Here is a 41,105-nt window from a genome sequence, read left to right as displayed (position 1 = left end):
AAGGCCGGACACATGGGCGCCTCAACAAGCTAAGCTCAGTTCAAATTATCCCTTGCCAACGGAGAGCCGTCCACACAGGCGTCGTCAGCAAACAGTCCGCTACCCACATTGCCCCCGGTGCAGCAGCTTGTGATCAGCCAGCACCAGTGCCATCATCGCCTCGACTACCGGCGTGCCGCGGATGCCGACGCAGGGGTCGTGGCGGCCCTTGGTGCGGACTTCGGTCGCCTCGCCCTGCCGGTCGATACTGGCCACCGGGGTCAGGATCGAACTGGTCGGCTTGAAAGCCACGCGGCAGACCACCGGCTGGCCGGTCGAGATGCCGCCAGCGATACCTCCTGCGTGATTGGCGGCGAATTCCGGACCATTCTCACCGGGTGACATGGCATCGGCATTCTGCTCGCCGGTCAGGCGTGCGGCGTCGAAGCCATCGCCGATCTCGACGCCCTTGACCGCGTTGATGCTCATCATGCCAGCCGCCAGATCGCTATCGAGTTTCGCATAGATCGGCGCGCCCCAGCCTGCGGGAACGCCTTCCGCCACGCATTCGACCACCGCGCCGAGCGAGGATCCGGCCTTCCGCGCATCGTCGACCAGTGCTTCCCACCGTTTCGCCGCCGCTGCATCGGGACACCAGAAGGGATTGCGCGCAATTTCGTCGCGGTCGAAATTGGCTGGGTCGATCCGGTCGCCGCCAATTTCGGCGACATAGGCGAGGATGCTTACGCCAGGGATGACCTTCCGCGCCACCGCGCCCGCCGCCACCCGCATCGCCGTCTCGCGCGCGCTGCTGCGTCCGCCACCGCGATAGTCCCTAAGCCCATATTTCGCGTCATAGGCATAGTCGGCATGACCGGGGCGATAGGTATTGGCGATCTCGGAATAGTCCTTGGACCGCTGATCGGTGTTTTCGATCAGCAGGCTGATGGGAGTACCCGTGGTCTTCCCCTCGAACACGCCCGACAGGATGCGAACCTCGTCCGGCTCCTTGCGCTGGGTGGTGAACTTGTTCTGTCCCGGCTTGCGCGCATCGAGGAAGGGTTGAATGTCGGTTTCCGCCAGATCGATCCCCGGCGGGCACCCATCGACCACCGCGCCTATCGCGGCTCCGTGGCTTTCTCCCCAGGTTGTAAAGCGCAGCACGCGTCCGAATGTGTTCCAGCTCATGAACTTCTGTCTGTCGCAACTGTGGGCGCGTGTCCATTCGTGCTGGACCAAAACCTTCTTGAGGGGCAAGAACAAAGCATGCCCAAGGAAACCCCATGATAGCGAAGCTCAAGGGCCTGCTCGACGAAACCGGCGCCGACTGGGCGGTGATCGACGTCTCGGGTGTCGGCTATCTCGTCCATTGTTCGTCGAAGACGCTCGCCGCTCTGGGCGAGGGGGAAGCCTGCACCGTCTATACCGACCTGCAGGTTTCGGAAAACGACATGCGGCTGCTCGGCTTCGCCGAGGCGGCGGAGCGTGACTGGTTCCGCCTGCTCACGCAGGTGCAGGGCGTAGGCAGCAAGGTCGCGCTGGCGATCCTCTCGGCGCTTTCAACCGGCGAGCTGCAGCAGGCCTGCGCCCGGGGCGATGCCGCCACCGTGGCGCGCGCGCAGGGCGTGGGGCCGAAGCTGGCCGGGCGAATCGTCAACGAATTGAAAGACAAGGCCGGAGCACTGCCCGCATCGGGCACGGGAACGGCGGCTGCCGCGCTTCCGGTGGGCGGTGCAAGTGCCGATGCCGTGAGCGCGCTGGAGAACCTCGGCTTCAAGCCCGCCGTGGCCGCGCGCGCAGTGGCGGCGGCGCAGGGCGAGTTGGGCGAGGGCGCGAGCGAAGGCGAGCTGATCCGGGTCGCGCTGAAGAAGGCGGCGGGATGAGCCGGACCACCTATCCTTCCCGTCACCCTGAACTTGTTTCAGGATCCATTTTTCCGACCGCTCAAAACAAGCGGCCCGAAGCCAAACCCAAGCGCCAGGTCCTCCCAATGTGGATTGTCCCGCTCGACCAGATTGATCTTCCACTGGCGATGCCAGCGTTTCAACTGCTTTTCGCGCAGGATTGTCTGCTCCATGTCGCCGAACATCTCGAAGTGAACGAGCCGGTGGACGTGGTAGCGCGTGGTGAAACCACCCATGATACCGTTCCGGTGCTCGTAAAGCCGCTTCATCAGATCACTGGTAACGCCGATATAGAGCGTTCCGCGCGGCTGGCTGGCAAGGATATAGACGCAAGGGTTACGCTCGCTCCGCATGCTTCCGGGCGAGCCGAAAAATGGACCCTGAAACAAGTTCAGGGTGACGATAAAAGGCCCGTTCCGGACGCAACCGCCAATAGTCATGCTGAACTCGTTTCAGCATCCAACTCGCCGACCCATCATCCGTTTGAGGGCGTCGCAATGGACCTCTCCGAAATAACCGCCCACGCTAAGCTACAACAGCGCAGCTACACGAGTCCTTTCTGATGTCTCCGTATCGGATTGCTGTCTTCTGGATCGTGGTAGGGCTGCTAGCCTTTGTCTCGGGCATTCCCATCAAGTTCAGTGACATCGATCAGGGGTTGCTCCTCCTACCGATAGCTCTGATTTGGTTCGCTCTTTACAAGACGCTTTCGTTGGCATGCCCGTCGTGCAAAAAACCCCTCATGTTCGAAGACCGCGGCGAGAGAAAGAACAGACTTGCTAAGCGGCACTGGCCCGAGAAAACCTGTTCGCGTTGTGGAAGTGACCTGACTTCAGGGATCGTCACTTGACAGAACCCGTCCCCCTCCATTCGCCTGACCGGCAGCCGGAAGACCCGGATGCGGCGCTGCGGCCGAAGTCCCTTGCCGAATTCGTCGGGCAGAAGGCAGCGCGCGAGAACCTTCGCGTGTTTATCGAGGCGGCGCGCGGGCGCGGCGAGGCGATGGACCACGTGCTGTTCTTCGGACCTCCAGGCCTCGGCAAGACCACGCTGGCGCAGATCGTCTCCAGGGAACTGGGTGTCGGCTTCCGCGCCACTTCCGGGCCGGTGATCGCCAAGGCGGGCGACCTTGCCGCTCTGCTGACCAATCTCGAACCCAACGACGTATTATTCATCGACGAGATCCACCGGCTCAATCCGGTGGTCGAGGAGGTGCTCTATCCGGCGATGGAGGACCGCGCGCTCGACATCATCATCGGCGAGGGGCCGTCAGCGCGAAGCGTGCGGATCGACCTGCCGCCCTTCACGCTGGTCGGCGCGACCACGCGGCAGGGTCTGCTCACCACGCCCTTGCGCGACCGGTTCGGCATCCCGGTGCGCCTCAATTTCTATACCGAGGACGAATTGCTCAGGGTCGTCACCCGCGGCGCTGGCCTGCTGGGAATGGGAATCGACGAGGGCGGCGCGCGCGAAATCGCCCGCCGTTCGCGCGGAACGCCGCGTGTCGCGGGCCGCCTGATGCGGCGCGTGCGCGACTTTGCCAGCGTTCTGGGCGAACCGACCGTTACCACGCGGGTCGCCGACGAGGCGCTGACCCGGCTCGAGGTCGATCGGCTGGGCCTCGATGCGATGGACCGGCGCTATCTCACCATGATCGCCACCACCTACAAGGGCGGTCCGGTGGGCGTGGAAACGCTCGCCGCAGGCCTGTCGGAACCGCGCGATACGGTGGAAGAGGTGATTGAGCCTTACCTGATCCAGCTCGGCCTGATTGCCCGCACCGCTCGTGGCCGCATGCTCAACGATGGCGGGTGGGAGCACCTGGGGATCGCCCCACCGAGTAAGCCGCAGACGGACATGTTCGACAAGTAAGGCGCAAACGAAAAGGGCGGCCCCTCGCGGAGCCACCCTTTCTCGTTATCCTGACCCTGCCTCAGGCGGCAGCCAGCTTGCGCAGGACGTAGTGGAGGATGCCGCCATTGCGGTAATATTCCATCTCGTTCGCCGTATCGATGCGGCAGAGCGCGGTAAAGCTGGCCTTCGAGCCGTCTTCATGCGTGACTTCAACTTCCACATCTTGGCCCGGCGTCAGGTCCGCAAGGCCCTTAATCGTGAACGTGTCGTTCGCGCCGAGGCCGAGGCTCTTGCGCGTTTCGCCGTCCTTGAACTGCAGCGGCAGCACGCCCATTCCGATCAGGTTCGAGCGGTGGATACGCTCGTAGCTTTCGACGATCACGGCGCGCACGCCGAGCAGGATGGTGCCCTTCGCTGCCCAGTCGCGGCTTGAGCCGGTGCCGTATTCCTTGCCGGCGATCACGACCAGCGGCGTGCCGTCTTCCTTGTGCTTCATCGCCGCGTCGTAGATCGGCATCTGTTCGCCCTTGTAGAGCGTTTCGCCGCCTTCGACGCCGGGGACCATTTCGTTCTTGATGCGGATATTGGCGAAGGTGCCGCGCATCATCACTTCGTGGTTGCCGCGGCGCGAGCCGTAGGAGTTGAAGTCCGACTTCGAGACCTGGTGGCTCTTGAGGTATTCACCCGCCGGGCTGTCTTCCTTGATCGAACCCGCCGGGCTGATGTGATCGGTGGTCGTCGAATCGCCGAGAATGGCGAGCGGCTTTGCATCGGTGATATCGGTCACCGGTGCGGGTTCCATGTCCATGCCTTCGAAGAACGGCGGGCTGGCAACATAGGTGCTGGTCGGGTTCCAGCGATAGGTGTCGCTGGCTTCGACCTTGATCGCCTGCCAGTGCTCGTCGCCCTTGTAGACGTCGGCATAGCGGCTGGTGAACATTTCGCGGTCGATATTGGCAGCGCGGTGCTGCGCGATTTCGTCGTTCGTCGGCCAGACATCGGCCAGCATCACGTCCTTGCCGTCCTGGTCCTGCCCAAGCGGGGTCTCGGTAATGTCTTTCGTCACAGTGCCGAGGATCGAATAGGCGACCACAAGCGGCGGCGAGGCGAGGAAGTTGGCCCGCACGTCGGGCGATACGCGGCCTTCGAAATTGCGGTTGCCCGAAAGCACGCTGGCGGCGACGATATCGTTGCCGTTGATCGCCTTGCTGATGGGCGGGGCAAGCGGGCCCGAATTGCCGATGCAGGTGGTGCAGCCATAGCCGACGAGGTCAAAGCCCATGGCATCGAGATCGTCCTGCAGGCCCGATTTCACGAGATAGTCGGTGACGACCTGCGATCCGGGCGCAAGGCTGGTCTTCACCCAAGGCTTGGGCTTGAGGCCTTTCTCGTGCGCCTTCTTGGCGACGAGGCCCGCTGCGATCAGCACGTCCGGGTTGGAGGTGTTGGTGCAGCTCGTGATTGCGGCAATCACCACGTCGCCGTCACCGACGTCATGGTCCTTGCCTTCGACGGCGACGCGAACCGGCGCGTCCTTCTTGTAGACCGATTTGAGATCGGTGTTGAACAGCTCGTCCACCTGCGGCAGCGCGACGCGGTCCTGAGGGCGCTTGGGTCCGGCGAGGCTAGGGACGACCTTCGACAGGTCGAGTTCGAGCGTCTTGGTGAATACCGGTTCGTTCTCCGGCGTGAACCACATGCCCTGCTCTTTCGAATAGGCTTCGACCAGCGCGATGGTTTCCTCGTCGCGGCCCGTCAGGCGCATGTAATCCAGCGTCTTGTCGTCGATGCCGAAAAAGCCGCAGGTCGCGCCGTATTCGGGGGCCATGTTGGCGATCGTCGCACGGTCGGCAAGCGTGAGATTGGCAACGCCTTCGCCGTAGAATTCGACGAAACGGCCAACCACGCCCACTTCGCGCAGCATCTGCACGCAGGTCAGCACGAGGTCGGTCGCGGTCACGCCTTCGGCCATCGCGCCGGTCAGCTTGAAGCCGACCACTTCGGGGATCAGCATCGAGATCGGCTGGCCGAGCATGGCGGCTTCGGCTTCGATCCCGCCGACGCCCCAGCCCAGCACGCCGAGGCCGTTGATCATGGTGGTGTGGCTGTCGGTGCCGACGCAGGTGTCGGGATAGGCGATCAGCTGGCCTTTATCGTCTTCGCTGCTCCACACACCCTTGCCGATGTATTCGAGGTTCACCTGGTGGCAGATGCCGGTGCCCGGAGGCACGGCGGAGAAGTTGCGGAAACTCTTCGAACCCCATTTGAGGAAGTCGTAGCGCTCGGCATTGCGGGCATATTCAAGCTCGACGTTCTTTTCGAAGGCCTTGGGGTGGCCGAATTCGTCGACCATGACCGAGTGGTCGATCACCAGGTTCACCGGAACCTGCGGGTTGATCTTGGCGGTATCCCCGCCAAGCTTGCTGATCGCATCGCGCATGGCGGCAAGGTCGACCACGCAGGGCACGCCGGTGAAATCCTGCAGCAGTACGCGCGCGGGGCGGTACTGGATTTCCTTGCCGGTCTTGGGGTCTTTCTGCCAGTCGGCGATCGCTTGCGCATCGTCGGTGGAAACGGTGAACCCGCCATCCTCGAAACGCAGCATGTTTTCCAGCAGGACCTTCAGGCTGAAGGGAAGTCTCGAAACGTCGCCGATTTTCTCGGCCGCCTTGTCGAAGGAATAATAGGCATATTCCTTGCCGTTGACTGTGAGGGTGGAGCGTGTTCCGAGCGTGTCCTGGCCGACCTGGGTCATGCGGGAGAAATCCTTTCTTTCTGGAGCCGTCACACCACCAATGGGCAGGGCGGCCAAATGTGCCGCGCCTGTGCGCTGTGGCGGGCAAAAAATCAAGGGTCGCCGCCTTCCGGAAACGCTTCGGCGGGAACCCGGACGGCTCTTCAGCGCTTATTAAGGCAAAATTGGGGCAAATGGCGCGCACGGTCGATAATGGCGATAGCGCGCGGCCCGATGAGGAGAGGAACCATGAGTGGCCCGCTGGACGCGACGGACAAGTCGCACCGACCCCTTCGTCTCGCTGTTGTCGCTGCTGCCCTCGGTGTGGCCGGTATGTTTACCGCAGCCTTCACCTTTGCGGGCTGAGAAGCTCCAGCCGGCGAAGCCGCACCTGCACCCGCGGTAGCCAGCGCCCAGCGCTAGAGCGCGGTCTGCTCGGGTCGCCGCCTGCGGGTCGCAATCCAGCACCCTGCGACAATCAACAGCGCGCCGATGATGGTCGTGCCGCTGACGCCCTCCCCGAAATAGAGCCAGCCGAAGAGCGATGCCCAGAGGAAGCCGGTATATTCTATCGGAACGAGTTGCTGCGCCTGCGCGCGGGCATAGGCCCAGGCGAAGAACAGTGCGGCTCCTACCGCCAGCAGCGCGCCGGCGCCGATTTCCAGCCATGCGCGGGTTTCGGGCCATTCGAGGAGGAAGGGCGCACCGGCAAGCAGGACCAAGGTGACGATGCCGTTCTGGAACGTGCTGACCTCTGCCGGTCCGGCGACCAGCGCCTGCTGCCGCTGGAGAACGAGGTTCCAGGCGTAGAGAATCGCCGAAATGCCGATCAATGCCAGTCCTTTGGCCGCGTCGTCGGTCATCGTCTGGCGTCCAAGGCGGTCGCCGACGATCACGATAACGCCTGCAAGGCCCAGCAGGGCGGCCACCACTGCGCGCCGTTCGATCTGTTCGCCGAGCAGGATGGCGGAAAGATAGAGTGCGATCAGCGGCGCGACGAAGCTGATTGCGATCGCTTCTGCCAGAGGCAGATGGACGAGCGAGGCGAAGAAGGTCCAGCCCATGAAGGCGACCACCACTCCGCGGACAAGATGAACCCGCCAGACGGCCCGAACCGGCAGCTTGCCTCCCCGCCACCACCAGATGGGGGCGATGATGGCAAACCCGATCGCGCAGCGCAGGAGATAGGCGCTATAGGCTCCGATCGCGATGCTGGCGCTCTTCATCACCGCGTCCATGGCGGAATAGAGCGCGATGCCTGCCAGGGCAGCCAGGATCGGCTTGATCGAAGGGTCGCTGGCGCTCATTCTTCCTGCCATAGGGCGCTCCGGCGCATGCGTCACCCGGTTCAGCAGTGGGTAAGCCGGGATCGCCGATTGTGTTGGAAAGTTTATAGTGGATAGCGCCGATTAAGCGGGACCTTTTCCCGTTCCCGGCATTTCTGGTGGGCCAATATGAAAAGTTTGAAGATTATCACAGGCACCGCGATCACCGCGGCCATCCTTGCCACTTCGGCAGGCGCGCAGGACGCCGCACCCGAAAGCATCCTGCCGCAGCCCGAGGCGCAAGAGACGGCACCTTCCGCCCAACCGAGAACGGGCCGGACGGTTGATGAAGCGTTCGGCGATATCCGCATGCAGAGCGGCGAGGTGGTGCAGGAAATCCCCTCGCTCGAGGGCGTATGGACGATTGCCCAGGCGGAAGATCTATTGGCCTTCATTCCCGGCATGAAGGCGGAAGGACTCAACCCGTCGGACTATCGCGCGTCCGAGTTGAAGGCAGCCATTGCCGCAGGCGAGGGCGAGGAACTCAACCGGCTGGCCAGCGAGATTTTCGTCTGGATGGTCGAAGACCTGCGCGACGGGCGCACGCCAATGGATTCACGCCGCCAGTGGTTCGTCGTCGATCCGGATGCCGACCGCATGCCGACCTGGAAGCTGCTCGAAGATGCGCTGGCCAGCGGCGACATCACCGGGACGCTTGCTTCGCTTAATCCTGTCCATCCCGATTATGCGGCGCTGCGCGAAGAACTCGCCACCACGACCGATCCTGCGCGCATCAAGCTGATCCGCGCGAACATGGACCGCTGGCGCTGGCTGCCGCAGGATCTGGGCAAGCAGTATCTCGTCACCAACGTGCCGGAATACATGCTGCGCCTGACGGTCAACGGCAAGATCATCAAGAGCTACCGCACCGTCGTCGGCAAGCCGGGACGCACCGCGACTCCGCAGCTGGCCGAAATGGTCGAGGCTGTGATCTACAATCCGACATGGACCGTCCCGCAGTCGATCGTGAAGGGCGAAGGTCTGGGGGCAAAGGTCCTCAACAACCCGGCTTGGGCCCGCAGTGCCGGGTACAAGGCGACCAAGGGCGCCAATGGCTGGATCACCGTGGTCCAGCAGCCCGGCCCGCAGAACTCGCTCGGCCTGATGAAGCTCGACATGCCGAACGAGCACGCGATCTTCCTGCACGACACGCCCAGCCGCCATCTGTTCAACCAGGACAATCGCGCGCTGAGCCACGGCTGCATCCGTGTGCAGGGCGCACGCGAACTGGCGATGACCATGTCGATGCTGGGCAATGCCACCAGCCGCGAGGATATTCCGGCGATCCAGCAGGAAGTGTCGGAAATTACCACGAGCGGCAAATACACTCGCTATCCGATGAAGAAGCAGTGGCCGGTCTATATCACCTATTTTACCATGGCGACCGATGTGAACGGCGAGATGAAGACCTTCAAGGACATCTACGACCGCGACGCGCCGGTGCTGAAGGCGCTCGACGCGCCGCGCGTGTCCGACCGGGCCCGCGAAACCAGCGAGGAAGCCGTCGAGATAATCGACGACATGCAGATCAGTTAAACCGAACCGCGCCAATCCGGGTGATCAGAAAACGCCCGGATTGGTCCGTTCGAAGGTCCCGCCATACTCGTTGCGCAGAAGTTCGGTTTGCGTGATCGGCGGCGTCAGACGGCTGCCGTCTGCGGCCAGGCCGATGCTGTCGGCAAACAACAGGCGGCCGCCGCTCAGATTCAACAGGACATTGTCGAACTGCTCCGGGCCTAGGGCAAAACAGCCGTTGGACCGGCCAAGCCGGCCCCATTGCTGGACATGCTCCGGCCGTGCGTATTCCGCTTCATGCATCACGATGGCACGCGGCAGGGCATTGGAATTCGTCGGATCGAGACCATCGAGGCGGATCGACGTGCCGTAGCGGCCCGTATACCAGCTGCGCGTCATATAGGCGCCCCGGCTGGTCGCCTCGCTACCTTCGATATTGGAATAGCGCTTGAGCCAGCCGTCATGCTCGCTGTCGGAGCCCGTTCCGTGGCTGACGTGGTAGCTTTCGACCCGTTCGTTCACCAAATCGACGAAATGGAAGCGCTGCTGCGAAGAATGCAGCGCGAAATCGGCGATGCCGACGATATCTTTCTTCCAGATCCAGTCGCCCACACGTGCAAGTTGCTCGCGGGCGAGGGCGAAAAGCTGGCTGTCACGGCTGGCGGTGGGGTTGGGCTGGGCAAAAGCGCGGCCCGCCATGCTGGCGGCGGCTCCCGCGGCAAGCGTGCCCTTGAGAAGATCGCGGCGGTTCATGCTGCCACTATATAGCAAGGTGAATACTATCGGAAGCTGAACGAGCGAATTCCGTATTGGTTCGCGCACAGGTAAGCATGGAAAGCGCGTGCCGGTCCGCTACTTCGCGCGGATCTTCGCCATACCCGCCGCCCAGGGCGCTGGCCACGGGCAGCCCCCGCTGCCGGATTGCGCCGATGACGTAGGCATCCCGCCGCGCGATTCCCACATCGGTCAGGGCCAATCGGCCGAGCCTGTCTTTTCCATGCACGTCCACTCCGGCCTGGAAGAGCACGAGATCGGGACAAAACTCCTCGAGGACGCCGGGAAGGTGCCGGTCCAGCGTTTCGAGATAGCCATCGTCATCCACGCCGTCGGGCAGCGGCACGTCGAGGCTGGAACGGGCCTTGCGCACGGGAAAGTTCTTTTCGGCGTGGAGCGAGAGGGTGAAGATGTCGTCACGCCCCGCAGTCAGGCTCGCCGTGCCGTCGCCCTGATGCACGTCGCAGTCGACGATCAGCACGCGCTGCGCGTCGCCTTCCGCGATCAGGCGATTGGCGCAGACGGCAAGGTCGTTGAACACGCAGTATCCGGCCCCGGTGTCATAGAGCGCGTGGTGGCTCCCGGCGGCGGAATTGGCCGCATAGCCATGTTCTTTGGCTAGCTGGGCGGCGAGCCAGGTCCCGCCATTCGTGTGCGCCACGCGCTGCGCGATATGCTGCGTTACCGGAAATCCGATCCGCCGTTCCTTCTCGCGCGGGACGCTGGCGGTGAAGACCGCCTCGACATAGTCAGGACAATGCACTGCCTCCAGCCAGCGGCGCGGCATGGGCGGCGGGGCGTGCTCGGTGATCGGATAGCCGCTTTCGCGAAGGGCCACCATCACCGCCATGTACTTGTCGAACCGGAAGGTCCCGCGCGTCGGGGCGGGGGCCATGTAATCGGCGTGGTGGACGACGTGGAGCAGGGCTTATTCCGCGGCTTCCCGCGCATGCGGATCGAATGCGATTGCCTCTCCCGCCTCGATGGCGGCAGCCTTTTCCTCGACCAGCTTCACGATATGGTCGAGCATGTCCTCACTCTCGATATGGTGGTTCTTCACGCCGGAGAGATAGACCATGTGCTTGCCCGAACCGCCACCAGTCAGCCCGATATCGGTCTCGCGCGCTTCGCCGGGGCCGTTGACCACGCAGCCGAGGACCGAAAGGCTCATCGGTGTCTTGATGTGTTCGAGCCGTTTTTCGAGCGCTTCGACCGTTCGGATCACGTCGAAGCCCTGACGCGAGCAGCTGGGACAGGACACCACGCGGACCCCGCGCGTGCGCAGGCCCAGCGCCTTCAGCATTTCGAAGCCGACCTTCACTTCCTGTTCGGGCTCCGCCGAAAGGCTGACGCGGATCGTGTCGCCGATGCCGGCCCACAGCAGGCTGCCGATGCCGATCGAACTCTTGACCGTGCCGCCGATCAGTCCGCCTGCCTCGGTAATGCCGAGATGCAGCGGGCAATCCACTGCGTCCGCGAGTCCGTGATAGGCGGCGACGGCCAGAAACACGTCGCTGGCCTTCACCGCCACCTTGTATTCGTGGAAGTCGTGATCCTGCAGCAGCTTGATATGATCGAGCGCGCTTTCGATCAGCGCCTCGGGGCAAGGCTCGCCGTATTTTTCCAGCAGGTCCTTTTCGAGGCTGCCTGCGTTCACCCCGATACGGATCGCGCAGCCATTGGCTTTCGCCGCACGCACGACTTCGGCGACCCGCTCGGACGAGCCGATATTGCCCGGGTTGATCCGCAGGCAGGCCGCGCCCTTGTCCGCCGCTTCTAGAGCGCGCTTGTAGTGAAAATGGATGTCCGCAACGATCGGGACGTTGGCGGCGCGCGTAATCTCGTCGAAGCGCGCCGTCGATTCCTCGGTCGGGCAGGATACGCGAATGATGTCCGCACCCACATCCTCGCACCGTCGGATCTGGTCGATCGTCGCGCCCACGTCCTCGGTCGGGGTGTTGGTCATGGTCTGCACGCTGATCGGCGCATCGCCCCCCACAGGGACGCTGCCGACCATGATCTGGCGGGACTGACGGCGCTCTATGGTGCGCCAGGGACGTATCGAGGACATGTCCCGCGATATAGAGGCCCAATGATGAAGGGGCAATGACAGCAAAGTCCTAACGAAAAGCCATAGGCAGCCGCCATCACCTGCGGCATAGTCGGGTGATGACAGCCACACTCGTGACCGAGCCATCCGAGGAAGATGATTGCCCCCTGCTGATAGGCCGGGTGCTCGACGGAAAAGGAGGCGCGCGGCGGATTGAATGGAAGGAAGCGCAGCAATGGTCCCCCCAGCACCCCGACGAGGTGCTGTGGCTTCACTTGCTCCGCAGCTGTCCCGGCGTGGATGTTTGGCTCAAGGATTCCTACCACGTACCGGACCCGACCTGCGAACTATTGGTTTCCGACCAGACACGCCCACGTGCCTTTCGCGAAAGCGATGCATTGGTCGCCACTTTGCGAGATCTCAATTTTAATGCCGGTGCCGAACCGGAAGATATGATCTCGATGCAGTTGTGGAGCGACGGCACACGCATTCTCACTTTTCGGAGAGCACCGCAGCAGAGTCCGAACGAAGTGCGTGATATGCTCGACCGCGGAGCGGGACCGCGCGATGCGGGGGCCATGATCACCCAGATTGTGGAACTAATGATGGATCACCTGAGCCTGACCATCATGGACATCAACGATGCGATCGATCAGCTGGAAAAAGAAGACCTCGCTGGAAGCGGTCTACATGAACACTCTCGAATGATCGCCGAAATCCGTCGCGACTGTCTCGCGCTTCAGCGCCATCTTTCCCCCCAACACGAAGCGCTGGAGCAGATCAGTCGCGAAGCACCCGGCTGGTTCGCCAAGCACGATCGCCGCGAAATCGTCGAGTCGATAGCACGACTGCGTCGCCACCTCGACGATATAAATATCAGCAAGGAAAGCGCGGTTGTACTGCAGGACGAACTACGCGCACGCGCCCAGGCGATCAGTCAGCAGGCGACCTACAAGCTGGGCGTCATGGCAGGCGTCTTCTTACCGTTGACGTTTTTCACCGGCCTTCTTGGAAGCAATGTGGCCGGGATACCATGGGCAGATCAGTCTTGGGCTTTTTGGGGAGTGTTCGCTGCCTGCGGAGCGATTACGCTTGGTATCTTGGCGATCTTCTGGCGACTCCGCTGGCTCTAGCCGTCAGCCGCCGCTGCGCTGCGAAGGAATGAATTCCTCGCGCACGGCCTTGGCGATCAGTTCGAGCGGGATGATCCCCTGGCTGAGCAGGAAGTCGTTGAAGGCCTTCTCGTTGAAGTCCTCACCCAGCGCCAGTTCGGTTTCCACGCGCAGGTCGATCAGCTTGCGATAGCCATAATAATACGATCCCGCCTGTCCGGGCATGCGGAACTGGTAACGGTCCAGCTCCTGCTTGGTCATGCCGGGTGAGAACAGGGCGTCCTCGCGCAGCACGCGCTCGGCCTCTTCACGGGTCATCAGGCCGAGGTTGAGCGCCGGGTCGAGGAAGGCGCGCGCGGCACGCAGCAGGCGGAACTGCTGGGCGATGAACTGCCCTTCGATCGGTTCGTGCGGGAGCATTTCCGCCTCGGCGTACAGCGCCCAGCCTTCGACGTTCACGCTGTTGAAGGCGTAGAGCATCCGCGCGAGCGACACGCCCTGTTCGACCAGCGCTGCGAATTGCATTTCATGGCCCGGGCGCGCTTCATGCGCGCTCAGCGTCCAGCTGGCTGCGGGGTGGTTGAAATCGTCGTAGACGTCGTCCGCGCTGGCGGTGGGATTGCCCACGGTCAGGACGAAGGTGCCCTGTTCGCCCGTGTTCCCGATCAGGCGCGGCGGGCGCATGTGCGGGGCGGGCTGGGCGGCGCTTTCGGCCTGCGAGGCGACACGCATCTGCAGCTCGGTATCGGGAAGTGAGACGATGTCGTTTGCGCGGATCTTCGCTTCCAGTTCGCGGTTCACGCCCTGGTAGAATTCCTCGATCTCGTCGTTCGGGATGGTCTGCTGCTTGAGGCGCGCCATGACCGAAGCCATGTCGGTTTCCTCCCAGCCGTTCTTTTCAGCGATCTGCGGGGCGAGCGCTTCCATCTGCGCGCGGATTTCATAGAAGCCGCGGCGGGCCCGGCTCATGGCCTCGCGCGGGTCCATGTCGATGCCGACATTGCGCAGATTGAGTGCATAGAGTTCTTCGGGCAGCCGTGCCTCGCCGCGCGCGGCGGGCAGAACGACTTCCTGCGTCCATTCGCCATAATCGGCGAACTGCGCGTCCATCGCATCCAGCGCTTCGTCCGCGCCGTCGATGTCGTATTTCTCGAACAGTTCGCGGATACCGGCGGCAAAGGTCGGGATCTTGCCGATCGATTCCTGCACTTCGACGCGGTAGGGGCCGATCTTGCCGTCGCCCCGGCTTTCCTCGAACCGCGCCTTGGCCAGCTCGGTATAGGGTTCGAACCCGTCGGCAACCCCGGTGTAGCGGCGCAGCAGCTGGACGGCAGATGCGCGGCGGTGCTCCGCCGTCTGGTCCGACAGCATCGCACCGATCGAATAGAAGATGCTCTGCGGCAGTTCCGCCCATTCGAGCATCATGCGCTCGTTCAGCTCGGAGGAGAGGATCGACCGGTCGAGGCTGTCGATGAGGATCGCAAGGTCCTGCTTCACAAAGGGGTTCGTCTCGCTCGCCATCGCCGCGGCGAATTCGGCGCGCAGCTCGCGCGCGCCGGCGACATATCGTTCGGTGCTGTCGGCGGAGAGGTCGAAGGTCAGGCCGTCATATTGTTCGTATCCCGCCTGGCTCGCGCCTTCGGGATAGAAGCCCGCTTCGAAGTCGATCAGCTTCTGGGTGTAGACGTTGCTCGTTTCGGTCCAGTCCGGCGTGGCCGGAGCTTCGGCCTCCTGCGCGAACAAGGGGGCCGCGGGCCATGTGGCGGCAGTGGCGAGCGCGATGGCGGCTGCGAAAGTCTTCATGGGTATTCTCCCCTCCGTTCGAATATGAGATCGGGCCTGCGACAGGCCGCACAGGATATCAATACGCGAACCGACGAAGCGCCGTGGCAACTGGACGAGCGCTGCGCTCAATAGGCGAATTCCTGCCCCACCATTTCCTCGCTCAGTGCCCACAGACGTTCGGCGTTTGCGCGGTCCACAGCATAGCTTCGCACGCCGCCCGATGTATCCTCGTTATCCTCGCTCGCGACATGGCAATCCTCGCAATAGAGGCCGCCGGTGCCTTCCAGCTCGTCGGCAGTGGCGACCCAGCAGGTCGTGGCCGCGCCTTGCGGAATGGTCTTGAACGGCTGCGGCTTTTCGCCGCGTTCCTCCGCCGCCTTGCGGATACGCTCGATCAGGCTTTGCATGTCCTCTTCGCTCATATGCCGACCGAGATTGGTATGGATGCCGCCCGGATGCAGCGCATAGGCGTGAATGCCCCTGTCGGCGAGCCGCTGTTCAAGCCCCACGGCAAACAGCACATTGGCCGTCTTCGACTGCCCGTAGCTGATCCATTTGTCATAGGAGCGGTTTTCGAAGTTCGGATCGCCGAAATCTACCGGGGCGATATGGTGGCCGCGGCTCGAGAGGTTGACGATGCGCGGCCGGTCCCCCTTCGCGATCAATGGCATCAGCAGGTTCGTCAGCAGGAAATGGCCCAGATGGTTGGTGCCGAACTGCATTTCGAACCCGTCGGCGGTCTTCGCCTCGTCGCAGGCCATGACCCCGGCATTGTTGATCAGGAGGTCGATCTTTTCGAAGCGCGTCAATGCGCGCTCGGCCGCTTCGCGGATGCTTTTCAGCGAAGCGAGGTCGCATACCAGAGTATCGACCGATGCCCCGGTTTCCTCGGCAATGGAATCGGCGGCAGCGCCAAGCTTGGTCGTATCGCGGCCCGACAGGATAATGTGCACGCCCTTCGCAGCCATCGCGCGCGCGGTTTCACGCCCAAGGCCGGAATAGCCGCCGGTTACAAGAGCGGTGCGCCCGCCCAGATGCCTGTCCGCCAGAACTTCGTCCGCGGTGCTCGAAAAGCCGAACTCACTCATAAGTCAGATTCTCCCGGATACCGTCGGGGACGTAGCACAAACAAAATGGGGCGCGAGAACTTAATCCCGCGCCCCAGTCAACCCCTCTCTCCCTGCGGTTACGTCACCTTGCGATCACGCGCCGGGGGGCAGCGGATCGTCGCTTTTCGGAGCGGATGCCTTGCTCCGCTTGGGCTTCGATGCCGAAGAAGCAGAACCTCCCCCAAGGTCGCTGTCCATCTCCTCGAGCTTGCGCGCCGCCCAGTCGCGACCGCCGAGACCGAAGGCCAGAGCACCCGCCACGGCCACGCCAGCAATCAGGATCGTCAGTGCATTGGCCGGGATCATTCCACCGATGCCGGTGAACTGCAGGCCCATGAAGACGAACAGGATGATCGTTGCCCAGCGCACGATCGTCGCTGCGGTCGTGTTCTGTCCATCATCGTCGATCAGGCGGGCGAGCAGGTTGGCGATGAAGAAGCCGAAAGCGATCACCACCGCACCGAAGATGACCCTGCCGCCAAGCTCGAGCACCTGGTCCAGAATGCGGGTCAGTTCCGGAAAGCCCAGCAGGCGGGTGGCCGCAATGGCGAAGAACAGGATGATTGCCACCTGTACCACGCGTGCGATGATGCTGGAGGCGCGGGCGCCTTCGGCCATCATTCCGCTTTCCGCCAGTGCCCGGTCGACGCCGAGGCCCGGCAGCACTTCCTTGAGTATCTGAACCACAAAGCGGCTGATCAGATAGCCGATGCCGAGCAGGATTGCCGCCCCGATTATGTTCGGGATCGCAGCAAAGATCATCCGCAGCATATCCGATGCAGGGCCCGAGATGCTTTCGATATCCAGAACATCGAGCGCCATGATCGCGACGAAGATGACGATGATCGCATAGACGATGGTGGCGATGGTCCGGCTGATTGCCGTGTTGCCCGTCACGCTGTCGACACCGCCGCGATTCGCCCATTTGTCGAAATCGACGGTTTGCAGAACGGTCTGCACGATGTCGCGGACGATCCGCGCCACCATCATGCCGATGAAGAATATCAGCCCGGCAGCCACGATGCGCGGAATATATTCGACGACATTCTCCAGCAGGCTGTCCACCGGACCCGCGACAGAGCCGAGACCGAGTACGGTCAGGATCACCAGCAGGCCGAAAAGCCAGATCAGCAGGCTCACGATCTTGCCCAGCGATTCGCCCAGCGACGTGCCGGTACCGGTTCCGCGCTGGAAGAAGGAAATATTGTCGACGAGCTTGGCGAAGGCCCATTTCGCGGCTTTTGCCGCAGCCCATGTGATGAGTAGGACGATGAGTGCGAGACCGATTTTCTCGATCACCTGCATCGCAACGTGTTCGTCGAAGCGATAATTGCCGATACGCATGAAACCTCTCTCCCCTTTGGGTTTCCGTGGCGGCGAGAGCTATCACCAATAGCGCAAAATTCAAACCGGTCTCGCCTATTGAGTGGATAAGTAGGCGTGCTATCCCGGCGGAATGAGAGGATTTTTGACCCAGATCGCCGCCGGTTTCGCCCTTGCGCTTACCGGCATCGCCCCCACCGTTTCGGCGCAGGAAGCTGCAGGGGGATGGTCGCTCGCCATTCATGGCGGGGCCGGAACCATCGCGCGTGAGAACATGAGCGCAGAAGAAGACGCCGCCTATCGCGCCTCCTTGCAGGCGGCGCTCGATGCCGGGGCGAAAGTGCTGGCGGAGGGCGGCGAGGCTCTGGATGCAGTCGAGGCGGTGATCCTGCTGCTGGAGGACGATCCCCGGTTCAATGCCGGGCGCGGCGCGGTGTTCACCTGGGAAGGAGGACACGAACTCGACGCTTCGATCATGGACGGGCGCGATCGCGATGCAGGCGCGGTCGCCGGCGTGACCACGGTTCGCCATCCCATTTCGCTCGCCCGCAAGGTGATGACCGACAGCCCGCATGTGATGCTGGCGGGCAAGGGGGCGGAGACTTTTGCCGCCGAACACGATCTCGAACTGGTCCCGGCCGATTGGTTCGGCACCGATTTCCGCCGCGAAGCGCTCGAACGGATGAAGGCACGCGAGCTTTCTGCGCTCGATGTCGATGCCAAGTTCGGTACGGTTGGCGCTGTGGCGCTGGACCGGAACGGCAACCTCGCTGCGGGCACCTCGACCGGCGGGATGACCGGCAAGCGCTGGAACCGCATCGGGGATGCGCCGGTGATCGGCGCAGGCACCTATGCCGACAATCGTAGCTGCGCAGTCTCGGCAACCGGCTGGGGCGAATATTTCATTCGCGTGGGTGTGGCGCATGAGATTTGCACGCGATTGAGGATTGAAGGCGAGCTATTGAAAGACGCCGAAGCTCAAAGCGCTGCGGCGAGCGGGGCCACGCATTTTATTTCAAACACATTTCGTCTGCGCCAAGCCATCGTTGACGAAGTGCTGGCTGAAGTTGCCGAATTGGGTGGTGATGGAGGGGTGATCGTCGCGACACCCGACGGTGCGACCATCTTCAGTTTCAATACGCCAGGCATGTATCGCGCCAGGGCAAATAGCCTAGGATTGCAAGAAGTCGCCATTTACGGCGACGAGTAGCTCGGCGGTTCACCCACGAAAAAGGGGACCGGATCGCTCCGGCCCCCTCTCGGTGTTCCAGCCCGCAGGCTGAACCTTTTTACATGCCCGAACCCGGACCGTAGGTGACTTCCACCCGGCGGTTCTGGAGTTCGCGGACGCCGTCGGCGGTCGGAACGCGGAGCTGCGTTTCACCGAAGGCTTCGCTCGAGATACGACCACCGGGGACACCGCGTGAGGTGAGGTAGTCGCGGACCGACGAGTTACGACGTTCGGCGAGGCCCATGTTGTACTGCGCCGAACCCGAGGTGTCGGTGTGACCGGCGAGCATGACCGAAGCCGTGCCGCAGTTGGCGTAAGCCGAGACTGCGTTGTCGAGGATGGTCGCTGCTTCCGGCGTGATGTCCGATTCGTCCCAGTTGAAGAAGACGATGTACGGGCCCTGCTCGCAAACCGGAGCCGGCGGCGGCGGGGTCTTCGGGGGCGGAGGTGGAGGCGGCGGAGGGGGTGGCGGAGGCGGAGGTGGCGGCAGGACCTCTTCCTGTTCGCCGAAGTTCAGCGTCAGGGTCCCCAGGATGGAATGCGAAGCCCAGTCGCTTTCGATATAAGGCGTGCCGAAGGATCCACCGATCCGGTAACCGGGAACGTTGAAGAAGCGATAACGCAGGCCAACGTCGAGATTGTCGGTCAGCGGGGCGCGAACGCCCGCCAGTGCCTGCCACGCGAATTCCCATTCGTCGCCGTTGAAGAGGTTCTGCTCCAGGCCGCCTGGTGTCACCGCGACTGCCTGGTCGACGTAAACAGACCCCGCACCCGCGCCGACGAAGAATTGCAGGCCGTCGTCATTGCCAAGGTCGAGCAGGGCGTTGCCCATGACGCTGGCAGTCGTGGATTTTCCCAGCGGAGCTTCGAAGACGGGGCCGGATGCAAAGGAGAACCGGTCGTGATCGAATTCGCGATAGCTGCCTTCGATCTCGATGCGGAAGCTGCCATAATCGTATCCGATGGCCACGCCGCCATCGAAACCGTGATCCGCTTCGAGTTCGGCATCGGCGAGACTGGCAGAATCGACAGGCTCGATCTCGAAATCCTGGGTGAGCGAGGGGCCGAAACCCGCTTCAACGTAAACTGCGTTATCGCGCGCAAGTGCGGGCGATGCGAGCGCGGTCGAGCAGAGCGCCAGACCAATCGCTATCTTCCTCATGGTGATCCCCTATCTTGAAGCTCGGGAAAACCATTGATTGCAGAGACATATGACAATTATCCGCTGTTTCGGAGCCGATTGACACAAGACTGCAAGGAAGCGGTCGATTATTCCTTCATCCCCGCTTCCTCGCCTGCGCGTAGCTGCCCAATAGCCGCACGCCGTTCGTCTGGAACTCCAGCTCATCAAGCGCGGCATCGACCCGCGGATCGCCCGGGGCGCCTTCGATATCGGCATAGAAGCGCGTGGCGGCAAAGCTCGCACCCTTCTGGTAGCTTTCCAGCTTGGTCATGTTGACGCCATTGGTCGCGAAACAGCCGAGCGCCTTGTAGAGGGCGGCGGGGATATTCTTCACTTCGAAAATGAGAGTGGTCATCGCCTGAACACCGTCGAAAGCGGCGTGATCAAGCGCTTGATTGGCAAGCACGACGAAACGCGTCGTGTTGTCATGCGCGTCCTCTACCGCCTCCTCGATGATGTCGAGCCCGTAGAGCTGCGCGGCCATCGGGGGGGCAAGGGCGCAGAATTTCGGGTCCTGCATCTCCGCCACATAAGCCGCTGCACCTGCCGTATCGGCATGCGCCAGAGCCACGATTCCGTGCTTCTGCAGATATTCCCGCGACTGGCCGAGCGCCTGCGGATGGCTGTACGCCGCCTCGAAAGGACCCGGCCCGGTCGCCATCAGCGCATGGGTGATACGCATGAAATGCTCGGCCACGATGGACAGCCCGCTGTCGGGCAAAAGGAAGTGGATGTCCGAAACGCGCCCGTGCTGGCTGTTCTCGATCGGGATCATCGCGCAGCCGGCGCGGCCCTGCTTCACCGCATCGAGCGCATCCTCGAAACCGAGATAGGGCAGCGGCAGGCAGTCCGGATCGAACTGCATCGCTGCCTGGTGCGAGTTCGAACCGGGGGCGCCACCGAAGGCGATGGCGCGCTCGGGATCGCTTGCGGCGATCTGCCGCATGGTGTCGACCATCTCGATGGCGGGTCTGGCAAAGGTACGCATACAAACCGCTGCTATCGGCGCAAATCCCCAGCCGCAAGCGCTATTGCCGGTAGCTGGCCTGCCGAGGCACTTGCGCGATAGCGCACTCGGCACTAGAGCGGCGCGCAATCACCAGATCACCACGGATTCTCGCAGGCTTTCACGCAATGGACGATCGTTTCAACACCGCTTCCGGCTGGGTTCTCTTTTCCGGCATCGTCGCGCTCGGCGCGTCGATCGCTTCGGGCATGTATTTCCATGCCGACAGCCAGGAAGAATTCGAAGACGGCGAATGGGGCTATTTCGTCGAAGGTGCGGAAGAAGAGGGCGGCGAAGATGCAGGTCCCGATCTCGGCACGCTTCTCGCCTCGGCCGATGCGACTGCTGGTGAGCAGGTCTTCGCCAAGTGCACCGCCTGCCACACGATCGAACAGGGCGGTGCGAACGGTATCGGTCCGAATCTCTACGGCACGATGGGCAAGGCCATCGCAGGCCATGCAGGATTTGCCTATTCCTCTGCGCTGGCCGACAAGGGCGGCCAGTGGACCTGGGAAAACATGGACGCATGGCTCGAAAGCCCGCGCGGTTTCGCCAACGGCACCAAGATGAGCTTTGCCGGCCTGTCCAAGCCGGAAGATCGCGCCAACGTCATGGAATATCTCGCAACCTTCGGTGGCGCTCCGGCCAAGCCCGCTCCTGCCGCTCCCGAAGCCGAAGAAGGGGCAGAGGGTGATGCTCCCGGCGCGGGTCCGGGCCCTGTCGAAGGTGCCGAAGCCGGTGCAGCTGAATCTGCCGCGGGCATGGGCGCCGACCAGCCCGTTCCGACCGACAATGCCGCCACCGACAACGAAGGTGCGACCAAGGTCGACTGATCGCGAGTTCAAAAATTCAGCGAAGAACCCCGCCCCGTGCGGGGTTTTTTGTGTGCGTAGTCAGCCGCCCTTGAAGCCTTGCGCGATGACATACCATTCGCTCGAGCCTTTACGGCTTGCAGGCGGCTTGGCGTGCTTTACCGTCTTGAAGTGCCTCTTCAGCAGGTCGAGCAGGTCCTTGTCGGTCCCGCCTGCCAATACCTTGGCGAGGAAGGTTCCGCCCTTGTCCAGGTTCTCGATCGCGAACCATGCGGCTGCTTCGACCAGCCCCATCGTCCGCAGGTGGTCCGTCTGCTTGTGGCCGACTGTGTTTGCCGCCATGTCGCTCATCACCAGATCGGACTTCCCGCCCAGCGCATTTTCCAGGACCTGCGGCGCCTCGTCGTCCATGAAATCCATCTGGAAGATGGTGACGCCCTCGATCGGTTCGGTTTCGAGCAGGTCTATGCCAACCACATTCGCCTTGGGGCGCACCTTGCGCGCAACCTGGCTCCAGCCGCCCGGTGCGATGCCGAGGTCGACGATACGGTCGGCCCCCTTGAGCAGGCCGAATTTCTCGTCCAGTTCGATCAGCTTGTAGGCCGCGCGGCTGCGATAGCCTTCGGCCTTGGCTTGCTTGACGTAGGGATCGTTGAGCTGGCGCTGCAGCCAGCGGGTCGAAGATGCGGTGCGCTTCCTCGCGGTGCGCACGCGGGTGTCCTTGTCCTTGCCAGATCTAGACATCCTGTTCCCTCATGCGTTGCAATGCGGCGCGGCTGCGCTCGCCATCGGCATCGGCGGCCATCAGGCTGCGCAGTATGCCCTCCCGAATGCCGCGGTCGGCCACGCCCAGCGTCACCGATGGCCAGATGTCGAGAATGCTTTCGAGGATTGCGCAGCCGGCCACCACGAGGTTTGCCCGGTCGTCGCCGATGCAGGGCAGTTGTCGCCGGTCATCCCCGCTCATGTGCGAAAGCTTGAGCGAGATGTCGCGCATGGCCTGCGAAGGCAGGATCAACCCGTCGACCGCCTGCCGGTCGTATTGCGGTAGTTCGAGATGCAGGCTGGCGAGCGTTGTGACCGTGCCGCTGGTGCCGAGCAGGCGGATAGGGTGCGGGCCCCTCGTGAAATCGCGGATGCGTTCGGCGAAGGGCTTGAAGCTGTCGTACACGGTTTTGCGCATCCGCCGGTAGCGATCCAAGCGTAGGTCTTCACTCTCGTCCGATCCGGTCACCGTGTCGGTCAGCGAAACGACTCCCCAGGGCACGCTCATCCAGTCGATGATGCGCGGCACTGCGCCGCTCGGTTCGACCAGAACCAGTTCGGTCGAGCCGCCACCGATATCGAAGATGACGGCCGGGCCTTCGCCATCCTCCAGCAGGATATGACAGCCGAGCACCGCCAGCCGCGCCTCTTCCTGTGCGGAAATGATATCGAGCGCGATGCCGGTTTCCTCGCGCACGCGCTCGATGAATTCCGCACCATTGGATGCGCGGCGGCAGGCTTCGGTGGCGACCGAGCGGGCCAGATGGACATGGCGGCGGCGCAGCTTTTCGGCGCACACGTGAAGCGCGGCGAGCGTCCGCTCCATCGCATCTTCGGACAGGCGCCCACTCGCCGCCAGCCCTTCGCCCAATCGCACCACGCGGCTGAAGGCGTCTATCACAGTGAAGTTTTCGCCCGAAGGCCGTGCAATCAGGAGCCGGCAATTGTTCGTGCCCAGATCGAGCGCGGCATAGGCCTGCCGGCGACCACGGTGGAATTGCGCGGCGGTATCTGCCGGGCCTTGGGAGCCGATTGCATTGCGCGGCTTCGCATCGCGAGCCTTCGCTCCATTGTTCTTGGAGCGTTTTTCGGGCCGGGAGGGGCGCTTGTAGCGGAAATCGGCTACCTTGCCGGACGTGCCGCCCCTTTTCTTACCGTGCCCCCTATTCATGTCCGGCGGAGAGTGTTCCGCCATGGGGATATCTTTCATTATTCCTCCCGCGCGAAACTACCTCGCGCGGGGACCTGGCATTGATGCTAGCGGGAGGAACCCTCGGGGGCAAGCGGAAGGGTTGACCTTGGGCCCCTGCGAAACTAGATGCGCGGCCTCTCTCCGGCCCGGGAACGATTCTCGCCATGCCGGACGGCTGATGCCCCGTCGTCTAATGGTAAGACTACGGACTCTGACTCCGTCAATTGAGGTTCGAATCCTCACGGGGCATCCAATATTCTGCAACGACATTTCGAAGGTTCTTGCAAGACGCGGTTCGTGCCGTGTCTCCTGATCCAGCAATGCGCGCGTCAGTCGTTCGCGGTCGCCAGTAAAGGGCACCGCGATATCCTGGCGGAGAAGGCATAGGCGCCTCCTTCGGGTTCGACCTCAATCAGGCTCTCGCTATCTTCGATCAGGCAGATGCCCAGGCCCTTCGCCTGTTCGGGGTCGAGGACGATTGCATATCGTCCGGGCCGGACCTGTTCGAAATAGGCATAGCCATCGGTCTCGCTTCGCAGCCAGCGCGTCTCGCCCTCGGTATCGAGCGGCTTCAGGCCCAGCCTGACCCCGCCGACGGCCTGTTCGTCCGATCCGGATACGAAAACCACCGTGCCTTCGACTTCCCCTACGCTGACGATGGCGAATTCCGCCGAATGCGTGCGTCCGCGCCGCGGTATGATTTCAAGCCCGGGTTCTGCCGGGACCAGCGTGATGTCTGGCAGGGTGGCCATATCGAGCTGGATCTTGGTCGGCCGATGTTCGGGAAGGCCGGTGATCATCGCGTACCCCCGGTCGTCGGTGAGCACGGTCTCGCTCGGCGAGAAGAAGGCCAGATCCGGGAAGATTGCCTCGTCCTCGCTTCTCACGCCATCGGCATTGCGATCGTGGAAGGCGCGGACCTCGACCGCACCGAGCCGGGCGCGGGAAAGATGGTCGACATAAAATCCGCGGGAACTGCGGCCGAAGGACAGGCCCCAGCGCAGGGCGACCGCATGCGACTTGCGCTGGAAATCGTAATCCGCTTCCAGTGCCAGCGTCGTCTTTCCCAGCCGGGTGAGGACCGAGGCGCTGGTGGTGAGGCTGGAACCGTCGAAGCGGTATCCGGCGCCGGCCTGCAACAGAAAATGCTCGCCGAAATTGCGGTCGGCCACCAGCGATACCGCGTTCGGCTCCAGCGTCGGCAATATTTCGTATTCGAACGATGCCCGGACCCGCGTGTTCTCGCCCCGGGCGGCGGTGAGGTCGAATACGCCGATCGCCTGTTCGGCCTCGAAGCCCTCAGCCGTCTCGAACGACACATATTCGGCGGAATTCGAAAACAGGAAGTCGCCCTTCCTGATCGATCCGCGCAGGCCGACGCGATTCTCGAACGCGCCATCGTCGTATTCTATGCGGCGCGCACGGGCGACGACCGGCACGAACAGCTGCTCCGACAGGTCGAGCGAGGTGGAGAGGTTGACGTCGGTCGCACGCGATAGAGCGCGCCTTCCCGGGGCGAGCAGTTCGTCGACGAAGCCCCCGGAATATTCGCCGTGGTTCACGGTGAAATTCGTATTTCCGAACCGGCCGTTGAGCCCCCCGACAAAAGCCCGGCCTCCGCCGGATGCGAAGGCGGCGTCGAAACGCAGCCCGGTGCTGCCGAAGCCGGTCCGCAGGCCGATGGTTCCTGCCAGTTCCTGTCCGTTCACGGCTTCCTCGTCGAACGAGGCGCTCGCCACGGTGGTCAGGCTTTGGGAAAGGCCGTAGCTGGCTTTCGCAATCGCCCGCCAGCCACCTGCATAAGGGGGAACGATCGCACCTTCGCGGCGAACGTCGAGGACCGTGCGTTCGTTCTGGACGACGCCCAGATCATAGACCAGTTCGCCCTTGCGGACGCGCCCGTCGCCCACACGGATGGTGCGGACCTCCTCGCGCTGCTGGCCCTGTGGGCCGTAGAACACGAGCCGGAACGCATTGATGCCGAAGTCCACGGGAACCCCGAGGAATTCGTATTGGCCGTTCACTGCCCTGTCGGTCGATCCCAGCAGCACACCGTTGCGATAGAGTTCGACCTCGTAACCGTCCTGCAGGACCCCGCGCAGATCGATTTCGTCGAACACCGACTGCGTATCCAGCGCCGCATTCGAAATGCGGAAACCGCGGCCGAAGGAATTGCGCAGGCCGACCGGTTGCTGGACGGTCTGGATGTCGCCCAGTGCAAAGCTTGTCGCGTCGAGCGGGCCCAGCATGCCGCCGTCCGGATTGTCCCGGCCGATTTCCATCAGGGCGGCGGTCAGGCCGTCATTGCTCGCCGCGGCAAGGAATATCTCCGCACTGGCGGTAGCGAGATCGCCAGCGAAATAAAGCTCGCCCTCGAGGCGTTCGCCCCGGATCTGGTCGGACATTGCCCTTAGTTCGAGGTCCGCCTTGGGCATGCTCGCGAGAAGATAGGGCGTATGGGCGCGCGGGAATTCTGTCACGTCGTCGGCAGTGCCCTGGCTTTCCAGCAAGCCGCGGCGTCCGTCGCGGCGCTGGCGCGCCTGGAAGGGAAAAACCTCCAGCGTTGCGATCGCGACCGATTGCGCCCTGAGATCGACTTCGACTTCAACCGGAAGGATCAGTTCCAGCACCGTTGGGCGGACGTAGAGTTCGCCATCGAAACCGACCACGGCCTCTTCGTCTATCGCGATCTCGCGGCCTTCGAGAACCGCGAACCCTTGCCCGGCTGTCAGCGACAGGGTGCGTGTTTCGTTGAGGATCCAGCCGCTCGCATGGCGCCCGTCCGGGCTGGTCGAAATCGCGAGATCGAGAAGCCGGGAAATCAATCCGAAAGGCAGGTAGACTTCGGGCAACCGCCCATAGGCGATGATCGTGTCGCGGCGATTGGCACCCTCGATCTGCAATTCGAGAACGAGTTCGTCCTGGGCGGTGAATGGCGTCCCAGCCTGCTCTGCGGCGGGGGGTGACAGGGGGGCGGTGGAGGGATCTGCGGCGGTTTCCCCGGCTGCTACAGGCGCGGCAAGGACGGCGCAAAGAGCGCCGGAGGTTCGCAAAATCGCGCGAAGAATGGCTGATCTGCGATCCACGAGCGATCAGGGTGCTGTGAAGACAGCCTCCGCCAGAACGGCACCGGGATCGTAATCGTCGTCGATAAAGGCGACCCGCAGTTCCTCGCCGCTCGAGAGCGGGGCTACCTCTTCGTCGAGCGTGAATGGCAGCAGCACATCTCGGGCATCGATTTCGGGATAGATTCCCACTCCGCGTGCGACCACGATCGGCTCGTCTTCGCCCGCGCGAAACACGCGCACATCGCCATAGGCGGAGCGCGTTCCCTCGCGCGTCAGCCTGAGGCCGAGGGCGCGCCTGCCGTCGGGCAGGTCGACCAGTCTCGTATTCTCGATAGCGAGGCTCAGCGTCGTTTCGCCGACCCTGACGATGACGGGAATGGAAATGCCGAAGCGCGGCTTGATCGTCACGCCGATACCGTCCGCCTGGCGGCCCGAGATCACTTCGTCGATCGACACGCCGCCGCCGGAAGACTCAGGACGCGAAATGGCGAGGAAATGCGCCCGGTATTCGCCGGGCGGAGTATCCGGCGAGGGGCGGGCCATGAGCCTGATCGTCTGGCTCTCGCTCCCGCCCAGGGTAAGGCGCTTGGGAGACCAGCGGATCATGTCTTTGGCCGATTTCACCCGGTCTGCAAGCGCGGGATCGTCGACCTGATCGAGCGCGACCAGGCGCCCCTCGGGCGTCATCGCCATTTCGGTGATGTCGATCTCGTAATCGCCTTCATTGGGCGTGCGGTTGAACAGGCCGACCTGCGCGGTGCGTTGCCGGCCCTGGATGACGACCCGGCGGGGGTAGAGGTTGATATCGCCCATCCCGCCAACCGCACCTTCCGGCATGGCCGTGGTTTCGGCATCCCCGGATTGCGCCGTGCCTTCCTGCGCAATAGCAGCAAAGCCGAAGCCGCCCAGAAGAGCGGTGGCGAGTGCGGATTTCATTAATATCTTGGCAGGTTTCATTCGGTCGGTTCCGTAGTTTTACGTACCTTCCGCTTATGACCGGACTTGGTAAATTAATGATAAATTACCGTTACCTCGTAGGTGCCGGTATAGTCTCCCGCAGGTTGGTTCGCACCGATCTGCAGTCGACCGCCGATGCGGAGCTCATAGCTGCCGTTCGCGTCAAATCGTTCCTGGCCATTCACGTTGCTGCGTAATTTATCCACGGTCATTGATGCAGTTCCGTTGAATATCGTCAGCCTGTTCGGATGGGATACTCTGAACATCCTGTTTGCATCCCCCGTGATGGTGAAGCGGCCAGCGCCGCGTGTGCCGGGTTGTGGAGTTGTAATCCCGACGACGGCGCCGCCCGTCGCGCTGATCGAGTCATCCGTACCCACCGTCACCGTCCCGGCAGTGGCCGGCTGCATGATCGCGCCGAAACGCAGATCTTCGATGGCGGTTATCCCGGCCGGTTCGACGACGACCGCCTGCGCGCTGCCCTCGAGCCGGGCTTCGGCTGCCTGGGCGGCAGCGGGCTCAGCGGCGAATGCGCAGAAGCAGGCGACCGCGGCGGCCGTGAAAAGATGGATGGACGGCTGCATGGAGGAGTGACGGACCCGGCCGACCGAAAGATCGGCCGACCGGATCCGCCCACGTTCTTAGTTGTACGCTACAGTCGCGTCGTAGGTGCCGGTGTAGTCACCAGCGGCCTGGTCGGCTGCGACGGTCAGCGTGCCGCCGACCGTGAAGCTGCCGTCACCGTTGGTGTCGAGCGTATCGGAGGCCGAAGATACAGCAGTTGTAAAGGTCATGGTTTCGGTTCCGTTGGAAACCGAACCGCCCGTTGCCGAGATGGTAAAGGAACGGTTTGCGTCACCTGCAACGGTGAAGCTGTCGGCGGTGTTAACCGAACCGCTCACGAATTCCACGTCGCCGGTCACCGAACCCGCGCCGCCCGGTGTCACGACGACAGTGCCGCCCGCGCCCGCCAGGAAGCTGCCGAATGAAAGGGCGGCGCCCGCGTCATGCTCCAGTTCGATCGGAGCGACGACCGTGGCGGTTGCGGTGCCGGTTGCGGTGTCGGAATCGCCCGGAGCTGCAACAGCAGCGACGGGAAGGGTGAGTGCGATTGCACTTACAAAAATCTTTTTCATCGTAACGATCCTCGAATTGCTCACAGTAACGAAGGTGTCCCCTTGCGTGACCTCAATTCTAGGGTTGCGATTTTAAGAAAACGCTTATTCGTGGTTAGGGGCGAATTAACCATCGAAAGACGCGGAAAAACGGGATTCAATCTTGCCGAACAGGCTTAATGATACGCTAAATTAACCAAGACATGACCGATGTATTCATCGCCGTCTGCACCTTCGGGAACCCGGAGCCGACCCGAGAATCGGACTGTGCTGATACCGTCGGGCCCGTGCCACTCCGATCCTTCCAGCCAGTTCGAACCGCGCGCCTCGATGCTGCCCACCGCCAGGCCCGTGTCGGATGTCGGGGAGGTGGCCAGCACATCGGGCTGGATCGTCAGGGAAAATTCGTAAGCGCCTGGCGATCTGATTTCGAATCGTCCGGCCTTCCCGGCAATCCTGGTCTGGCCGGATGTCGCCACGATCGAGAACGTCATATCCGCCTTGGCCGTGACGGATAAGGGTTCGATCACAAGTGCCGAGGCGCGACCGACCGATGAAGAAGCGCTATCCTGCGCGCTGGCAGCCGAAGTACAAAATATAAAGGGAAGGGCAGCCAAAGTGACCAAGGCAAGAGGACAATAATTCCCGGACTGTTTTGTACAAGTCGGCATAGGAAGTTTGTGCCTTTCCCAACAAGATGTTCCGCTACCTGCATGTTCTCTTGGTACGAACAAGTCAAACTGTCCCAAAATGGGAGAGGGGGCATGCTTATGATATTCTACATATAGGTCAGTTATACTAAGTAGAACTCAGTAATGACTATAGTGTTTAGAAGGTTCTACGTAATAACCACAAATTAACCATATGGCAGTAATGGAAGAGTTATCGGAAAATTACATGGCCTTTTCTCATGATGCCGGACCTGCAAAGGAAACTATTGATGCGCAAGGGGATGGCCGCCGCGGCAGGTGGAGGACGGGTATTGTCCGTAGTCCGGAGAATTGCATGCGTATTCGGTAAAGGCGCGGGCGCATTCCTTGCTTCGGCCTGTCTGATGCTGGGTTCCTTGCCCGTCCCCGCCGCCGCGGCACCCCGGACGATCCAGATAATCGAACAGAGCAACCTCCGCTTCGGGAAGATCGCCGTGCCCTATTCCGGCGAGCGAGTGGTAGGCACCGATGGAAGTGTGCGGGATACCGGCATTCTTTCAGCAGGAGCGGCGGATACAGGCCCGGCCAAATTCGTTGTCACATATGATCGTGGGAACGAAGGCAAAAGGGTCATCACGGTCGAGGTCCAGCTCGGCATCAGCAGCGGCCTCTATTCGAACGGTGGGGTCGAGTCGAGGTTGAAGAACCTCACTTCGGACATTCCCGGGTATACGATGATTGCCGATGGACAGATCGTCACGCTCAGCCTGCCCAATTGCCAGACCCGCGTGTGCAGAACGGAATTTACCATCGGTGCCACGCTGCAGGTGACCAATACCGGAGGCGGTGCGGAAGTGGTCATCCCGACATATCTGGATGTGATGGTCGTCAGTATCGACTAACACGGACAGATGCCAGGTTGCCTATCCGGTCGTGGGTGACGAACTGGCGGTATGCGCCTGAAGAGACTGCGAGCGAAGTCGTCGGCGTGCTGGAAGACCATCGCCTATCCGAACAAGATTTGCCCCCGAGATCGCGCGCTATAGCAATCACGCTTTCTTGCCCGAGCCGCTGGACGCGCCGGCTCCAAACGCCTACACCGCCTGCCATCCCCGGGGAGCCATGAGGCTGAGAGGGCGGTTGAAGTCCGCCGACCCGTCGAACCTGAACCGATTAGCATCGGCGGAGGGAGTGGGCGGCCATTGCGCGTAGTCCGCTCTCCCGCATCGTGGAGAGATTACGCATGGCCGAAGGTGTCGACATTCCTGCATGGATTGCCCTGTTCATGGGGCTTTACGCCCTAGCGGCAGGTATCGGAGAATTGCGCCATCCGGGCGGGTGGGCCGCAATGCTCGAGGATTACGAACGCAATACAGCGCTGCGCTTCCTGACCGGCATCGTCTGTATCGGACTGGGCGGGGCGATCTATCTCGTGTCGCCATGGCGGCCGGACGACTGGCTCGCGATCCTCATCACCATACTCGGCGGCTGGATGGCGGCCGAGGGCGCGCTGATCCTTGCGTTCGGCGATGGCCTCATGCGTCTCGCCCGCCGCCTGATGGGCAAGGCCAACCAGCTCTGGGCGTGGTTCTCGCTGATCCTCGGCGCGTTCCTCATCGGCTCCGCCCTGTTCCGTCTCTAGTTTCACCTGCATCGAAGAAAGGTCCGTTTCATGGCCGACATCAACAGCACATTCGACATCGGCGTCACCACCGGCCCGATCCGCGGCAGCCGCAAGGTCCATGTCGGCGCGAAGAGCGGCAGCGGCGTGCGCGTCGCCATGCGTGAGATCGATCTCGAGGGCGGCGAGCCCAGCGTGCGGGTTTACGATACCTCCGGCCCCTATACCGATCCCGATGCGGTCATCGATATCCGCAAGGGCCTCGAGCAGAAGCGGCGCGAATGGATCCTCGCCCGCGGCGATGTCGAGGAATACGATGCCCGTGAGGTGAAGCCCGAAGACAATGGCCAGCTCGGTCCCGACCGTTCGGGCGGTGTGCCCGCTTTCCCCAACGTGGCGAAGAAAGTGCTGCGCGCAAAGCCGGGCGCCAATGTCAGCCAGATGCACTATGCCCGCCGCGGCATCATCACGCCCGAGATGGAGTATGTGGCCGAGCGCGAGAACCTCGGCCGCGAAATGCTGCGCGAGGAAGCTGCCCGGCTGGAGGCGCGCAACGATGGCCAGCCCTGGGGCGCATCGCTGCCCGATTACGTCACCCCCGAATTCGTCCGCGACGAGGTGGCACGCGGCCGCGCGATCATCCCCAGCAACATCAACCACCCCGAAACCGAACCGATGGCGATCGGGCGCAACTTCCTCGTCAAGATCAACGCCAACATCGGCAACTCCGCCGTGGCGAGCGACGTGGCGAACGAGGTCGACAAGATGGTCTGGTCGATCCGCTGGGGCGCGGACACGGTGATGGACCTCTCCACCGGCCGCAACATCCACGACACCCGCGAATGGATCATCCGCAACAGCCCCGTCCCCATCGGCACCGTGCCGATCTACCAGGCGCTCGAAAAGGTCGGCGGCATTGCCGAAGACCTGACCTGGGAGATATTCCGCGACACGCTGATCGAGCAGGCCGAGCAGGGCGTCGACTATTTCACCATCCACGCCGGCGTGCGCCTGCCTTACGTGCCGATGACCGCAAAGCGCGTCACCGGCATCGTCAGCCGCGGCGGCTCGATCATGGCGAAATGGTGCCTCGCGCATCACAAGGAGAGCTTCCTCTACGAACGCTTCGACGAGATCACCGAGATCATGAAGGCCTATGACATCGCCTATTCGCTCGGCGACGGCCTGCGCCCCGGCTCCATCGCCGACGCCAATGACGAAGCCCAGTTCGCCGAACTCTACACTTTGGGCGAACTCACCAAGCGCGCTTGGGCGCAGGACGTGCAGGTGATGATCGAAGGCCCCGGCCATGTGCCGATGCACAAGATCAAGGAGAACATGGACAAGCAGCTCGAGGCCTGCGGCGAAGCGCCCTTCTATACCCTCGGCCCCCTCGTCACCGACATCGCGCCGGGGTACGACCACATCACCAGCGGCATCGGCGCGGCGCAGATCGGCTGGTACGGCACCGCGATGCTCTGCTACGTCACGCCCAAGGAACATCTCGGCCTGCCCGACCGCGACGATGTGAAGGTGGGCGTGGTGACCTACAAGCTCGCCGCCCACGCCGCCGACCTCGCCAAGGGCCATCCCGCCGCCAAGGTCCGCGACGACGCGCTATCCAAGGCCCGCTTCGAATTCCGCTGGCGCGACCAGTTCAACCTCAGCCTCGATCCCGACACCGCAGAGCAATACCACGACCAGACCCTCCCCGCAGAAGGCGCCAAGACCGCGCATTTCTGCAGTATGTGCGGCCCGAAGTTCTGCAGCATGAAGATCACGCAGGAAGTGCGCGAATTCGCCGCGAAGCAGAATTCGGAGAGCTATCTTGCCAGCGAAAACATCAAGCGCGAGACTTCAGCCGAAGAGGCCGAGGAAGCGGAGAAAGGCATGGCGGAAATGAGCGAGGTTTACCGGGAGAAGGGAGACCGTCTATATCTGCCTGATCAGGAATAAGAAAATGATAGGTGAGGAATGAAAGTCAGGCTCATAGATGAAGGAGAAATCGACGGCATCCTCGAGCGTGACGAAAGCCATTTCTTTGACTTCAAGGCCCGCGAGACGCCTCCCGCAAAACTGCAGAAGGCCGTCGTGGCTTTTGCCAATGCGGACGGTGGCGAACTCATTGTAGGCATTGCAGATGAAAAGGAGGCTGAAGGAAGGAGTCGTCTGAATGGGTTTTCAGACTTGGAGTCAATGAATGGTATCCTGCAAAGCCTCTTCGAATTGAATCCGCCACCGGAATTGCAATACGAGTTTCTGAAATCTGACGGTCATTTTCCGGGGTATCTCTTGTTGTTGCGCGTTGAAAAGGGCGCCAGCGTATACAAGGCGGCCGACAACACAGTCTTCGTCAGGCAAGGGGCACAATCGATACCGATCAAAGATCCAGAGCGCATAGCCGCGCTGGGTTTTGCGAAAGGGGCGAAGAGCTTCGAAGATGCTCCGCTCGATGATTTGCCTGCGGAAAACATCGTTGAAGCTCCGGAGATGGTCGGGTTTCTTGAGCATGTATCGCCAAAAAGTGACCCTCTCGAGTTCGCCCTTAATCAAAATCTTTTGGAACCGAAAAGTTGGAGGCCGCGTGTTGCTGCGGCCCTTCTTTTTTCGCCTAGTCCCAGTGCATTCATTCCCCGCAAATGCGGGGTCAAAATCACAAGGTATACGACCTCTGAGGACGATCCAGAAAGGGATCACCTAGCCGAGCAATTCACTATTGAAGGTCCGATGTATCGCGCAATTTCCGATACCGTCGAAAAGGTGCAGGAGGTCATGAATGCGGTTGAGGTCTGGACTTCGGATGGCCTTAAGGGTTTGGAGTATCCGCCAGAAGCGATCTGGGAAACCATCGTAAACGCATTCATCCATCGAGATTATTCAATATCCGACGATATCCAGATACTGATTTTCGACAATAGGATGGAAATTCTAAGCCCAGGCACGTTGCCGGGCTACGTTACGGTAGACAACATTCTGGAGGCGCGGTTCTCACGCAACCCAAAACTCGTAAGAACCTTGGCTCGATACCCAAATGCGCCAAACAAGGACCTTGGAGAGGGCCTGAACACGACCTTCCAAAAAATGAAAGAGTGGGGCTTCAAAGAACCCGAAATCGGTATCGACGGCAACTACGTCAAAGTCACTCTGCCACACGCCAAGTTAGCAGCCCCTACCGCTGCAATTATGGAATTCCTGCAGACTGAGGACCGGATCACAAACCGGCAGGCGCGCGACATCACTGGAATTAAATCGGAAAACCTTGTGAAAATTGAGTTCTACAAACTTCGTGATGAGGGGTTGATCGAGCGGGTTCCGGGGTTGGCAGGCCCTAAATCGGCTTGGCAACTTACCCCAGAAGGCAAAATCAAGAACGAAGCTTGATCAATACGCCGCTAATTCGAGGCTCTGAAGGCTAACCCGCCGGAACCAGCTTCTCCACCAGCGCCCTGAGTTCGCTCGGCGTGGTGTGGCCGGCGACGATCTCGTGATAGCCGATGCCCGCCTTGCGCAGCGCTTCCTTCTTCACCGCATCGCGCGCGGCGGCGGTGCCCTGGTGGTGGCCCGAGCCCTGATATTCGAGCGCGTGGATCACGCAGCAATTCTCGTCCATCAGCGCGAAATCGACGCGCTTTGAGTTGACTGCAAAATAGGCGGGTTTGCTCTTGCTCGACAGGAACTCGCCCAGCGAAACCTGCGCCATTACCTGCCAGCCCGGATTGCGCGCGATCACGGCCTCGTCGAGCGTCTTGAACACCTTTGCCTCGGGCCGGTTGAGCAGCGAACGGGACTGGAAATCCGCTTCCATCACGATGCGCAATTGCTCGGTCGAATCCGCTGTCGATCCCTTGCTGCGGAAATCCGAAACGTCCTTGAGGTAGGGCTTGCGATAATTCGAACGGCGGCGCCTGCCCTTGCTTTTCGGCTCGAGAAACGCCTTGGCAACACCGACAATCAGCGCGAACACCGTAATGAACACGAGGATCGAAATCCAATTGCCCATATTGGCCGAAACCATGTCCATAATATCCATGACCGCTATCCGCCTCCCCACAGGATCGCTCGCAATTCAATGTGCTAAATGGCAGTAAATCGTCAAAGCTTTCTTTCACGCCTAAATTGTTAGAAGCTGGACCCCGGATCAGGTCCGGGGTGACGAGATCAACCTGTTGCACTCCCCCCGCACCCGTTCCACATAGCCCGCATGTCCGCAGACTGCTGTTCCTCCAAGTCCACCGAACTGGAAAAGCTCGCGCGCCAGGCCGATCAGCGGCGCGTGCTCGTGATCGTGCTGGCGATCAATGCCGTGATGTTCGTGCTCGAATTCGGGGCGGGGATCATTGCCGGGTCCGCCGCGCTGATGGCGGATGCGTCGGACATGCTGGGCGATGCGGTGGTCTATGCGGTTAGCCTCTACGCGCTGGCGCGCAGCGACCGGTGGAAGGCCGGGGCGGCGATGCTCAAGGGCGTGGTCATCCTTGGCCTCGGCATCGGGATCGCGGTCAATGTCGTGCTCAAGATCCAGAGCGGGGTGCCGCCGTCCTCCACGCTGATGCTGGTGTTCGGCGCGCTGGCGCTGGCCGCCAATCTCGTCTGCCTGCGCCTGCTCACCCGCTTCCGCCACCAGGATGTGAACATGGCGAGCACTTTCGAATGTTCGCGCAATGACGTGATCAACAATTGCGGCGTGCTGGTGGCCGCGGGGCTGGTGTGGGGGCTCGCCTCGCCATGGCCCGACATCGTGATCGGCGGGCTGATGGCGATGATCTTCCTGCGCAGCGCCCTGCGCGTGATTGCAGAAGCCGCCCCGCAGCTTCGCACCGCCTGAGGCCGGGCAGGCGAACCCTCTCCGGACAAAGCAAGGCCCGCCGCGGAGGAATCCGGGGCGGGCCTGCGTTTATTCTGGTGCGAAGGATCAGACTGGGGATTTCATCGCGCCCATCTCCGCATCGGGCAGGGCGGACAGGTCTTCTGCGCTCATGCCGGTCTGCACGTCCATATCGTCGCCATCGGGCCGGGTGGTGAGGCCGTCCATCGGCACTTCGACCCAGCGATCGGGATCGGTGTCTTCCAGTTCGATGACCAGCCCAGTCACCGCGCCAGCCGCATCGCGGCGTACCGCCTCGATATCGCCAAGGTCGGTGCCGTCGGCGGTGAGCAGATCGGCGTCGAGCAGCTCTTCCTCGGTCATGCCCAGCGCGGCCTCTTCATTGCTGGCGGCATAGGCGCTCTGGTCGGCTTCCATTTCCACCTGGTCTTCCATGCGATCGGCTTCCTGTTCGGCAGGGGTTTCGCCGCAGGCGGCAATCAGGGCGCAGGCGGCGGCAAGGCTGGTGAAGGCGGTCTTGGGATGGTGCATGGATGGTCCTTGTGATGATCGTTCACCCGTTCAATGCGTGCGGCAGGCCGCCGTTCCGAAATCGGCGGGGCAGGCGGGAACGCGATGGCATCCGGCGGAGTTTACCTGCAATGAAACTTCTCGCCCCGCTCGCCGCCACGCTGGCCCTGGCTCTCTCCGCCTGTGCCACCACCCCTGCCGCACAGGACATGGTCACCGTCACCGGAGAGGCGACCTATCGCGAACGTATCGCCCTGCCGCCCGATGCGGTGATGACCGTCCGGATAGAGGACGTGTCGCGCGCCGATGCCCCGGCTCCGGTGCTGGCGGAGGAAAGCTATCCCGCCGATGGGCGTCAGGTGCCGCTGCCCTTTGCCGTGGAGGTGCCGCGTGCGGCGCTGGAAGGCGCGATCACCACCTCCGCACGCGTGCGGATAGAAGACGGTGATGGCCGCCTGATGTGGATCACCGACACCCGAACCCCCGTGACGCCGGTGGCAGGGGAAGCCCGCATCGATCTGGGCACGCTGGTGATGGTCCGCACTCAGGGCTGAGGCGAAAACACTTTCCTACAGGCGTGCAGCCGTGGCTCATCCTGCCGGATGACCGACGAACCGACTCAGCCTTCCGCCCCATCTGCCTCCGCTGCCGCCAGCTCGCGCAGGCGCGCGCGGCAGTGCAATGCCGATTATCGCTGGACCGTGCCCAAGGTGCAGGCCTTCCTGCGCGCGCTCGAACAATGCGGGCGCGTGGCGGAAGCGGCGAGGGCGGTGGGGATGAGCCGGCAGGCGGCCTATGCCCTTCGCGCCCGGCTGGACGGGCCCGCCTTTCGCGAAGCGTTCGAGGGTGCACGCCGCACCGGCCTGCGCGCCCGTGCGGCGGCGAGCAGGGCGCGGCTGGAGGCGCAGCGTTCGCCGTGGGAAGGGCCGGGGCTGAAGGCGCTCGACTACCTGCGCGCCGGGGCGTCGCAAGCTGACACTCCGGCGCGCAGGCCGACAATTCGGGCGGGCAAGCCGTCACTCGCCCTGCGCAAGCCGACGCCGACATGGCTCATGCCGACGCCTCTCCGCACAAGCCGACTGTTTTTACCCCTGGACAGTGTAACAACCGGTCCATGTCTCGCCCCGCATCCTGGCGGGGAGGGGGCTGAGCGGACACTCCGGCGGAACATCTGCGCGCGCCGGAGCTTGGTTGGGAAGGCACACACCATCCAAGGAGACCATTATGTCCGTTGCCAAAGTCACCGAAGTCATTTCCTCCTCGACCGAAAGCATCGAGGATGCCGTCCGCCAGGGCGTAAAGCGCGCGGCCAAGACCATCCAGGGGATCGAGAGCGTCTGGGTCAAGGATACCAAGGCCCGGGTTTCGGGAGGCGACATCACCGAATGGCGCTGCACGCTCAAGATCACCTTCGTGGTCAACGACTGACCGAAACGGAAGGAACGCCGGCAGTGGCCGATCTCTACCTCAAGAACCTCGAATCCGAACGGCGTCAGCTATGGGCGACCTCGCGTCTGAAGGGCTTGCCCAAGGATACGCCCGAACGCCGCCGGATCGGCGAGATCGACCGTCTGCTGGCAGAGCACCGGGGCGCGAAGAAATCCCGCGCCGCCGGTGCTGGCGGCGACGCGGCCGAAGACTGACCGCTCAGGAGTTCTTCATGTTCTCCAGCCCGCGGATCGCGCCTGGCTTGAGGCTGGGATTGGAGGCGTTCTGCTTGGGCCCCTTGTCGGCCTTAGGCTTGCGTGCTTCGCGGCTCTTGCGTTGTTGACCCTTGGCCATGTTCGTTTCCAGTAAGGGCGGCATGCCCCGCCGCGGCCATACGCCCTTTCGGGCAAACACCCGCATCAATTCGTATGGGCCACATGGCCGATAGCGACGAATGATTAGGAGTCTCGCCAAGGCTGTGCTACTAAGCCCGTGCTGACGTCGAAATTTGCGACGGACTTCGGATTTTGACGACCGCCGCTTGCTGCTTGCAGCCCCGGCGTAAACCAGACGACGACTTCCTTTCTTCGGACGACCTTACGCACGACCGCACCGCATGTCGCGGCGCGGCAAATACCCGTTCTCGAAAGGAACATCACATGGCCAAGACTGGCACCGTAAAATTCTTCAACTCCGACAAGGGCTATGGCTTCATCCAGCCCGACGACGGTTCGGCAGACAGCTTCGTGCACATCAGCGCCGTGCAGGCCGCAGGCATGCAGACGCTCGATAAGGAGCAGCGCCTCAACTACGAAGTCGAGCAGGGACGCAATGGCAAGGAAAGCGCCATCAACCTGTCGGCTGCCGACTGACGCGAATACCCGACGTTGCGCGCCGTGGCCGGCGATCCCGGCCATGGTGCGCAGCATCTTTCAGTTTCCCATCGGAGCCCCGCGAACATGAGCCAGACCTACGAATTCTATTCCACCCGCGCGGAAGAAGCCGCCGCCGATGCGAAGGCCGCGGAATTGGCCAATGTGCGTGATCGGGCGCTGCGTTCCGAAAAGACCTGGCGGGGCCTCGCCGAACAGGCCCGCTCCGTTGCCGAACAGCGCCGCAAGCTCGAACGCGAGAAGGCTGCCGAGCGCATGGCGCTGGACGCGGCCACTTCCTGACCGGCTGACGAGTCCCGCCTCCGTGCGGACCTTTTCTACATTATCGATGCTTTGCTAGCGGGAGGGCCAACCCTCACCGCCGTTTCGTCGTGCCAAGAAAAGAGTGCGACACGCGCTATTTCCTAGCTGGAATCGGGAAACCGAATCTCGGGCGGTCCGTTGATCCTGCAAGGCATAAAAGGAGAAAAGCGCCATGCAGGTCCAGTTCAATTCCGACAGCAGTGTCATGGGTACGGAGAATGTTGCCGAGCGTATCGAGGCCAGCGTTCGCAGCAAGCTTGCCCGGTTCGAGGAACGGCTGACCCGGATCGAAATTCACGTGCGTGACGAGAATGGGGCCAAGGGCGGGGGCGACGACAAGGCCTGTACCATCGAGGCGCGCCCGCGCTCGGGCAAGCCGATCGGCGTGACCGAACATGCCGCCAAGGTGGACGATGCGGCTCGCAAGGCGGCCAATACGCTCGTCCAGCGGCTTGAACGGACCTTCGGCAAGGAACAGCGCCACGGCCATGATCCTCGCCCGGAGAAGGTTCTCTAAGAGGTGGCATTCGGCCGGGGCACGTGAGTCCGTCCCGGCCAATCTGTTCGGGGTCAGGGGGAGGTAATGTCTTTCAGGGCGAGGGCTTTTTCCTGGCCGCGTTCCCCGATCCCGTTGTTTCGGTCGATAAGCAAACCGACCACCATGACGATTATTCCAGGGATCGCCCAGGATGCCGCGGCAAGGAAAAGCACCGGCACCCGCGCATCGGGCAAGATCAATCCGGCAAAGCCGATCAGGACCGCCGTGGCATGGATGCCCGCGAACCAGATCGGCCAGTGCCGGTTGGATGTCATTGCGATACGGACCATGATTGCAAGCAGCAGGAGATCTACGATGCGCACGGCGATATGCTTATCCAAGCCATCGAAGACGTATCCCATTAAGGAGGTCGCGGCGCAGAAAATCGCAGCCATCGCCTTGCGATCCAATGCATCGCCGATTTGCCATCCGATCGATAAGGCTCCGAGGAGAAACAACCAGAAGGCAAATGCGACGATCATCTCTGGCTTCCCTATGCAGCGTCGGCTTCGACAGCAGGTTCGGATCTTTGCGCCTGTGCCTGCGGCAAGCCGTCGGGACAGCCGAACGACACGGCCTGAAGGCTCGATGTGCGCTGAATGGCGATAAGCTCGCGGACCGCGTGTGAGATGTCTTCCCGGCCGGCGATCAATTTGGACAGGCTCTCACCGGCATTGGCAAGGGCCGGTTGGGGTGTCGAGACCGGCAGGCGCGACGCCCGGCTCACCTCGACGATGCTGGCGCAAAGATGTGCCATCGACATGACCGCCTGGTCCAGCGCGTCGACGGATTTTTGCGTGTCGGCTGCAACAACCTGGCCGGATGACTTTTCGATTTCGAACATGATGTTCTCCTTCATGCCGCAACCCTGATTGCTTGCGGAGAAAGGAAAGAAATCATTCGGCGAGACCCTTTGCCAGAGCGGAAGCCGCTATAATGGATAGAATGAGGAAACAGGTCAGCATACTGCAGATCATCGCGATGCGGAAAATCCAGGTGATGCGGAGCTGGGCGTTGGCCGTATTCCTGATACCTCCGAGGCGGGGCAGGATCCGTTCGTTTGGCGAACTCGTGCCTCTCTGCCCGGCGTTGGGAAATATCATCCCGGCGTGAATCACAGGATCGCCCAGCGTTTCGGGATTCGAAAGTATAAGCGGCGTCTCCGAATTGCGGTGCAGACCTCTTTCGAACTCGTGCATCAGCGCAACCGCAGCCGTTCTGTTGGCGCAACCGAGATTTGCGAGTGCAGCACCGATATGCTGATCCACCGTTCGCGGAGAAATGCCCAGTTCACGTGCGATTTGTTTAGTTGTGAGCCCCTTTTTGACGAGCGTCATGCAGTCAAGTTGGCGGCCGCATAGGGGGAGTACGATACGATCCGTATCATCGGAAATTCTGAAACGTCCGTTTCGGACCAGAATTTGTTCCACGTAGCTTCCCCCCTCGGAAAGGTCGGAAATGCGGACCCTATCGACCGCGGCGCAAACCACAGCCTCAATTACTAAGTTATCATTTCGACTTAATATGGAGAAAGTGACGTAATT

General features: G+C 62.2%; 43 protein-coding genes, 1 tRNA gene and 1 riboswitch. Of the genes, 18 read left to right on the top strand and 26 right to left on the bottom strand.

All coding sequences use genetic code 11. The features are described 5' to 3' along the window. Positions 1-99 precede the first annotated feature (99 nt). Positions 100-1,167, bottom strand: a complete 1,068-nt coding sequence (aroC, locus tag K3180_RS02390; RefSeq protein WP_221538041.1) for a chorismate synthase — start codon at positions 1,165-1,167, stop codon at positions 100-102. Between the two features lie 95 nt (positions 1,168-1,262). Between aroC and ruvA the strand changes: the two genes are divergently transcribed. After that, positions 1,263-1,862, top strand: coding sequence for a Holliday junction branch migration protein RuvA (ruvA, locus tag K3180_RS02385; RefSeq protein WP_221538040.1), 600 nt, complete (start codon positions 1,263-1,265; stop codon positions 1,860-1,862). 38 nt (positions 1,863-1,900) lie between these two features. Here ruvA and K3180_RS02380 read toward each other — a convergent pair whose 3' ends face one another. Beyond that, on the bottom strand, positions 1,901-2,236 hold the full coding sequence (locus K3180_RS02380; RefSeq protein ID WP_221538039.1) for a GIY-YIG nuclease family protein: 336 nt from the start codon (positions 2,234-2,236) through the stop codon (positions 1,901-1,903). A 493-nt stretch (positions 2,237-2,729) separates the two neighbouring features. Here K3180_RS02380 and ruvB point away from each other — a divergent pair, with 493 nt between their 5' ends. Further along, on the top strand, positions 2,730-3,755 hold the full coding sequence (ruvB, locus tag K3180_RS02375) for a Holliday junction branch migration DNA helicase RuvB (protein WP_221538038.1): 1,026 nt from the start codon (positions 2,730-2,732) through the stop codon (positions 3,753-3,755). A gap of 61 nt (positions 3,756-3,816) precedes the next feature. Here ruvB and acnA read toward each other — a convergent pair whose 3' ends face one another. Beyond that, complete coding sequence (acnA, locus tag K3180_RS02370) at positions 3,817-6,492, bottom strand: aconitate hydratase AcnA (RefSeq protein WP_221538037.1); 2,676 nt, start codon at positions 6,490-6,492, stop codon at positions 3,817-3,819. Positions 6,493-6,890: 398 nt separating this feature from the next. Then, positions 6,891-7,778 carry a DMT family transporter gene (locus K3180_RS02365; RefSeq protein WP_221538036.1) on the bottom strand — a complete coding sequence of 296 codons (888 nt, stop codon included), beginning with the start codon at positions 7,776-7,778 and terminating at the stop codon, positions 6,891-6,893. 147 nt (positions 7,779-7,925) lie between these two features. Here K3180_RS02365 and K3180_RS02360 point away from each other — a divergent pair, with 147 nt between their 5' ends. Beyond that, entirely contained in the window at positions 7,926-9,332 is a 1,407-nt protein-coding gene (locus tag K3180_RS02360) for a L,D-transpeptidase family protein (RefSeq protein ID WP_221538035.1), read from the top strand. 24 nt (positions 9,333-9,356) lie between these two features. Here the strand turns inward: K3180_RS02360 and K3180_RS02355 are convergent, their stop codons facing one another. The 3 genes from K3180_RS02355 to ispG are packed head-to-tail and all read right to left on the bottom strand — an operon-like array spanning position 9,357 to position 12,156. Next, positions 9,357-10,064, bottom strand: a complete 708-nt coding sequence (locus K3180_RS02355; RefSeq protein ID WP_221538034.1) for a murein L,D-transpeptidase catalytic domain-containing protein — start codon at positions 10,062-10,064, stop codon at positions 9,357-9,359. A gap of 7 nt (positions 10,065-10,071) precedes the next feature. Further along, positions 10,072-10,980, bottom strand: a complete 909-nt coding sequence (locus tag K3180_RS02350; protein ID WP_221538033.1) for a histone deacetylase family protein — start codon at positions 10,978-10,980, stop codon at positions 10,072-10,074. Positions 10,981-11,013: 33 nt separating this feature from the next. After that, a complete protein-coding gene (gene ispG, locus K3180_RS02345; RefSeq protein WP_221538032.1) occupies positions 11,014-12,156 on the bottom strand; it encodes a flavodoxin-dependent (E)-4-hydroxy-3-methylbut-2-enyl-diphosphate synthase in 1,143 nt (380 codons plus the stop codon). A gap of 98 nt (positions 12,157-12,254) precedes the next feature. On the opposite strand from ispG, the gene K3180_RS02340 reads away from it, so the two are divergent. Continuing rightward, complete coding sequence (locus K3180_RS02340; protein ID WP_221538031.1) at positions 12,255-13,268, top strand: CorA family divalent cation transporter; 1,014 nt, start codon at positions 12,255-12,257, stop codon at positions 13,266-13,268. Between the two features lie 3 nt (positions 13,269-13,271). Here K3180_RS02340 and K3180_RS02335 read toward each other — a convergent pair whose 3' ends face one another. The 3 genes from K3180_RS02335 to K3180_RS02325 all read right to left on the bottom strand — a co-directional run bounded on the left by K3180_RS02335 (position 13,272) and on the right by K3180_RS02325 (position 17,485). After that, positions 13,272-15,050, bottom strand: a complete 1,779-nt coding sequence (locus tag K3180_RS02335; protein ID WP_221538030.1) for a DUF885 domain-containing protein — start codon at positions 15,048-15,050, stop codon at positions 13,272-13,274. Between the two features lie 107 nt (positions 15,051-15,157). Further along, positions 15,158-16,120: an SDR family NAD(P)-dependent oxidoreductase gene (locus tag K3180_RS02330; protein ID WP_221538029.1), complete on the bottom strand. Its 963-nt coding sequence runs from the start codon at positions 16,118-16,120 to the stop codon at positions 15,158-15,160. A gap of 114 nt (positions 16,121-16,234) precedes the next feature. After that, the gene (locus K3180_RS02325; RefSeq protein WP_221538028.1) at positions 16,235-17,485 is read right to left on the bottom strand and encodes a mechanosensitive ion channel; all 1,251 of its coding nucleotides are present in this window, start codon (positions 17,483-17,485) and stop codon (positions 16,235-16,237) included. A gap of 112 nt (positions 17,486-17,597) precedes the next feature. On the opposite strand from K3180_RS02325, the gene K3180_RS02320 reads away from it, so the two are divergent. Continuing rightward, positions 17,598-18,674: an isoaspartyl peptidase/L-asparaginase family protein gene (locus K3180_RS02320; RefSeq protein ID WP_221538027.1), complete on the top strand. Its 1,077-nt coding sequence runs from the start codon at positions 17,598-17,600 to the stop codon at positions 18,672-18,674. 79 nt (positions 18,675-18,753) lie between these two features. Here the strand turns inward: K3180_RS02320 and K3180_RS02315 are convergent, their stop codons facing one another. Both K3180_RS02315 and K3180_RS02310 read right to left on the bottom strand, forming a co-directional pair. Continuing rightward, entirely contained in the window at positions 18,754-19,857 is a 1,104-nt protein-coding gene (locus K3180_RS02315; protein WP_221538026.1) for an OmpA family protein, read from the bottom strand. Between the two features lie 115 nt (positions 19,858-19,972). After that, positions 19,973-20,866: a prephenate dehydratase gene (locus tag K3180_RS02310; RefSeq protein ID WP_221538025.1), complete on the bottom strand. Its 894-nt coding sequence runs from the start codon at positions 20,864-20,866 to the stop codon at positions 19,973-19,975. A gap of 146 nt (positions 20,867-21,012) precedes the next feature. Between K3180_RS02310 and K3180_RS02305 the strand changes: the two genes are divergently transcribed. Further along, positions 21,013-21,717, top strand: coding sequence for a c-type cytochrome (locus K3180_RS02305; protein WP_221538024.1), 705 nt, complete (start codon positions 21,013-21,015; stop codon positions 21,715-21,717). A gap of 60 nt (positions 21,718-21,777) precedes the next feature. Here the strand turns inward: K3180_RS02305 and K3180_RS02300 are convergent, their stop codons facing one another. Next, the gene (locus K3180_RS02300; RefSeq protein WP_221538023.1) at positions 21,778-22,440 is read right to left on the bottom strand and encodes an RlmE family RNA methyltransferase; all 663 of its coding nucleotides are present in this window, start codon (positions 22,438-22,440) and stop codon (positions 21,778-21,780) included. Further along, positions 22,433-23,656, bottom strand: a complete 1,224-nt coding sequence (locus tag K3180_RS02295; protein ID WP_221538074.1) for a Ppx/GppA phosphatase family protein — start codon at positions 23,654-23,656, stop codon at positions 22,433-22,435. Before K3180_RS02295 ends, K3180_RS02300 begins: the two co-directional genes overlap by 8 nt. A gap of 176 nt (positions 23,657-23,832) precedes the next feature. Between K3180_RS02295 and K3180_RS02290 the strand changes: the two genes are divergently transcribed. Continuing rightward, positions 23,833-23,906 (top strand) — tRNA-Gln (locus tag K3180_RS02290). A 76-nt stretch (positions 23,907-23,982) separates the two neighbouring features. On the opposite strand, the gene K3180_RS02285 is transcribed toward K3180_RS02290, so the two are convergent. The 5 genes from K3180_RS02285 to K3180_RS02265 form a co-directional block, all read right to left on the bottom strand. Then, entirely contained in the window at positions 23,983-26,739 is a 2,757-nt protein-coding gene (locus K3180_RS02285; protein ID WP_221538022.1) for a hypothetical protein, read from the bottom strand. A 6-nt stretch (positions 26,740-26,745) separates the two neighbouring features. Continuing rightward, on the bottom strand, positions 26,746-27,678 hold the full coding sequence (locus tag K3180_RS02280; RefSeq protein ID WP_221538021.1) for a fimbrial biogenesis chaperone: 933 nt from the start codon (positions 27,676-27,678) through the stop codon (positions 26,746-26,748). A gap of 53 nt (positions 27,679-27,731) precedes the next feature. Further along, positions 27,732-28,262 (bottom strand): DUF4402 domain-containing protein, encoded by a 531-nt coding sequence (locus K3180_RS02275; RefSeq protein WP_221538020.1) that lies wholly within the window; start codon positions 28,260-28,262, stop codon positions 27,732-27,734. 57 nt (positions 28,263-28,319) lie between these two features. After that, positions 28,320-28,814: a DUF4402 domain-containing protein gene (locus K3180_RS02270; protein WP_221538019.1), complete on the bottom strand. Its 495-nt coding sequence runs from the start codon at positions 28,812-28,814 to the stop codon at positions 28,320-28,322. Positions 28,815-28,969: 155 nt separating this feature from the next. Beyond that, positions 28,970-29,410 (bottom strand): hypothetical protein, encoded by a 441-nt coding sequence (locus K3180_RS02265; protein WP_221538018.1) that lies wholly within the window; start codon positions 29,408-29,410, stop codon positions 28,970-28,972. A 323-nt stretch (positions 29,411-29,733) separates the two neighbouring features. On the opposite strand from K3180_RS02265, the gene K3180_RS02260 reads away from it, so the two are divergent. The 4 genes from K3180_RS02260 (at position 29,734) to K3180_RS02245 (ending at position 34,445) form a co-directional block, all read left to right on the top strand. Then, positions 29,734-30,345, top strand: coding sequence for a DUF4402 domain-containing protein (locus K3180_RS02260; RefSeq protein ID WP_221538017.1), 612 nt, complete (start codon positions 29,734-29,736; stop codon positions 30,343-30,345). Between the two features lie 201 nt (positions 30,346-30,546). Beyond that, positions 30,547-30,651, top strand: a riboswitch (TPP riboswitch). Between the two features lie 35 nt (positions 30,652-30,686). Then, positions 30,687-31,085 (top strand): hypothetical protein, encoded by a 399-nt coding sequence (locus K3180_RS02255; protein ID WP_221538016.1) that lies wholly within the window; start codon positions 30,687-30,689, stop codon positions 31,083-31,085. 30 nt (positions 31,086-31,115) lie between these two features. After that, the gene (gene thiC, locus K3180_RS02250; RefSeq protein WP_221538015.1) at positions 31,116-33,020 is read left to right on the top strand and encodes a phosphomethylpyrimidine synthase ThiC; all 1,905 of its coding nucleotides are present in this window, start codon (positions 31,116-31,118) and stop codon (positions 33,018-33,020) included. Between the two features lie 18 nt (positions 33,021-33,038). After that, on the top strand, positions 33,039-34,445 hold the full coding sequence (locus tag K3180_RS02245; protein WP_221538014.1) for an RNA-binding domain-containing protein: 1,407 nt from the start codon (positions 33,039-33,041) through the stop codon (positions 34,443-34,445). Between the two features lie 31 nt (positions 34,446-34,476). Here the strand turns inward: K3180_RS02245 and K3180_RS02240 are convergent, their stop codons facing one another. Beyond that, entirely contained in the window at positions 34,477-35,094 is a 618-nt protein-coding gene (locus K3180_RS02240; RefSeq protein WP_221538013.1) for a DUF2726 domain-containing protein, read from the bottom strand. Between the two features lie 171 nt (positions 35,095-35,265). On the opposite strand from K3180_RS02240, the gene K3180_RS02235 reads away from it, so the two are divergent. Beyond that, a complete protein-coding gene (locus K3180_RS02235; RefSeq protein WP_221538012.1) occupies positions 35,266-35,889 on the top strand; it encodes a cation efflux transmembrane domain-containing protein in 624 nt (207 codons plus the stop codon). Between the two features lie 87 nt (positions 35,890-35,976). Here K3180_RS02235 and K3180_RS02230 read toward each other — a convergent pair whose 3' ends face one another. Continuing rightward, on the bottom strand, positions 35,977-36,420 hold the full coding sequence (locus K3180_RS02230; RefSeq protein ID WP_221538011.1) for a PRC-barrel domain containing protein: 444 nt from the start codon (positions 36,418-36,420) through the stop codon (positions 35,977-35,979). A gap of 110 nt (positions 36,421-36,530) precedes the next feature. Here K3180_RS02230 and K3180_RS02225 point away from each other — a divergent pair, with 110 nt between their 5' ends. Then, entirely contained in the window at positions 36,531-36,953 is a 423-nt protein-coding gene (locus K3180_RS02225; protein ID WP_221538010.1) for a YbaY family lipoprotein, read from the top strand. A gap of 36 nt (positions 36,954-36,989) precedes the next feature. On the opposite strand, the gene K3180_RS02220 is transcribed toward K3180_RS02225, so the two are convergent. Continuing rightward, the gene (locus tag K3180_RS02220; protein ID WP_221538009.1) at positions 36,990-37,370 is read right to left on the bottom strand and encodes a hypothetical protein; all 381 of its coding nucleotides are present in this window, start codon (positions 37,368-37,370) and stop codon (positions 36,990-36,992) included. A 253-nt stretch (positions 37,371-37,623) separates the two neighbouring features. Between K3180_RS02220 and K3180_RS02215 the strand changes: the two genes are divergently transcribed. Both K3180_RS02215 and K3180_RS02210 read left to right on the top strand, forming a co-directional pair. Further along, positions 37,624-37,827, top strand: coding sequence for a dodecin family protein (locus tag K3180_RS02215; RefSeq protein ID WP_221538008.1), 204 nt, complete (start codon positions 37,624-37,626; stop codon positions 37,825-37,827). Positions 37,828-37,850: 23 nt separating this feature from the next. Next, complete coding sequence (locus K3180_RS02210) at positions 37,851-38,042, top strand: hypothetical protein (RefSeq protein WP_221538007.1); 192 nt, start codon at positions 37,851-37,853, stop codon at positions 38,040-38,042. A 4-nt stretch (positions 38,043-38,046) separates the two neighbouring features. Here K3180_RS02210 and K3180_RS02205 read toward each other — a convergent pair whose 3' ends face one another. Further along, positions 38,047-38,205, bottom strand: coding sequence for a hypothetical protein (locus K3180_RS02205; RefSeq protein ID WP_221538076.1), 159 nt, complete (start codon positions 38,203-38,205; stop codon positions 38,047-38,049). A gap of 281 nt (positions 38,206-38,486) precedes the next feature. Between K3180_RS02205 and K3180_RS02200 the strand changes: the two genes are divergently transcribed. From K3180_RS02200 to K3180_RS02190, 3 genes are all read left to right on the top strand, one after another. After that, positions 38,487-38,699 carry a cold-shock protein gene (locus K3180_RS02200; RefSeq protein WP_221538006.1) on the top strand — a complete coding sequence of 71 codons (213 nt, stop codon included), beginning with the start codon at positions 38,487-38,489 and terminating at the stop codon, positions 38,697-38,699. A gap of 87 nt (positions 38,700-38,786) precedes the next feature. After that, a complete protein-coding gene (locus tag K3180_RS02195; protein WP_221538005.1) occupies positions 38,787-39,002 on the top strand; it encodes a hypothetical protein in 216 nt (71 codons plus the stop codon). A 193-nt stretch (positions 39,003-39,195) separates the two neighbouring features. Further along, on the top strand, positions 39,196-39,540 hold the full coding sequence (locus K3180_RS02190) for an HPF/RaiA family ribosome-associated protein (RefSeq protein ID WP_221538004.1): 345 nt from the start codon (positions 39,196-39,198) through the stop codon (positions 39,538-39,540). Positions 39,541-39,593: 53 nt separating this feature from the next. Here K3180_RS02190 and K3180_RS02185 read toward each other — a convergent pair whose 3' ends face one another. The 3 genes from K3180_RS02185 to K3180_RS02175 are packed head-to-tail and all read right to left on the bottom strand — an operon-like array spanning position 39,594 to position 40,991. Then, positions 39,594-40,043: a hypothetical protein gene (locus K3180_RS02185; protein WP_221538003.1), complete on the bottom strand. Its 450-nt coding sequence runs from the start codon at positions 40,041-40,043 to the stop codon at positions 39,594-39,596. Positions 40,044-40,054: 11 nt separating this feature from the next. Continuing rightward, entirely contained in the window at positions 40,055-40,405 is a 351-nt protein-coding gene (locus K3180_RS02180; RefSeq protein WP_221538002.1) for a hypothetical protein, read from the bottom strand. Between the two features lie 52 nt (positions 40,406-40,457). After that, positions 40,458-40,991, bottom strand: coding sequence for a LuxR C-terminal-related transcriptional regulator (locus K3180_RS02175; RefSeq protein WP_345719417.1), 534 nt, complete (start codon positions 40,989-40,991; stop codon positions 40,458-40,460). Positions 40,992-41,105 lie beyond the last annotated feature (114 nt).

Origin of the sequence: Qipengyuania huizhouensis (assembly GCF_019711635.1) — a bacterium.
GTDB lineage: Bacteria > Pseudomonadota > Alphaproteobacteria > Sphingomonadales > Sphingomonadaceae > Qipengyuania > Qipengyuania huizhouensis.
This window is presented reverse-complemented; position numbering and strand designations above follow the sequence as displayed.

Bases quoted from the DNA above. Each gene is read 5' to 3' on its own strand.
- K3180_RS02315 (WP_221538026.1), bottom strand. From the start codon at position 19,857: ATGAGGAAGATAGCGATTGGTCTGGCGCTCTGCTCGACCGCGCTCGCA.
- K3180_RS02380 (WP_221538039.1), bottom strand. From the start codon at position 2,236: ATGCGGAGCGAGCGTAACCCTTGCGTCTATATCCTTGCCAGCCAGCCG.
- K3180_RS02230 (WP_221538011.1), bottom strand. From the start codon at position 36,420: ATGCACCATCCCAAGACCGCCTTCACCAGCCTTGCCGCCGCCTGCGCC.
- K3180_RS02205 (WP_221538076.1), bottom strand. From the start codon at position 38,205: ATGCCGCCCTTACTGGAAACGAACATGGCCAAGGGTCAACAACGCAAG.
- K3180_RS02355 (WP_221538034.1), bottom strand. From the start codon at position 10,064: ATGAACCGCCGCGATCTTCTCAAGGGCACGCTTGCCGCGGGAGCCGCC.
- K3180_RS02335 (WP_221538030.1), bottom strand. From the start codon at position 15,050: ATGAAGACTTTCGCAGCCGCCATCGCGCTCGCCACTGCCGCCACATGG.
- acnA (WP_221538037.1), bottom strand. From the start codon at position 6,492: ATGACCCAGGTCGGCCAGGACACGCTCGGAACACGCTCCACCCTCACA.
- K3180_RS02185 (WP_221538003.1), bottom strand. From the start codon at position 40,043: ATGATCGTCGCATTTGCCTTCTGGTTGTTTCTCCTCGGAGCCTTATCG.
- K3180_RS02240 (WP_221538013.1), bottom strand. From the start codon at position 35,094: ATGGATATTATGGACATGGTTTCGGCCAATATGGGCAATTGGATTTCG.
- K3180_RS02255 (WP_221538016.1), top strand. From the start codon at position 30,687: ATGGCCGAAGGTGTCGACATTCCTGCATGGATTGCCCTGTTCATGGGG.
- K3180_RS02325 (WP_221538028.1), bottom strand. From the start codon at position 17,485: ATGCGTATCGGCAATTATCGCTTCGACGAACACGTTGCGATGCAGGTG.
- K3180_RS02300 (WP_221538023.1), bottom strand. From the start codon at position 22,440: ATGTCTAGATCTGGCAAGGACAAGGACACCCGCGTGCGCACCGCGAGG.
- K3180_RS02195 (WP_221538005.1), top strand. From the start codon at position 38,787: ATGAGCCAGACCTACGAATTCTATTCCACCCGCGCGGAAGAAGCCGCC.
- K3180_RS02215 (WP_221538008.1), top strand. From the start codon at position 37,624: ATGTCCGTTGCCAAAGTCACCGAAGTCATTTCCTCCTCGACCGAAAGC.
- thiC (WP_221538015.1), top strand. From the start codon at position 31,116: ATGGCCGACATCAACAGCACATTCGACATCGGCGTCACCACCGGCCCG.
- K3180_RS02190 (WP_221538004.1), top strand. From the start codon at position 39,196: ATGCAGGTCCAGTTCAATTCCGACAGCAGTGTCATGGGTACGGAGAAT.
- K3180_RS02260 (WP_221538017.1), top strand. From the start codon at position 29,734: ATGCGCAAGGGGATGGCCGCCGCGGCAGGTGGAGGACGGGTATTGTCC.
- K3180_RS02340 (WP_221538031.1), top strand. From the start codon at position 12,255: ATGACAGCCACACTCGTGACCGAGCCATCCGAGGAAGATGATTGCCCC.
- K3180_RS02330 (WP_221538029.1), bottom strand. From the start codon at position 16,120: ATGAGTGAGTTCGGCTTTTCGAGCACCGCGGACGAAGTTCTGGCGGAC.
- K3180_RS02360 (WP_221538035.1), top strand. From the start codon at position 7,926: ATGAAAAGTTTGAAGATTATCACAGGCACCGCGATCACCGCGGCCATC.
- K3180_RS02310 (WP_221538025.1), bottom strand. From the start codon at position 20,866: ATGCGTACCTTTGCCAGACCCGCCATCGAGATGGTCGACACCATGCGG.
- K3180_RS02245 (WP_221538014.1), top strand. From the start codon at position 33,039: ATGAAAGTCAGGCTCATAGATGAAGGAGAAATCGACGGCATCCTCGAG.
- K3180_RS02270 (WP_221538019.1), bottom strand. From the start codon at position 28,814: ATGAAAAAGATTTTTGTAAGTGCAATCGCACTCACCCTTCCCGTCGCT.
- K3180_RS02350 (WP_221538033.1), bottom strand. From the start codon at position 10,980: ATGGCCCCCGCCCCGACGCGCGGGACCTTCCGGTTCGACAAGTACATG.
- K3180_RS02365 (WP_221538036.1), bottom strand. From the start codon at position 7,778: ATGAGCGCCAGCGACCCTTCGATCAAGCCGATCCTGGCTGCCCTGGCA.
- K3180_RS02225 (WP_221538010.1), top strand. From the start codon at position 36,531: ATGAAACTTCTCGCCCCGCTCGCCGCCACGCTGGCCCTGGCTCTCTCC.
- aroC (WP_221538041.1), bottom strand. From the start codon at position 1,167: ATGAGCTGGAACACATTCGGACGCGTGCTGCGCTTTACAACCTGGGGA.
- K3180_RS02305 (WP_221538024.1), top strand. From the start codon at position 21,013: ATGGACGATCGTTTCAACACCGCTTCCGGCTGGGTTCTCTTTTCCGGC.
- K3180_RS02295 (WP_221538074.1), bottom strand. From the start codon at position 23,656: ATGGCGGAACACTCTCCGCCGGACATGAATAGGGGGCACGGTAAGAAA.
- ruvA (WP_221538040.1), top strand. From the start codon at position 1,263: ATGATAGCGAAGCTCAAGGGCCTGCTCGACGAAACCGGCGCCGACTGG.
- ispG (WP_221538032.1), bottom strand. From the start codon at position 12,156: ATGTCCTCGATACGTCCCTGGCGCACCATAGAGCGCCGTCAGTCCCGC.
- K3180_RS02180 (WP_221538002.1), bottom strand. From the start codon at position 40,405: ATGTTCGAAATCGAAAAGTCATCCGGCCAGGTTGTTGCAGCCGACACG.
- K3180_RS02320 (WP_221538027.1), top strand. From the start codon at position 17,598: ATGAGAGGATTTTTGACCCAGATCGCCGCCGGTTTCGCCCTTGCGCTT.
- K3180_RS02275 (WP_221538020.1), bottom strand. From the start codon at position 28,262: ATGCAGCCGTCCATCCATCTTTTCACGGCCGCCGCGGTCGCCTGCTTC.
- K3180_RS02235 (WP_221538012.1), top strand. From the start codon at position 35,266: ATGTCCGCAGACTGCTGTTCCTCCAAGTCCACCGAACTGGAAAAGCTC.
- K3180_RS02280 (WP_221538021.1), bottom strand. From the start codon at position 27,678: ATGAAACCTGCCAAGATATTAATGAAATCCGCACTCGCCACCGCTCTT.
- K3180_RS02200 (WP_221538006.1), top strand. From the start codon at position 38,487: ATGGCCAAGACTGGCACCGTAAAATTCTTCAACTCCGACAAGGGCTAT.